Source organism: Plantibacter sp. Leaf314, assembly GCF_001423185.1.
Lineage (GTDB): Bacteria > Actinomycetota > Actinomycetes > Actinomycetales > Microbacteriaceae > Plantibacter.
Window position 1 is genome coordinate 1812097 of the sequence record NZ_LMOB01000001.1, and the last position, 56962, is coordinate 1869058.

Annotated in this window: 50 protein-coding genes and 1 tRNA gene (2 of these 51 running past the window's edge); 30 read left to right on the plus strand and 21 right to left on the minus strand. The window is 70.4% G+C overall.

The window, feature by feature from the left end; genetic code table 11:
• From ASF68_RS19340 to ASF68_RS08550, 3 genes are all read left to right on the plus strand, one after another.
• Window positions 1-38 carry the final stretch of a TetR/AcrR family transcriptional regulator gene (locus tag ASF68_RS19340; protein WP_056009292.1) on the plus strand. 520 nt of this gene lie to the left of the window's left edge, so 38 of the gene's 558 nt are visible here — the last part of the coding sequence; the start codon falls outside the window, past its left edge; the stop codon is at window positions 36-38.
• Window positions 39-145: 107 nt separating this feature from the next.
• Window positions 146-772: an MSMEG_1061 family FMN-dependent PPOX-type flavoprotein gene (locus ASF68_RS08545; RefSeq protein ID WP_056009294.1), complete on the plus strand. Its 627-nt coding sequence runs from the start codon at window positions 146-148 to the stop codon at window positions 770-772.
• A gap of 25 nt (window positions 773-797) precedes the next feature.
• Entirely contained in the window at window positions 798-1742 is a 945-nt protein-coding gene (locus tag ASF68_RS08550) for a PDR/VanB family oxidoreductase (protein ID WP_056009296.1), read from the plus strand.
• A 36-nt stretch (window positions 1743-1778) separates the two neighbouring features.
• Here the strand turns inward: ASF68_RS08550 and ASF68_RS08555 are convergent, their stop codons facing one another.
• Entirely contained in the window at window positions 1779-2612 is an 834-nt protein-coding gene (locus ASF68_RS08555; RefSeq protein WP_056009298.1) for a MaoC family dehydratase N-terminal domain-containing protein, read from the minus strand.
• Window positions 2613-3890 (minus strand): CaiB/BaiF CoA-transferase family protein, encoded by a 1278-nt coding sequence (locus ASF68_RS08560; RefSeq protein WP_082498543.1) that lies wholly within the window; start codon window positions 3888-3890, stop codon window positions 2613-2615.
• 228 nt (window positions 3891-4118) lie between these two features.
• On the opposite strand from ASF68_RS08560, the gene ASF68_RS08565 reads away from it, so the two are divergent.
• The 5 genes from ASF68_RS08565 to ASF68_RS08585 all read left to right on the plus strand — a co-directional run bounded on the left by ASF68_RS08565 (window position 4119) and on the right by ASF68_RS08585 (window position 9582).
• The gene (locus ASF68_RS08565) at window positions 4119-5129 is read left to right on the plus strand and encodes an iron ABC transporter permease (RefSeq protein WP_056009300.1); all 1011 of its coding nucleotides are present in this window, start codon (window positions 4119-4121) and stop codon (window positions 5127-5129) included.
• 23 nt (window positions 5130-5152) lie between these two features.
• Window positions 5153-6181, plus strand: a complete 1029-nt coding sequence (locus tag ASF68_RS08570; protein ID WP_056011636.1) for an iron chelate uptake ABC transporter family permease subunit — start codon at window positions 5153-5155, stop codon at window positions 6179-6181.
• Complete coding sequence (locus tag ASF68_RS08575; protein WP_235526772.1) at window positions 6178-7020, plus strand: ABC transporter ATP-binding protein; 843 nt, start codon at window positions 6178-6180, stop codon at window positions 7018-7020. Before ASF68_RS08570 ends, ASF68_RS08575 begins: the two co-directional genes overlap by 4 nt.
• 61 nt (window positions 7021-7081) lie before the next feature.
• Window positions 7082-8080, plus strand: coding sequence for an ABC transporter substrate-binding protein (locus tag ASF68_RS08580; protein ID WP_056009302.1), 999 nt, complete (start codon window positions 7082-7084; stop codon window positions 8078-8080).
• Between the two features lie 140 nt (window positions 8081-8220).
• Window positions 8221-9582 (plus strand): MFS transporter, encoded by a 1362-nt coding sequence (locus ASF68_RS08585; protein WP_082498544.1) that lies wholly within the window; start codon window positions 8221-8223, stop codon window positions 9580-9582.
• 30 nt (window positions 9583-9612) lie between these two features.
• Here the strand turns inward: ASF68_RS08585 and ASF68_RS08590 are convergent, their stop codons facing one another.
• From ASF68_RS08590 to ASF68_RS08615, 6 genes are all read right to left on the minus strand, one after another.
• On the minus strand, window positions 9613-10416 hold the full coding sequence (locus tag ASF68_RS08590; protein ID WP_056009304.1) for an ABC transporter ATP-binding protein: 804 nt from the start codon (window positions 10414-10416) through the stop codon (window positions 9613-9615).
• Window positions 10413-12260, minus strand: a complete 1848-nt coding sequence (locus tag ASF68_RS08595; protein ID WP_056009306.1) for a dipeptide/oligopeptide/nickel ABC transporter permease/ATP-binding protein — start codon at window positions 12258-12260, stop codon at window positions 10413-10415. The genes ASF68_RS08590 and ASF68_RS08595 overlap by 4 nt, the downstream gene beginning before the upstream one ends.
• A gap of 4 nt (window positions 12261-12264) precedes the next feature.
• Complete coding sequence (locus ASF68_RS08600; RefSeq protein WP_082498545.1) at window positions 12265-13305, minus strand: ABC transporter permease; 1041 nt, start codon at window positions 13303-13305, stop codon at window positions 12265-12267.
• Window positions 13306-13307: 2 nt separating this feature from the next.
• Window positions 13308-14894 carry an ABC transporter substrate-binding protein gene (locus tag ASF68_RS08605; protein ID WP_056009308.1) on the minus strand — a complete coding sequence of 529 codons (1587 nt, stop codon included), beginning with the start codon at window positions 14892-14894 and terminating at the stop codon, window positions 13308-13310.
• A gap of 131 nt (window positions 14895-15025) precedes the next feature.
• Window positions 15026-16630: a hydantoinase/oxoprolinase N-terminal domain-containing protein gene (locus ASF68_RS08610; protein WP_056009310.1), complete on the minus strand. Its 1605-nt coding sequence runs from the start codon at window positions 16628-16630 to the stop codon at window positions 15026-15028.
• Window positions 16627-17766, minus strand: coding sequence for a DUF917 domain-containing protein (locus tag ASF68_RS08615; protein WP_056009312.1), 1140 nt, complete (start codon window positions 17764-17766; stop codon window positions 16627-16629). The genes ASF68_RS08610 and ASF68_RS08615 overlap by 4 nt, the downstream gene beginning before the upstream one ends.
• A gap of 73 nt (window positions 17767-17839) precedes the next feature.
• Here ASF68_RS08615 and ASF68_RS08620 point away from each other — a divergent pair, with 73 nt between their 5' ends.
• On the plus strand, window positions 17840-19339 hold the full coding sequence (locus tag ASF68_RS08620; RefSeq protein ID WP_056009314.1) for a CdaR family transcriptional regulator: 1500 nt from the start codon (window positions 17840-17842) through the stop codon (window positions 19337-19339).
• Window positions 19340-19378: 39 nt separating this feature from the next.
• Here ASF68_RS08620 and ASF68_RS08625 read toward each other — a convergent pair whose 3' ends face one another.
• Complete coding sequence (locus ASF68_RS08625; RefSeq protein ID WP_056009316.1) at window positions 19379-20227, minus strand: alpha/beta fold hydrolase; 849 nt, start codon at window positions 20225-20227, stop codon at window positions 19379-19381.
• A 144-nt stretch (window positions 20228-20371) separates the two neighbouring features.
• Between ASF68_RS08625 and ASF68_RS08630 the strand changes: the two genes are divergently transcribed.
• From ASF68_RS08630 to ASF68_RS08640, 3 genes are all read left to right on the plus strand, one after another.
• Window positions 20372-21019, plus strand: coding sequence for a pyridoxal 5'-phosphate synthase (locus tag ASF68_RS08630; RefSeq protein ID WP_056009317.1), 648 nt, complete (start codon window positions 20372-20374; stop codon window positions 21017-21019).
• A gap of 99 nt (window positions 21020-21118) precedes the next feature.
• Complete coding sequence (locus tag ASF68_RS08635; protein ID WP_056009319.1) at window positions 21119-21439, plus strand: helix-turn-helix domain-containing protein; 321 nt, start codon at window positions 21119-21121, stop codon at window positions 21437-21439.
• Window positions 21436-22686 (plus strand): type II toxin-antitoxin system HipA family toxin, encoded by a 1251-nt coding sequence (locus tag ASF68_RS08640; protein WP_056009321.1) that lies wholly within the window; start codon window positions 21436-21438, stop codon window positions 22684-22686. Before ASF68_RS08635 ends, ASF68_RS08640 begins: the two co-directional genes overlap by 4 nt.
• Before the next feature lie 33 nt (window positions 22687-22719).
• Here ASF68_RS08640 and ASF68_RS08645 read toward each other — a convergent pair whose 3' ends face one another.
• A complete protein-coding gene (locus ASF68_RS08645) occupies window positions 22720-25596 on the minus strand; it encodes an MMPL family transporter (RefSeq protein ID WP_082498546.1) in 2877 nt (958 codons plus the stop codon).
• A 61-nt stretch (window positions 25597-25657) separates the two neighbouring features.
• Complete coding sequence (locus ASF68_RS08650) at window positions 25658-26305, minus strand: TetR/AcrR family transcriptional regulator (protein WP_056009323.1); 648 nt, start codon at window positions 26303-26305, stop codon at window positions 25658-25660.
• A gap of 158 nt (window positions 26306-26463) precedes the next feature.
• Between ASF68_RS08650 and ASF68_RS08655 the strand changes: the two genes are divergently transcribed.
• Window positions 26464-27675 (plus strand): MFS transporter, encoded by a 1212-nt coding sequence (locus tag ASF68_RS08655; RefSeq protein WP_056009325.1) that lies wholly within the window; start codon window positions 26464-26466, stop codon window positions 27673-27675.
• Between the two features lie 33 nt (window positions 27676-27708).
• Here ASF68_RS08655 and ASF68_RS19050 read toward each other — a convergent pair whose 3' ends face one another.
• From ASF68_RS19050 to ASF68_RS08670, 3 genes are all read right to left on the minus strand, one after another.
• Entirely contained in the window at window positions 27709-28575 is an 867-nt protein-coding gene (locus ASF68_RS19050; RefSeq protein WP_200936401.1) for an AraC family transcriptional regulator, read from the minus strand.
• A 54-nt stretch (window positions 28576-28629) separates the two neighbouring features.
• Window positions 28630-29808, minus strand: a complete 1179-nt coding sequence (locus ASF68_RS08665; protein WP_157580267.1) for a hypothetical protein — start codon at window positions 29806-29808, stop codon at window positions 28630-28632.
• A gap of 70 nt (window positions 29809-29878) precedes the next feature.
• Window positions 29879-30445, minus strand: coding sequence for an ABATE domain-containing protein (locus ASF68_RS08670; protein WP_056009329.1), 567 nt, complete (start codon window positions 30443-30445; stop codon window positions 29879-29881).
• A 53-nt stretch (window positions 30446-30498) separates the two neighbouring features.
• Between ASF68_RS08670 and ASF68_RS08675 the strand changes: the two genes are divergently transcribed.
• Both ASF68_RS08675 and ASF68_RS08680 read left to right on the plus strand, forming a co-directional pair.
• Window positions 30499-30891: a carboxymuconolactone decarboxylase family protein gene (locus ASF68_RS08675; protein ID WP_056009331.1), complete on the plus strand. Its 393-nt coding sequence runs from the start codon at window positions 30499-30501 to the stop codon at window positions 30889-30891.
• On the plus strand, window positions 30888-31796 hold the full coding sequence (locus ASF68_RS08680) for a hypothetical protein (protein WP_056009332.1): 909 nt from the start codon (window positions 30888-30890) through the stop codon (window positions 31794-31796). The genes ASF68_RS08675 and ASF68_RS08680 overlap by 4 nt, the downstream gene beginning before the upstream one ends.
• Window positions 31797-31879: 83 nt before the next feature.
• On the opposite strand, the gene ASF68_RS08685 is transcribed toward ASF68_RS08680, so the two are convergent.
• Window positions 31880-32377 carry a hypothetical protein gene (locus tag ASF68_RS08685; RefSeq protein WP_056009334.1) on the minus strand — a complete coding sequence of 166 codons (498 nt, stop codon included), beginning with the start codon at window positions 32375-32377 and terminating at the stop codon, window positions 31880-31882.
• Window positions 32378-32724: 347 nt separating this feature from the next.
• Here ASF68_RS08685 and kdpF point away from each other — a divergent pair, with 347 nt between their 5' ends.
• The 9 genes from kdpF (at window position 32725) to ASF68_RS08725 (ending at window position 42677) form a co-directional block, all read left to right on the plus strand.
• Complete coding sequence (gene kdpF, locus ASF68_RS08690; protein ID WP_056009336.1) at window positions 32725-32814, plus strand: K(+)-transporting ATPase subunit F; 90 nt, start codon at window positions 32725-32727, stop codon at window positions 32812-32814.
• On the plus strand, window positions 32814-34487 hold the full coding sequence (kdpA, locus tag ASF68_RS08695; protein WP_056009338.1) for a potassium-transporting ATPase subunit KdpA: 1674 nt from the start codon (window positions 32814-32816) through the stop codon (window positions 34485-34487). Before kdpF ends, kdpA begins: the two co-directional genes overlap by 1 nt.
• Before the next feature lie 95 nt (window positions 34488-34582).
• Entirely contained in the window at window positions 34583-36748 is a 2166-nt protein-coding gene (kdpB, locus tag ASF68_RS08700) for a potassium-transporting ATPase subunit KdpB (RefSeq protein WP_082498547.1), read from the plus strand.
• Between the two features lie 55 nt (window positions 36749-36803).
• Entirely contained in the window at window positions 36804-37412 is a 609-nt protein-coding gene (kdpC, locus tag ASF68_RS08705) for a potassium-transporting ATPase subunit KdpC (protein WP_056009340.1), read from the plus strand.
• 78 nt (window positions 37413-37490) lie between these two features.
• Window positions 37491-39986, plus strand: a complete 2496-nt coding sequence (locus ASF68_RS08710; protein ID WP_056009342.1) for a DUF4118 domain-containing protein — start codon at window positions 37491-37493, stop codon at window positions 39984-39986.
• Window positions 39983-40669, plus strand: a complete 687-nt coding sequence (locus ASF68_RS08715; RefSeq protein WP_056009344.1) for a response regulator — start codon at window positions 39983-39985, stop codon at window positions 40667-40669. The genes ASF68_RS08710 and ASF68_RS08715 overlap by 4 nt, the downstream gene beginning before the upstream one ends.
• 143 nt (window positions 40670-40812) lie before the next feature.
• Complete coding sequence (locus tag ASF68_RS08720) at window positions 40813-41265, plus strand: SRPBCC family protein (protein WP_056009346.1); 453 nt, start codon at window positions 40813-40815, stop codon at window positions 41263-41265.
• A complete protein-coding gene (locus ASF68_RS18715; RefSeq protein ID WP_157579871.1) occupies window positions 41255-41404 on the plus strand; it encodes a hypothetical protein in 150 nt (49 codons plus the stop codon). Before ASF68_RS08720 ends, ASF68_RS18715 begins: the two co-directional genes overlap by 11 nt.
• Window positions 41405-41447: 43 nt before the next feature.
• Entirely contained in the window at window positions 41448-42677 is a 1230-nt protein-coding gene (locus tag ASF68_RS08725; RefSeq protein ID WP_056009348.1) for an MFS transporter, read from the plus strand.
• A gap of 130 nt (window positions 42678-42807) precedes the next feature.
• Here ASF68_RS08725 and ASF68_RS08730 read toward each other — a convergent pair whose 3' ends face one another.
• A complete protein-coding gene (locus tag ASF68_RS08730) occupies window positions 42808-44364 on the minus strand; it encodes a threonine/serine exporter ThrE family protein (RefSeq protein ID WP_056009350.1) in 1557 nt (518 codons plus the stop codon).
• A 34-nt stretch (window positions 44365-44398) separates the two neighbouring features.
• Between ASF68_RS08730 and ASF68_RS08735 the strand changes: the two genes are divergently transcribed.
• The 3 genes from ASF68_RS08735 (at window position 44399) to ASF68_RS08745 (ending at window position 48808) form a co-directional block, all read left to right on the plus strand.
• Window positions 44399-45820, plus strand: a complete 1422-nt coding sequence (locus tag ASF68_RS08735) for an HNH endonuclease signature motif containing protein (protein ID WP_056009352.1) — start codon at window positions 44399-44401, stop codon at window positions 45818-45820.
• 109 nt (window positions 45821-45929) lie between these two features.
• Window positions 45930-47354, plus strand: a complete 1425-nt coding sequence (locus ASF68_RS08740; RefSeq protein ID WP_235526818.1) for an APC family permease — start codon at window positions 45930-45932, stop codon at window positions 47352-47354.
• Between the two features lie 83 nt (window positions 47355-47437).
• Window positions 47438-48808, plus strand: coding sequence for an LLM class flavin-dependent oxidoreductase (locus tag ASF68_RS08745; protein ID WP_056009355.1), 1371 nt, complete (start codon window positions 47438-47440; stop codon window positions 48806-48808).
• A gap of 178 nt (window positions 48809-48986) precedes the next feature.
• Here ASF68_RS08745 and ASF68_RS08750 read toward each other — a convergent pair whose 3' ends face one another.
• Complete coding sequence (locus tag ASF68_RS08750) at window positions 48987-50150, minus strand: S9 family peptidase (RefSeq protein WP_056009357.1); 1164 nt, start codon at window positions 50148-50150, stop codon at window positions 48987-48989.
• A gap of 224 nt (window positions 50151-50374) precedes the next feature.
• Here ASF68_RS08750 and ASF68_RS08755 point away from each other — a divergent pair.
• A tRNA-Gly gene (locus ASF68_RS08755) sits at window positions 50375-50448 on the plus strand.
• A gap of 75 nt (window positions 50449-50523) precedes the next feature.
• On the opposite strand, the gene ASF68_RS08760 is transcribed toward ASF68_RS08755, so the two are convergent.
• Window positions 50524-51552, minus strand: coding sequence for a hypothetical protein (locus tag ASF68_RS08760; RefSeq protein WP_157580269.1), 1029 nt, complete (start codon window positions 51550-51552; stop codon window positions 50524-50526).
• A 248-nt stretch (window positions 51553-51800) separates the two neighbouring features.
• Here ASF68_RS08760 and ASF68_RS08765 point away from each other — a divergent pair, with 248 nt between their 5' ends.
• A complete protein-coding gene (locus ASF68_RS08765; protein ID WP_056009361.1) occupies window positions 51801-52184 on the plus strand; it encodes a thiol-disulfide oxidoreductase DCC family protein in 384 nt (127 codons plus the stop codon).
• 93 nt (window positions 52185-52277) lie between these two features.
• On the opposite strand, the gene ASF68_RS08770 is transcribed toward ASF68_RS08765, so the two are convergent.
• Genes ASF68_RS08770 through ASF68_RS08780 form a run of 3 tightly spaced genes read right to left on the minus strand, consistent with a single transcriptional unit; the run spans window position 52278 to window position 55763 of the window.
• The gene (locus ASF68_RS08770) at window positions 52278-53903 is read right to left on the minus strand and encodes an L-lactate permease (RefSeq protein ID WP_056011648.1); all 1626 of its coding nucleotides are present in this window, start codon (window positions 53901-53903) and stop codon (window positions 52278-52280) included.
• Between the two features lie 5 nt (window positions 53904-53908).
• Window positions 53909-54862 (minus strand): L-lactate dehydrogenase, encoded by a 954-nt coding sequence (locus ASF68_RS08775; RefSeq protein ID WP_056011651.1) that lies wholly within the window; start codon window positions 54860-54862, stop codon window positions 53909-53911.
• 37 nt (window positions 54863-54899) lie between these two features.
• Window positions 54900-55763, minus strand: a complete 864-nt coding sequence (locus ASF68_RS08780) for a universal stress protein (protein WP_056009363.1) — start codon at window positions 55761-55763, stop codon at window positions 54900-54902.
• A gap of 111 nt (window positions 55764-55874) precedes the next feature.
• Here ASF68_RS08780 and ASF68_RS08785 point away from each other — a divergent pair, with 111 nt between their 5' ends.
• On the plus strand, window positions 55875-56962 hold the 5' portion of the coding sequence (locus ASF68_RS08785; RefSeq protein WP_056009365.1) for a GAF domain-containing protein. It continues 652 nt past the right edge of the window; 1088 of the gene's 1740 nt are visible here — the first part of the coding sequence; the start codon lies at window positions 55875-55877; the stop codon falls past the right edge of the window.

A 56962-nucleotide genomic window follows, 5' to 3' on the forward strand; every position in this document is an offset into this window, starting at 1 on the left:
GCGCGAAGGCGATGTTCCGTCGCTCCTTCGGCCGATGACGCGGCTTGGGACGATGGCACAAGAACGACCCGAACCGTGTGTCGACGGACCATTGATGCGTGCGGGGACCGACCGTAGGGTCGGAGGGACAGAGAAGGGGTCCGCCATGCCGGCCAACGCATTCGCCTCGATCGACGTCGAGGCCATCCCTCGCTCGCTCGGCGAACCGGACCCGGCGGCGACGGCCAAGATCATGGACGAGCTGGACGAGAACTGCCTCGCCTTCCTCGCCCACTCGCCCTTCTGCACCATCGCGACCTCCGACGCGGCGGGCACCTGCGACAACTCGCCCCGCGGCGACTACCCGGGGTTCGTCCGCGCACTCGACCCGAGCACCCTCGTGATCCCGGAACGCCTCGGCAACCGGCTCGCCGACTCCCTGCAGAACATCGTGCAGAACGGCCACATCGGCATGCTGTGCTTCGTGCCAGGCATGAGCGAGACCCTGCGGATCAACGGCACCGCCATCGTCACCGACGACCCGGCGCTCACGGCGATGCTCGAGCAGGACCACGTGACCCCGCAGCTCGCGATCGTGGTGCGCACCGAGGAGGTCTACCTGCACTGCGGTCGGGCGCTCCTCCGCGGCGGGATCTGGGACGCCGAGATGCAGGAGCTCGCCGACGAGGTGCCGAGCGCCGGCCGGATCTGGGCGAGCATGTCCGGGCTGAGCACCGAGGTCGGTGACGCGATCGACGAGGCCGTCGTCGTCGGCAACCGGAGCCTGTACTGATGGCTGGAAGCAAGAGGAACTCCTGATGCGCAACCGCGCGGGCATGACCCCGCTCATCGTCCAGGAGATCGTGCGCGAGACGCCCACGATCGTCAGCGTGGTGCTCGCCGACCCTGAGGGCCGCCGCCTCCCCGCGTGGGACCCCGGCGCCCACATTGACCTGCAGCTCATCACCCGCCACGAACGGCAGTACTCGCTCTGCGGCGATCCCGCCGACGAGTTCCACTACCGGATCGCGGTCCTGCGCGAAGAGCATTCGCGGGGCGCGTCCCACTACATCCACACCTTCCTCCGCGTCGGCCGGAAGGTCTTCATCCGGCCCCCACGGAACCTGTTCCCGCTCTCGGACGCGAAACGCCACCTGCTCCTCGCCGCGGGCATCGGGATCACGCCGCTGCTCTCGATGGCGCGACGACTCGCCGCCGGCGATGCCGACTGGACGCTCGTGTACGCGGTGCGCACCCGCGAGGACGTCGCGTTCGGGCCGGAACTCGACGCCCTCGGCGACCACGTGCGGATCCACGTCAGCGGGGAGAGCGGACGGCTCGACCTCGCCGGGCTCCTCGCCGGGCTCGAGCCGGGCACCGACGTGTCCGCGTGCGGGCCGCGCGGCTTCACCGACACCCTCACCGATCTGGCGGAGACCTTGCCGGACGACTGCCGGCTGCACCTCGAGCGGTTCGAGCCGAAGCCCCGCGCCTACCTGCCGAACACGGCCTTCACCGTGGAGTGCGCGCGCTCCGAGCGCACTGTCGAGGTCACGGCAGGGCAGACGATGCTGCAGGCGATGCAGGCCGCGCGGGTCGGCATCCCCGGCTCGTGCCTGCGGGGCGTCTGCGGCTCGTGCGCGGTGCAGGTGGTCGACGGCACGCCCGAGCATCGTGACTCGCTGACGACCGACGACGCGTCGATGATCATGTACCCGTGCGTCTCACGGTCGCAGACGCCGACGCTCGTGATCGACGCCTAGGCGCGCGGGAGGCAGGCCGACCCGACAGATCTCCCGTCAGGGGCGCCAGGCGGCGTCGGCGGAGGCCAGGACCGTACCGTCGGCGGCACGCACGACGACCGAGGTGCCGGCAGCGTCGTCCGTGCCGACGATGCGGAACGTCGTGTCCACGAGCACCGGCGCCTTCGCGCGGAACCGCACCGATACGAGACGGCGACCGTCGGCATGCGCGGCGAGCGCATCGAGGACGAGGATGCGGGTCAGTGGACCGTGCACGAGCAGATCGTCGAGCCCCTCGACGTCGCGCGCCCAGCGGCGGTCGTAGTGGATCCGATGCGTGTTGCCGGTCACGGCCGAGAACCGGAACAGCTGACGGGAGTCGAGCGAGCGGCGCTCCGACCAGTCGGCGCCCTCGTCGGGATCGGCCGCGTCCTCCGGAGCCGGTGCCGGTGCCGGCACCCGCGGCGTCGGGACTGCCGGCTGGGCCTCCAGGAACACGTCGTGCCAGGTGCTCCGCACGGCGACCTCGCCGTCGACGACGAACTCGCGGACGAGGTCCGCGAAGACGAGGCGACCCGCCCGACCCTGCTTCTCGACGAGCGAACCGAGACTCGTGCGCTGCGTCACCGGCTCGCCGTAGCGGAGCGGCCGGAGGAACTCCGTGTCCTCCCCCGCGTACATGCGGCGTGGCAGGTCGATGGTCGGCAGCACGCCGTCCTCGGCCGGTGAGCCGTCCTCACGGAGCTGGGCGAACGGCGTCGTGAACGGGAAGTAGACGCCCTCCCACCCGGCCGGGAGCTCCTCGCCGACGACCGGCTCCGGCATCCCGGTCGCGAAGGTGCTCCGGTACCAGGACGCGGGCCCGGCCTCCAACCGTTCCTCGCGTTCCATTCAGATCACTCCGTCGGCGCGGAGTCCGGCGATGCGCTCCGCGTCGTACCCGGCGAGCGCCGCGAGGACGTCGTCGGCGTGCTCCCCGATGCGGTTCGCGGGGCGGTCGGTCGTGGCCGGGGTGGCGCTCAGCTTGATGGGCTGGCCGAAGGAACGGAGCGTGCCGAAGGAACCGTAGTCGGTCTCGACGACCATGTCGCGTTCGGCGGTGCCGGGATCCTCGACGACCTCGCCGATGGTCTTCACCGCGGTGAGCGGCACGACGTCGCCGGCCAGTTCCTCCAGCTCGGCGCGGGTGCGGTCGGCGAACCAGGAGACGACGAGCGGCTTCACCCGTCGGGCGTAGACCTCCTCGTCGAAGCGCTTCCGCATGGTGTCGATCTCGGGGTCGGCGATCGCCTCCGGAGTGCCGAAGAGCTCGCAGCTCGCCTTCCAGAGTTTGTCGGTGTAGGCGCCGAAGAACACCTGGCCGTCGGCGCAGGGGAACAGTTCGTAGGGGCGCACCCAGGCGTGCTCGTTGCCGGACGGGGAGGCCACGGTGCCGTCGACGGTGTAGTCGACGACGGCGGTCTCGGTCATGGCGATGATGCTGTCGACCTGGGCGACGTCGACGAGCTGACCGACGCCGGTGCGCTCGGCGTGCCGGAGGGCCGCGAGCGTGCCGATGACGCCGAACATGGTCGCCGAGAGGTCGCCGATGGTCACACCGACGCGGACGGGTGGCTGGTCGGCGTAGCCGTTCATCGACCACAGGCCACCGGCGGCCTGCGCCGTGTTGTCGAACGCCGGGCGACGGCTGCGCGAGCCGGTCTGCCCGTAGCCGGAGATCGCGGTGTAGACGAGCTTCGGGTTGATCTCGGCGAGCGCCTCGTAGGGCAGTCCGAGCTTCGCCATCGTGCCTGGGCGGAAGTTCTCGACGAGGATGTCGGCGCTCGCGACGAGGTCGCGCAGCACCTCCTTGCCCGCCTCGCTCGCGAGGTCGAGGGCGAGGCCGAACTTGCCGCGGTTGTACTGGCCGTAGTACCCGCTGAACTCCTCGTCGCCGTCGCGGAGGTAGGGCGGGAAGCCCCGCGAGACGTCGGGGTCGTTCGGGTTCTCGATCTTGATGACGGTGGCGCCGAGGTCGGCGAGCATCGAGGCGGCGTAGGGACCGGCGAGGACGCGGGAGAGGTCGAGGACGACGACGCCTTCGAGGGAGCCGGGTGGGACGGCGAGTCGCTCGGTGGCCGCGAGGATGGCCGCGGTGTCGGCGCCGTTCGGCTGCTGCTGCTCGGTCATGCGTGTCCTCCTGGGCATCGGGCGTGCCGCGTTCTGGCGTCGCGGGAGCACCTTCGCCGTGCTGCATCCGTCTCGGTCAACGGTATCGGGCGCTGGAGGATCGACCCATGTGCGAACCGCACACGTCCGCCCGACTTCCATGGGCCGCGACTCCGGCCGACTCCCACCTCCCGCGGGCGCCAGGCACGCGTGCACCGAGGCGATGATAGGTGAGGCTAGGCTTACTTCATGCGCAGCGCGACCCTCCTCCGATCGAGACGCGCGCTCGCCGTCGGTTGCCTGGGTGCCGCCCTGCTCGTCATCGCCCTCGCGAGCCTCATGCTCGGCAGCAACCTCATCAGTCCGGTGGCCGTCGTCACGGCCCTGTTCGACCCCGCCCAGGACACCGGTGCCGTCGTGTGGGGCTCGCGGGTGCCGCGCACCGTGCTCGGGATCCTCGTCGGCACGTGCCTCGGGATCGCCGGTGCGGTGATGCAAGGGCAGACCCGCAACCCGCTCGCCGATCCCGGCCTCTTCGGCGTCTCGGCCGGGGCGAGCCTCGCCGTCGTCGTCGGCGTCTACGTGCTCGGCACGAGCTCGGTGGTCACCACCCTGTGGCTGGCGCTGCTCGGCGCCACCGTCGCCAGCGTCATCGTGTTCTCCGTCGCCGCACTCGGTCGCGGCCTCTCGAGCCCCGTGCCGCTCGCGATCGCCGGCACCGCCGTCTCGGCCCTGCTCGTCGCCCTCACCTCCTACCTGGTGCTGTCGGACGAGACGACGCTCGCGGCCTACCGCATCTGGGTGGTCGGCTCGCTCTCCGGGCGGTCGCTCACCGGGGTCGACGCCGCCCTCGTCTTCGCCGGACTCGGTCTCGTCTTCGCCCTCGCGAACGTGCGGTCCTTGAACGCCCTGGCGCTCGGGACCGAACTCGCGAACGGGCTCGGCGAGAACCTCCTCCGGGCACGCCTCGTCGGGCTCGCGGCGATCACCCTGCTCACCGCGGCGGCCGTCGCGCTGACCGGCCCGATCGCCTTCGTCGGGCTCACGGCACCCCACATCGCCAGGACCTTCGTCGGCGGACATCACGGCTGGCTCCTCCCGGCGTCGGGACTCGTCGGGGCCGGCGTGCTGCTGGCCTGCGACGTGATCGGGCGCTTGATCGGCGGCACCGCCGAGGTGCCCGTGGGCGTCGTCCTCACCGTCATCGGTGGCGCGGCCTTCATCATGATCGTGCGGCGCGGACGGATGGCCGAGCTGTGAGCGCCGTTCCGGAAGGCAGCCGCGTGTTCGGTCGCCTGTGGCGCGGTCGGGTCGCCGTCGTCACGATCGTCTGCCTCGTCGTCGCGCTGGCGTTCGCGCTGCTCGGCATCGTCGCAGGGTCGTCCTCGCTGACGATCCCCGACGTGATCACCACCCTCCTCGGCGGCGGGACCGGCGGGCAGGAGCTCATCGTGTTCGAACTCCGCCTCCCCCGCGTCGTCGGCGGTCTGCTCGTCGGCGCGGCCCTCGGCCTGGCCGGGGCGCTCACCCAGACCTTCGCCCGCAACCCGCTCGCCACCCCGGACATCCTCGGCGTCACCTCGGGCGCAGCGCTCGGGGCCGTCGCAGCGATCGTCCTCGTCGGCGGCAGCTACTCCGTCGGTGCCGGCGCACTCAGTCTCGGACTGCCCGCCATGGCGGCGATCGGGGCGCTCGTGACCTCCGCGGCCGTCTACGCCCTGTCCTGGCGCGGCGGGGTCGACAGCTTCCGACTCATCCTCATCGGCATCGGCGCCACCGCGACGCTCGGCGGTATCACGAGCTACCTCATCGCCCGCGCGCAGATCACCGAGGCGGCAGCGGCGGCGCAGTGGCTCGTCGGCAGTCTCTCCGGCATCTCCTGGTCGAGCGTGTGGCCGGTGCTCGTCGCGCTGGTGATCCTGACGCCGATCGCGGTCCTGCAGACGAGCAGCCTCGACATCAGTCAGCTCGGCGACGAACTCTCCACCGGCCTCGGCGTCGCCGTCCAACGGCACCGGATCATCGTCATCGCGTGCGCGGTCCTGCTCGTCGCCGCGGCCGTGTCCGCCGCAGGGCCGATCGAGTTCGTCGCCTTCGTCGCACCCCAGCTCGCCCGTCGGATCGCGCGCACCGGTCGTCCACCCCTGCTCGCCTCGGCGCTGCTCGGCGCCGTCATCGTGACGGGCGGCGACGCGCTCGTCCGCGGCGTCCTCCCGGGTGAGATCCCGGTGGGCATCATCACCGCGATCGTCGGTGCCCCCTATCTCATCTGGCTGCTGACGCGCCGCAAGGAACGGGAGACCTCCGCATGACCAAGCCCGCCATGACCACGGAAGCGCACCCGGCTCCCGCCCTCGAGGCCCGCGGGGTCTCGCTCGCCTACGAGCAGACGGTGGTGTTCGAACAGCTCGACCTCCGCATCGAGACCGGGCAGGTGACGACCCTCATCGGTGCCAACGGCTGCGGCAAGTCGACCCTGCTGAAGGCGTTCGGTCGCCTGCTCACCCCGACCGCCGGCACCGTCGAGCTCGACGGCCGCGCCGTGCGCTCGATCCCGACCCGCGAGGTCGCACGCCGGCTGGCCATCCTGCCGCAGAAGCCGCTCACCCCGTCGGCGACGACCGTCCGCGACCTCGTCTCGCGCGGACGGCACCCGCACCAGAGCCTGCTCAAGCCGTGGACGTCCGCCGACACGATCGCCGTCGACGAGGCCCTCGCCGCCACCGGCCTCGAGACACTCGCCGACCGCGACACCGCCTCGCTGTCGGGCGGGCAGCTCCAGCGTGCCTGGATCGCCCTGGTCCTCGCGCAGCGGGCGCCGACGATCCTGCTCGACGAGCCGACGACCTTCCTCGACCTCAGCCACCAGCTGGACGTGCTCCGGCTCGTGCGGTCGATCAACCGTGAACGTGGCGCCACCGTCGTCATGGTCCTGCACGACCTCACGCTCGCCGGCCGGTACTCGGATCGACTCGTCGTCGTGGGCGGCGGTCGGATCATCGCCGACGGCACGCCGTGGGAGGTGCTCACGCCGGCCGTCCTCCGCGAGGCCTTCGACCTCGACGCCATCGTCATCCCCGACCCGAGCAGCGGTTCGCCCCTCATCGTGCCCGTGGACCCCGACGACGCGATCGCGCTCGACGCCGAGTGATCCGGGCGATTCGGGGATTCCGATATCGATTCGTAACTTAGGTTCGGCTATCCTAAGTATCATGACGATCTCTTCACGCCTTCGCCGCGCCGCACTCGTGCTCGTGCCGGCGCTCGCCCTGGTCGGCCTCGCCGGCTGCTCCCCCACCGCCGCATCCGACGCCGACAGCAGTGGCGCTTGGAGCTACACCGACGACACCGGCACCACGGTCAAGCTCGACCAGCAGCCGAAGCGTGTCGCGAGCTTCGCCGACTACGCCCTCGGCCTGCACGGCAACGGCATCGACCCCGTCGCGGTCTTCGGTCGCGTCGACGTGGCGACCGACCCGCGTTTCGCCGACTACGACCTCGGCGACACCGCGATCGTCGGCAACAGCTACGGCGAGATCGACCTCGAGGCGCTCGCCGAGGCCGCTCCCGACCTCATCGTGACCGGCCTCTACCCGACCGACCGCGAAGGCACCCTCGACCTCACCGGCCCGTACTACGGGGTCGCCGACGTCGAGCAGCAGGAGCAGCTCGAGAAGATCGCTCCGGTCGTCGCCATCAAGGTCGGCGGCAAGGGCGCCGACGTCATCGCCTCGCTCAACAAGCTGTCCGAGGCGCTCGGAGCCGAGGAGGACACGATCGCCGCCGCCAAGGAGCGCTACGACGCCGCGGCCGCCGACCTGACCGCCGCCGCGAAGGAGACCGACCTCGAGGTCACGCAGATGTACGCGGACGCCGACGGCGTCTACGTCGTGAAGCCGCAGGACGAGCCGGAGACCGAGCTCTACAGCGAACTCGGCGTGACGTACACGAACGCGAACCCGGACGGCTACTACTACTGGGACATCTACAGCTGGGAGAACGCGGCCCAGATGATGACGGGAGACGTCCTCCTCGTCAACGTCGAAGGCTTCCAGCAGAGCGACCTCGAGGCCCAGGCTACCTTCGCCTCGCACCCGGCCCTCGTCGCCGGTCAGATCCATTCCTGGAACACCGCCGCCCTCGACTACACCTCGCAGGCGAAGCAGATGGAGAAGCTCGCCGGCGTCCTCCGCGAGTCGAAGGCGCTGTAACCCTCCCGATCCGCCCATGTGACCTCGACGCACCGAATCCCCATCGGAGTGTGTCGAGGGCACATGGGCGGTCCTCGTGGCAGCCGGTAGCCTCTTCAGGCGTCCGGGCCGTCCCGGTGCGCCCAACACGAAGGAGTGCCATGGCCATCGACAGCGCGCGCGGAAGCGCACCCCGCGGAACGGACACCGTCCGAGGACAGAGCGACATCGATCGCGACGGGCTCGACTCCCGGGTGCAACGCCGGCGGGCCATCCTCGCCAGCTCCGTCGGCACGGTCATCGAGTGGTACGACTTCACCCTCTACGGCCTCGCGTCGGCACTCGTCTTCGCCCCACTGTTCTTCCCGGGCGCCGGCGACCTCGCCGGGCTCCTCGGCGCGTTCGCCGGCTTCGCGGTCGGCTTCGGTGCACGCCCCATCGGCGGCCTCATCTTCGCCCACTACGGCGACAAGCTCGGTCGCAAACCCACGCTCCTCATCACGCTGCTCTTCATGGGCGTCGCGACCACGTTCATCGGGTTGCTGCCCACCGCCGAGACCATCGGTGTCTGGGCGCCGATCCTCCTCATCGTCCTGCGGATCTTCCAGGGCATGGGATCGGGTGCCGAGTTCGCCGGCGCGATCACGATGGCGAGCGAGTCCGCCGACGTGAAGCACCGCGCGTTCGCCGCCTCCTTCCCCGGCGCCTCCGTCTACGTCGGCATGGCCCTCGCGACGACCGTGTTCGCCGTGGTGAGCGCGCTGCCGACCGAGCAGTTCCAGAGCTGGGGCTGGCGCATCCCGTTCCTCGCGAGCGTCGTCATCGTCGCCTTCGCGCTCTACTTCCGCCTGCGGGTGAAGGAGACGAAGGCCTTCGAGAGCGCCGAGGAGCGCGGTTCGACCAGCTCCGCGCCGCTCGTCGGCGCGATCCGCTCGCACTGGCGCGTGATCATCTGCGGGATGGCGCTGTTCGCGTTCGCGCTGCCGTGGGTCTACGTGGTGCAGGTGTTCTCGCTGTCGTACGTCACGGGCACCCTGACGGTGAACCCGACGGAGGCGCTCATCGGCCTGATCGTCGCCGAGGTCCTCACCATCCCGACGGCGCTGCTCTTCGGCCGTCTCGCCGACCGCATCGGTCGGAAGCCGGTCCTCATGGGCGCCGCGATCTTCGGGGTCCTGTACGCGTTCCCGATGTTCCTGCTCTACAACACGGAGCAGTCGGTCGTCGTCGCGCTCGGCCTGATCCTCGGCCTGGCGGTCATCCAGGGCTCCACGATCGGCACCTCCGGAGCCCTGCTCGCGGAGATCTTCCCGACGTCGATGCGGTGGAGCGGCATCGCGCTCTCCCGCGAGATCCCGGCTGCGCTCGTCGGCGGGACGGTCCCCCTCGTCGCCACGGCCCTCGTCGCCGCGAGCGGCGGAGCCCCGTGGCTCGTGGCCGCGTACCTGCTCGTGCTCAGTGCGATCGGCATCGTCGGCATCGCGTTCCTCCCGGAGACCCTGCCGCGCAAGCAGCGGGACTGACGCGAGAGCCGGTTCCAGGAGCGGCCCGGCCTACCGGCCGGGCCGCTCCTCCTCGTCCCAGGTCATGCGGCGGCCCATCACGGGCACGGAGGCCAGGAGCTCGCGGGTGTACGCGTCCTCGGGAGCGGCGAGGACCGTCGAGGTGGGGCCCGCCTCCACCACCCGGCCGGCCTGCATGACGCTCACCGAGTCGCACATGTAGTTGACGACGGCGAGGTTGTGCGAGATGAACAGCACCGTGAGGTCGAGTTCGCGCTGCAGCTCGCGCAGCAGGTTGAGGACGACGCCCTGCACCGAGACGTCGAGCGCCGAGGTGATCTCGTCCGCGATGAGCACCTCCGGTTCGGCGGCGAGCGCCCGGGCGATCGTGATGCGCTGCCGCTGACCGCCGGAGAAGGCGGACGGCAGCTCCGAGGCGCGGTCCGGGTCGATCTGCACGCGTTCGAGGAGCTCGCCGACGCGTGACCGCTGCTCCGCGCGACTCCACGAGCGCCCGGTGGCGCGGGAGCCCTCGGCGATCGACAGGCCGATCGGCATGCGCGGGTCGAGTGCGGAGTACGGGTCCTGGAAGACGAGCTGCACGCGGCGTCTGGCCCGGCGGGCGGCGGCGGAGCGTCCGACGATGTCGGCACCGTTCAGGCGGATGCTGCCCGCCGTCGGGAGGACGAGTCCGACGGCCGCGGCCGCGACGGTCGACTTCCCGGAGCCCGACTCCCCGACGAGTCCGTGGGAGGTGCCGGGGCGGACGGTGAGGTCGAAGCCGTCGACGGCCGTGTGGGCTGCCGCGCCGTGGCCGTAGCGGACGGTGAGGCCGGAGAACTCGAGACCGGTCATGCGCGCTGTCCTTCGGTGGTGATGACGGGCTGGTCGTCCGGCCCGTCGACGAGCGGTTCCTGAGCCTGTCGAAGGGCAGGGACCAGGAGGTCGTCCTCGTCCATCGCGCCGATGACCGGAAGCGGCATGGTGCGGTCCGAGGTCATGTCCGGCACGCAGGCGATGAGCCCCTGGGTGTACGGGTGACGGGCTTCGTGGAGGCGGTCGGCGTCGAGGGATTCGACGATGCGGCCGTCCTTCATGACGAGGATGCGGTCGCAGAAGCCGCTCACGAGAGCGATGTCGTGCGAGATGAGCAGGATCGCGGCGCCGGTCTGCACCTGCGCCTCGTGGAGCACCCGGAGGACCTGCCGCTGCACGGTCACGTCGAGCGCGGTCGTGGGCTCGTCGGCGATGAGCAGCTTGGGGCGGCCCATCAGGCCCATCCCGATCATGGCTCGCTGGCGCATCCCGCCGGACAGTTCGTGCGGGAACTGCTTGAGCCGTTTCGCGGGGAGCGGGATGCGCACCGACTCGAGCGCGGCCTCGGCCCGCTTCGTCGCTTCGGCCGTCGACAGGCCCTCGTGGACCTCGACGGTCTCGCGGAGCTGCTTGCCGATGGTGAGCGAGGGGTTCAGCGAGGTGAGCGGGTCCTGGAAGACCATCGCGAGTTCGAGGCCCAGGCGGCTCCGTTCGCCCGCGGTGAGCGGTGCGGTCATGTCGATCCCGCGGAACGTCAGCTCGGAGGCCTGCACCGACGAGTCCGGTCCGAGCAGGGCGGCGATCGCCATCGCACTCACCGACTTGCCGGATCCGGACTCCCCGACGACGCCGACGACCTCGCCGGGCATGATCGTGAGGCTGATCCCATGGACGCGCTCGACGAGTCGACCGTCGCGGTCGGGGAACGCCACGCGGAGGTCGCGCACCTCGACGACGGGCGCCTCCTCGGTGGGGACGGCGGCCGTGGCGGCCTCGGTCGCCGCGCGCGAGCCGCGTCGTCTGGCTGGGGCCGGCAGGCCGAGCAACCGCTTCGACGACTCGTTCCAGAGCTCGCCGAGCTGGGTGAAGATGACGCCGCACACGACGAGCGCGATGCCGGGGCCGATCGCGGCCATCGGGTTGCCGTAGATGCGGGCGATGCCGAGACCGAGCAGGCGACCCCAGTCGTACTCGGGGGCCTGGACACCGAGGCCGAGGAAGGACAGCCCGGCGAAGGCGAGGAGGGTGCCGGACGCCGAGACGGCCGCGTTCACGAGCATCGGTGGCAGCATGTTCGGCATCACGTGGCGGACGAGCACCTCGGCCTGGCCGACGCCGGCGATGCGGGCGGCCTTCACGTAGTCGCGTCCGATGAGCGAGGAGGCGAGCGTGTAGGTGAGGCGCGCGAAGGTCGGTACGCCCGCGAAGCCGACGGCGAGCATCGCCCCGGTCGCGCTGGCGCCCCAGATGACGGAGAAGAACAGCGCCATGAGCAGCCACGGGAACGACAGGAGGATGTCGATGAGCGCCGTGACGAGGCGACGCAGCGGTCGCGGTAGCACCGTCGCGACGGCGCCGAGCAGCACGCCGCCGATGACGGAGATCGCCGTCGCGCCGAGCGTCAGGAGCACGGACACCCGCGTCGCGACCATGACCCGCGCGAACACGTCGCGGCCGAGTTCGTCGGTGCCGAAGGGGTGGGCGAGGCTCGCGCTGGCGAGGCGGTCGGCGACGGAGGTCGTGTCGGCCGCCGTCCCCCACACGCTCGGGGCGACGACCGCGACGACGATGATGAGGAGCGCGCCGAGGGCGCCGGTCAGCCCGCGCGGGGTGCGGAGGCGGTCGAGCAGCGGCGAGCGACGGGTGCGGGTGGGTGTGCTCATGGGCTCAGCCCTCCGTGATCGACGAGCGCGGATCGATCGTCGCGAGTGCGACGTCGATGAGGAGGTTGAGGCCGAGGACGAGCATCGCGTACACGAGCACGATGCCCTGGATCATCGGGTAGTCCTTCGAGGTGATCGACGACACGATGCTCGTGCCGAGACCGGGGATGGCGAACACCGTCTCGATGAGCACGGTGCCGGCGACCATGCCCGTGAGGATGATGCCGCCGATCGTGAGCGTCGACGTCACCATGTTCGGCAGCGCGTGCCGCAGGTAGACCAGGTGGGTCGGCAGTCGCTTGCTGCGGGCCGTCGTCATGTACGGCATCTCGAGGACGGCGAGCATCTCGACGTGCACGATGCGTGCCAGGTAGGCCATGGGGCCGACGGCGAGCGCGACCACCGGCAGGATCGCCTGGTCGAACGAGCCCCAACCGGCCGCCGGGAGGACCTTCAGGCCGATGCTGAACACGGCGATGAGGCCGACGGCGAGCAGCAGGCTCGGGATCGCGATGAGGACGCCGAGGAGCCCGGAGACCCCGAGGTCGGCGAGGCGGCGACGGCCGGTGCGCGAGGACACCGCGGTGGCGACACCGATGGGGAAGGCGCCGATCGCCGCGAGGAGGAAGGACGCGACCGCGAGGGTGAGGGTGACCGGGAAGCGTTGCGCGATCGTGTCGGCGACCGGCCGCTGCGAACCGATCGCCGTGCCGAAGTCGCCGCGGAACAGACCGCTGACGTAGTTGACGAACTGCTCCGGGACGGGCACGTTCAGGCCGAGATCGGCCCTGGTGCGCTCCACGAGCTCCGGCGTCGCGCTGTTCCCGAGGGCCGCCCGCACCGGGTCGCCCGGGACGAGCTGCACGATGAGGAACGTCGCGACGATGACGATGGCGAGGGAGACGAGCACCCGACCCAGTCGTCGGAGGATGAAGGACGTCCGCGGCGAGAGTCCGCCGAGGACACCACGACCCCCTCGACGCGCGACCGCCGGGCCGCCGGGGCCCGTGGCCTGTCCGGTGGTCACGGTCGAGGGGATCGCCATGATCAGCCGACCATCCGGATGCTCGTCGGGCGGATGAAGTTCGGACGCTCGACCTCGGCGCCGTTCAGGTACAGGAAGTCCTGCGCGTCGGCGATGGGGAACACGTCCGTCCGCTCGATGAGCTTCGCCTCGGCCTGCTGCCACAGGTCGCAGGTCTCCTCAGGGCTGGCCGTCTTCGCCTGCTCGGCGAGGGCGTCGTACTCGGGGTTGTCGACGAACATGAAGTTGTTGCCACCCTTGTCCGGGGTCTCGCCACCGAAGAAGGTGTTCACGATGACCGGTCCGCCCGGGGCGATCTGGACGAAGCCGGTGTCCCAGTCGAAGGTCGAGAACAGCTGCTCGGACCAGGCGTTCGCGTCGTTGCCCGAGAGCTCCGTCGTGACGCCCAGCTCGTCCCAGGTCTGCTGCACGAGCTCGGCCGCTGCCGCGTGGCTCGGGGTCGCCGCGTCGTAGATGAACTTGATCGTCAGCGGCTCGCCGTCCTTCGAACGCTTGCCGTCGGAGCCGAGCGTCCAGCCGGCCTCGTCGAGCAGCTCGCCGGACTTCTCGACGTCGGTCTCGGGGAGCGTCCACTGCGGGCCGTCGGCGACGCAGAGGTACGGGCTCTTCACGACGAGCGACTTCGACTCCTCGGCGGTGCCGTCGGTGACGACCTCGCCGACCTGCTCGCGGTCGATCGCGGTGACGAGGGCCTCACGGACGAGCGGGTCGGAGGTGGGGCGCTCGGGACGCTCGTTGAAGAGCATCTCGCCGATCGGGTTGCGCACACCCTCGCTGGCGAGACCGGCGGCCTCGACGCGGTCCTGGTCGGCTCCGCCGATGCTCGCGGCGTTCACGTCGCCGGAGAGCAGCAGGTTCGCGGCGGTCCCGGGGTCGGTGACGACGCGGACCTCGAAGGTGTCGGGCAGGCCCTTGGTGTCGCTCGTGACGTCCCCTGGACCCCAGGTGTAGTCGTCACGCTTCGTGAAGGTGTAGCTGGAGCCGGGCGTCGCCTTGTCCAGCGCGAAGAGGCCGGTGCCGTTCATCGTCTCGACGAGGGAGTCCGGGTCGTCGAGGCCGGCCTGGCAGACCATCTCGACGGTGCCGGTGTTGGCGAGGATGAATGGGTCGGGCGTGGTGCTCGTGACGGTGAGCTGGTTGCCGTCGGCGGTCGCGGTCATCCGCTCGGAGACCTGCGCACCGTAGTAGAAGGTCGCGTTGGCCGGGTCGGCGTTGTACGTGATGTTCGCCGCGGCCGTCTCAGCGGTGAACGGGGTGCCGTCGGCGCAGGTGATGCCGTCCTTCAGCGTGTACGTGATGGAGGTGGCGTCCTCCTCCCAGCTCTCGGCCAGCCACGGGACGAGCTCGCCGTCGGCGTCGACGTACACGAGCGACTCGTAGTGGAAGCTGATGATCTCGCGGGCCTCGAGACTGATCCCCGTCATGGGGACGAGGCTGCCGGGGTCGCCGCTCATCGCGGTGACGAAGGTGCCGCCGGAGACGTACTCGCCGGAGGAATCCGAGGATTGCGAGGAGGTACACGCGGTGAGGGCCACCGCGGTGAGCGCCGCGGTGGCGAGGGCCGCCGCGGCTTTCTGCTTGCTGTTCATGCTGGATCCTTCGTACTCGGGTGGCCGTGGTGCGCGGGTGGCCGGATCAGATGGGGTGAGGTGCCGTGCTGGAATGGCTGTGATGCGTGGTGCCCGGTGCGGTGGTGCGGGGAATCGGCTGGTGCTGCCCGTCAGACGGGCTGTCTCGTGGCGGTCCCGATCCTGGCGAGCGGACCCGCCGCCTTCACGGAGACCTTGAGGGTGGGACGGGTCGCGTACGAGACGGGGGTCTCGAGCACGTCGACGACCTCGACCGTGCGCGGGTCTGCGCCGGCCTGGATCGCCTTCTCGATCGCGGAGCGTCCTGCCTCCTCGATGGCGGCTGCGCGGTCGGCGAAGTCGCAGAGCTGATCGGAACGCCCGCCGGCGAGCGCGATGGCCGCGCCGACCGCGTTGGCGACGTTGCCTCGCGCGGGGCGGAGCACCTCGCTCGCTCCGAGGACCGAGTCCGGCACGAGGAACCCGCCGCCGCCGACCACGACGAGCGGGAGGCCCGTGCGGCCGAGCGACATGCGTTCCACGGCGGACTCGATGCGTTCGTGGGCGACCCCGAGGGCGTGTTCGAGTGCCTGGCGGGTCGCGCGGTCGAGCGGCGGCAGCTCCCGGTCGGCGATGCCGAACTGGAGCGATGCGGCGTCGGTGAGGGTCGGGGTGGAGCCGCCGAACAGCAGCGCCTCCTCGGTGAGCCGGTAGCCGACCGAGTCGTGCCGCGGGACGCCCGTCGCGGTGTCGACGATCGTGCCACCGCCGAGGCCGACGCTCAGGATGTCGGGCATGCGGAAGTTCGTGCGCACACCGCCGACCTCGCGCGGCAGGGTCGACTCGCGCGGGAAGCGGTCGACGAGCACGCCGAGGTCGCTCGTGGTGCCACCGACGTCGATGATGATCGCGTTGTCGGCACCGGAGAGGAACGCGGCGCCGCGGATGGAGTTCGCGGGTCCCGAGCCGATCGTCAGGACCGGGTAGCGTGCCGCGTACTCGACGGCCATGAGCGTGCCGTCGTTCTGGGCGAAGTAGGTGGTCGCGTCGAGCTGCTCCTCGGCGACGACCGTGGTGAGGGCGGCCGTGACGTCGCGGGCGACCGCGTAGAGGGCGGCGTTCAGGACGGTCGCGTTCTCCCGTTCCAGGAGTCCGAGCGCGCCGATCTCGTGGCTGAGCGACACCGGGACGTCGACCCCGACGTGGTCCTGGACGAGCGCCTCGACCTCGAGCTCCTGCTCGGGGAACGACGGGCTGAAGATGCCGCAGACGGCGACCGCATCGAAGGTGCCGGCGAGGGCGTCGAGCTCGCGCCGGATGAGGTCGCGGTCGAGCGGTGCGATCGGGTAGCCGTCGACGAGGTGGCCGCCGCCCGCGAGCACGCTGCCGGCGAGGACCACATCGCGCAGCTCCCGCGGCCACCCGGCGAGGGGCGGGAGCGAGGTGGCGGCGGGCGAACCGAGCCGGATGACGACGACCCGACCGAGGTCACGGCGGTTGACGATCGCGTTCGTCGCGTGGGTGGTGCCGAGCATGACGCGGGTCACGAGGCCACGGGCGTCACCCAGTTGTTCGAGGACGTCGGCGAGCGCCGCGCGGATGCCGCCGGTGACGTCGCGCGTGGTCGGCTGCTTCGTCCACGAGACGACCTCGCCGTTGCCCGCGAGCGCGACGGCGTCGGTGTTGGTCCCACCGACGTCGATGCCGATGGCGAGTTCGCCCGAGGTGTCCGTGACGGTGCTGGTGCCGGCGTTCATCGGGTCGCTCCCAGGGTCTCGGCCGCACTCGTCGTGCCGAACGGTTCGTAGTCGAGGTCGTAGCCGAACGCCCGCGGGCCGGCGAGTTCGAGTCCGCGCGGCGTCCGCCACAGCGGGTCGCACGCCCAGGCGAGCACGCTCACCCGCTGGCCGAAGCGCAGCATCTCGGTGGAGATCGCGTCGCCCGTCTCCGAGTCGACGATGGTCACGAGGTCGGGCACGCTCACGATGACCGCGCCGTCCTCCATGACCACGAGGTTCTCGTTCTGGATCTCCACCCGCGTGAGGCGACCGCGGTGCTCGCCGATGCCCTCGACGGTCACGGAACCGCGGGTGAAGCCACCCTCGGTCCGGCGTTCGATGTCGACGACCTTGCCGCCCGTGATGAGCGCGGCCCCGAGTTCGTCGGTGAGCGCCTCGACCGGGTCGGTGGCGGTGAGCAGCCGTCGCCCGACCTGCACGGCCCGGCTCACGCTGCCCTCGATGACGGCGCCGCGGACGGTGTCGCGGTCCATGACGTAGTTCGCACCGATCGAGATGGCGCCGCTCGCGACGGTGAGGGCGCGGGCGTGACGCTCGAGCCACGACAGGCTGACGGGCCGCAGGATCGAGACGTTGCCGATCACGTCGCTCAACACGGCGTACCCGGGCGGGAGGTTCGCGACGTTCATCGCGGTCATCGGCGCCTCGGGGAAGGCGCGGCCCATGCCGTCGGCGTCGAGGATGCTCAGGCCGAGGCTCGCCGCCCACCCGACCGGACCGACGCCGTTGCTGCCGCCGATCTCCGTCGCCATGATCGTCGTGATGCGCTTGCCGGTGAGCCGCTGGATCTCCTCGACGATGATCTCGGCCTGGCCGGTCGCCGCGAGCATCTCGAAGCCCACCGAAGGGGCGCCGATGCCCGACATCGCGACGACGACGTCGTGCTCGTCGAGGTCGGCGACCTGTTTGACCGGCACCGGGCCGTACTGCTCGAGTGCGATCTCGACGCCGAGCTGCGGGGTCTGCACCGCGCCGCCGCCGCCGGTGCCGAAGACGGCGCAACCGGCCGCGAGGGCGGGCACGTCGGCCAGGGTGATGCTCGTGACCGGGGTGGCCGACGCCGCGGACCGCGCGGCGGGGTGGTTCGTTGACATGTACCGAGCGTAGGCAGGGGTCGGAATCACGACAATGTTCCCGCAGCCCACACAATCGGGGCAGAATGTGCTTATGGCCCAAGTCACCGTCGCGGACGTCATCCTCCAAGCCGAACATCTCGGCGCTCGCTGCGTCGCCGGTTCCCCGGCCGACGTCCTCGTCACCGGCGTCGAGATCCTCGCCCTCGACGAACTCAACGACGCCACCGAGCACGCCATCGCCGTCGTCACCACCCCCGACGGCGCCGTCCCCCGGCCGTATCAGGTGGACATCGCCATCCGCCGGGCGATCGCGGCGGGATGTGCGGCGCTCCTGTTCGTCGGTGAGTTCCCCATCGCCGAGACCTCGCGCGCGCTCGCGGGCCGTGGCGGCCTCCCCGTGATCATGAGCCAGGGCATCGCCTCCGATCTCGCCGTGCTCATGGACCGCACCATCCGCGGCGGCGCGGAGGAAGCGATGTCGCGGGCGGAGTTCGCGATCCAGCGCGTCATCGCGGCCTCGGCGGCCGAGACGGAGCAGGCCTCCGGCGTCGGCGTCCGGGAGGCGATCCTCGAGGTCGCGAGCACCACGCTCGGCGTCCCCGTCACCCTCGTCGAGGACGCCGGCGCGAGCTGGCTCGAACCCGACGCCGTGTGCATCGGCGAGATCCCCATCGGCCGGGTGCACGCCGAACGCGACGACCCCGCCGCCGCCATCGCGCTCCCCGTCATCGCCTCGGTGCTGTCGCGGGCACTGCAGCGCGAACTCCACGGACGCTTCGGCTCCGTGCGGTCCCGGGCGGAGCTCATCATCGAGTTGATCTTCGCGGAGTCCTCCCGCATCGACGGTTTCGCGATGGACGCCGTGCGGGCCGGCCTCCCCCTGCAGCTGTCGCACGCGGTCGCGTGGTTGACCCCGAAGCACGTGAGCCACCCGGACCGACGGGCGCCGACGGTGCTCGCCCCCTCCGTCGAACTGTTCGCGCTGCAGCTCGTCGACCAACGCGACGAGCAGTGGCACCTGGCGATGCGCCGCGACGAGATCGTCGTCATCGCCTCGGAGGAGCTCGGTGCAGCGGACCACCAGCGGCGCCTCCGCGACGTCATGGAGCGCATCGTCGCGCACGCGTCGTCGGTCGCCGGGCCCGAGTGGACGTTCACCGTCGGCCTCGGCACGCCGCAGAGCGGGGCCGCCGGGCTGCGGCAGTCGGCGACGGAGGCCAGAGTCGCGGCTGAGGCGGCGATCGCGGGTGGTCGGTTCGGCACGATGGAGGCGACCGACGTCACCGGGCTGCGCCGGGTGCTCCTCGACTTCTACGCCTCACCGCTCAGTCGCACGCTGCTCGACGACATCCTGTCGCCGCTCGACGACCTCGGGCCGGAGCGCGCGGCGATCGCGGTCCGCACGCTCCTCGCCTACCTCAGCCACCGGAACTCGCTCGTGCGCGCCGGGGCGGAACTGAACCTCCACCCGAACGCGGTGAACTATCGGATCCGCCGCATCGAGCAGTCGCTCGAGCTCGACCTCGCAGATCCCGACGTGCGCTTCGCGGCCGAACTCGCCTGTCGGGTGCGCCTCATCGGCATGCCGTAGGAAGCTTCCCAGCAGCGCAGCTCAGGGACCACGTCACCCTCAGCGCAGCTGCTCCGCGTGCCGCGCCACCCGGACGATGCCGGCGACGAGCGTCGGCCACAGCTCCGCGGGGATGAGGTGCCCCATGTCGGGCAGGACGTGGAGTTCGGCCGCCGGCATGGCCTCGGCGATGTCCACGGCCGAGCTCCAGTGCAGCACGTCGTCCTCGCGTCCGTGGAGTACGAGGGTGGGCACGGTGACCTCGCGCAACCGGTCGAGTCTCTCGGGCGCGCGGCGGAGGGCCGCCCACTGCCGGCTGTAGCCCTCGGGCGCGTAGCCGCGGTCGTACGCCTCACCCGTCGCCCACACTTCCCATGCGGTGTCCGGCTGGTACCGGGCGCCGGGGACGGGCGCGGCCAGCTCGGCCATGACGGCGACGGACTCCTCGCGGCTGGTCCGCACGGGCTCGACGAGCAGCTCCGGCCGCTCGCCGTGCAGGATGTAGCGCGGGTCCTGGCCGGGGATCGTCGACAGCAGGCCGAGGCTCAGCACGCGCTCGGGGTGCTCGAGGGCGACCATCTGCGCCATCATCCCGCCCATCGAGTGGCCGACGAGGTGGGCCGCTGCGACCCCCAGGTGGTCGAGCACGCGGAGGACGTCGTCACCCATGTCGCCGAGCGAGTAGCCGCCGTCGACGTCGTGCTCGCCGCCGAAGCGCTGGGAGAAGCCGACGTCGCGGTTGTCGAACCACACCACCCGGAACCCCTCGTCCACGAGCATCGCGCGGAGTTCGGGGCGCCACGCGATCATCTGCGCGCCGCCACCGGCGATGAGCACGATCACCGGGTCGGCGTGGTCGCCCTCGACCTCGTAGTGGATCGAGACGTCGTCGGTGTCGGTGTACGGCATGTGGTGCCCACTCTCCTCGTGATCGGTTCCGAGGCTAACCCGCAGCCGGAGCACACACCATGTGTCGGTGCACCACGCTTCGGGCGGGGACTGTGCCGGGCACCCAAGGCTCCGGGCCACGGCCTCCGCGGGTAGGCTCGCGCCATGAGCGCTGAACCCCTCTCCGGAGACGACTCCCTGCACCTGCCCGAGTTCGAGACCCCGCCGACCGAGCCGATGCCGCTCGCCCAGGCGTGGTTGGCCGCAGCCGTGGAGCGCGAGGTGAGCGAGCCCCGCTCGATGACCCTCGCCACCGCCACCGCCGTCGGCGTCGTCAGCGCCCGGACCGTGGACGTGAAGACGATCGACGGTCGCGGCCTGGTGTTCGGCACCTCGACCGAGAGCCGCAAGGGCGGTCAGTTGACGGAGAACCCGAGCGCAGCCCTGCAGGTGTACTGGCGCGAGACGATGCAGCAGCTCCGCTTCGAGGGCCGGGTCGAGCGGTTGAGCGACGAGGAGTCGGACGCACTGTTCGCCGACCGCTCGCCGAAGTCCCGGGCCGCCACAGCGGTCGCGCACCAGTCGACGCCGTTCGCCGAGGGCCCGGAGGAGACGCTCGACGCGCTCATCGCCCGCGCGAACGAGCTGCTCGAGCGTTCGGGTGACGACGTGCCGCGGCCGGCCACCTGGGTCGGCTACCGGCTCGTCCCCGACATGGTCGAGTTCTGGCACGCCAGTCGCGACCGCATGCACCGGCGACTCCGCTACCTCGCGGCCGACGGCGGCTGGATCGTCGACCGCCTGCAGCCGTAACGGGGAGGCGACCACCGGCCGCCTCCCCGTATGGAGAGAATTTCCGCCATTAACGCGTATAATGACGAAGATGATCGCCATTATCGAGAAGGTGCCATCATGGCCGCCGGTCCGGGTCTGAGCCGCGAGATGGTCCGTCTCGGATCGAACGTCCGAGCCTGGCGCAAGATCGTCGGCCTGACGGCGGACATCGTCGCTGAGCGCGCCGGCATCTCGCGGGACACGCTGCGCGCCATCGAGAACGGACGGTCGACCTCCTCCGAGAACCTGTTCGCAGCACTCCGAGCCGTCGGGATCCTGTCCCAGGTCATCGACGCATCAGATCCTCTGGCGAGCGATTTCGGCTCGCGGAACTTCGCTCGAGCTGGCGTCGAGCGCGTCCGGATACCTGCACCGACGCCCGCAGACGATCAACGATGACCGTCGACCTGGCGCCCGACCACCTGGTCGAGGCGAACGTGAGCATCGTCCTGCCAGACGGAGTCGAAGTCCCGGTCGGCCGGGTGGCGACCGACGGGCTCCCGGGGTCGGCCGCGCCGGGCATCGTCTTCCGATACGCGGACTCGTTCCTCCTCGATCCACGCGGCTACGACCTGTCGCCCGACATGCCCCGAAGTGCTGGTCCGCTCCGCGCATGGTCCGGCCGCGAAGCGCTCGGCGCACTCGGCGACGCCATGCCGGACAGCTGGGGGCGTCGGATCATCCGCGCCGGAACGCAGGCGCGAAGCGGTCTGGACTACCTGCTGCATGTGAACGACGAGACCCGTCAGGGCGCCTTACGTTTCGCGGTGGAAGGCTCGTTCCTCGGGCGACGCACCCATCCCGTGGCCCAGGTCCACGACCTGCCCCGGATCCTCGCAGCAGCACGGGCATTCGAGACGGGCACCGAGTCCGACGATGAGCTCGCGGTGCTGATCGAGGCAGGGACCAGTGCCGGAGGAGCGCGACCGAAGGCGGTCGTCCGTCATCACGACGCACTCTGGATGGCGAAGTTCGCTCGCGACACCGAATACTCCGACCCGATGGCCTGGGAGGCGACCGCTCTCGCACTCGCGCGTCAGGCGGGTGTCGAGACACCGGACTTCGAGCTGGAACGGATCGCCGAGGGCCGGTCGATCCTGCTCACCAAACGGTTCGACCGCATCGGCGAGCAGCGCATCGGGTATCTCAGTGCTCACTCGCTCACGACGAAACCGGAGAACCAGCCCCTGTCGTACGTCCACCTGGCCGAGGCAGTCGCGTTCGCCAGTCCGACCCCGCGAGTGGATCTCGCCGAACTGTTCCGACGAGTCGCGCTCAGCCTGCTCATCGGCAACGTGGACGACCATTTCCGGAACCACGGATTCCTCCGGCAACACACCGGCTGGAAGCTGTCACCCGTCTTCGACCTGGAACCGAACAAGCGCCCCGACCGGGTGGAAGCCACTCCCATCACCGAAGGAGGCGAACGATACGGTCGTGACATCCGCGAACTCTGCGCGGTGCACGACGCGTTCCGCCTCTCGGCGACGGCCGCCGCTTCGATCATCCGCGACACAGCGGAGCGCACGATGGACTGGCGGACGGTCGCGATCGGTTACGGCATCTCGCCTGAGGCCGCGGTCGTCGCCGAGCGTGCGTTCGACGGCGACAACCGGCGTCGCGCGTTGGAGATACAGGCTCGGTGACCGGAGACACCGGTCACCGAGCCTGGCGAGACGCTACCTCGGTGCCCGGACGATGACGACACCACCGGCGGGCGGCTCGACGACGGCCGTCCCGTTGTCGGCGTCGACCGCGATCACGTAGGCACCGACGGCGACCCGCTGCACGCCCGCCGAAGCCGGGTGCACGATGACGTCGAGGCCGGGCTCCACCCGGGAGACCTGCTGCTCGCCCGGGTCGGGGTCCGTCGTGAGCACGTGCGCCGGGTGCGTCCGGTCGGCGGCCGCAGCCGCCTCACGGCGGGTCAGCTCGCTCGAGGGCGAGGCCACGTGGGCGGCGGTCGCCGCGGTCACGCCGGCACCGAGGGCCGCCGTCTCCGCGCCGTCGACCGCGCTCCGCGGGGTGTCCTGCTGCGGTGCCGTCGCGATCGAACCGGTGTTGTGGGGGTGGCTGCGTTCGAGCGCGGCGCCCTCCACGTCGACGTTCGGCAGGATGCGGTCGAGCCACTTCGGGATCCACCAGGCGCTCGTCCCGAGAAGGTGCATGATCGCGGGGATGAGCAGCATGCGGACGACGAACGCGTCGACGAGCACACCGAACGCGAGGCCGAAGCCGATCGACCGGATCATCGCCGAGTGGGAGAAGATGAACCCGCCGAAGACGGAGATCATGATGATCGCGGCGGCCACGACCACCGTGCGACCGGCGTGGAGACCGCGACGCACCGCGAGTCGGGCCGGAGCACCGTGGGCGTACGCCTCACGCATGCCCGACACGAGGAACAGCTGGTAGTCCATCGCGAGGCCGAACAGGATGCCGATCAGGATCGTCGGCAGGAAGCTCAGGATGGGCCCCGGGTCGTGGACGCCGAACACCGGGCCGAGCCAACCCCACTGGAAGATCGCCGTGATGCCGCCGAAGGTCGCGGCGAGCGACAGCATGAAGCCGAGCGTCGCGGTGACGGGCACGAGGATCGAGCGGAACACCAGGATCATGATGATGAGCGACAGCCCGACCACGAGCGCGAGGTAGAGCGGCAGGGCGTCGGACAGCTGCTTCGAGACGTCGATGTTGCCGCTCGCGCTGCCGGCCACACCGAGGTCGACGTCGCCGGACAGGGGCGACAGATCGCGGAGGTCGCGGACGAGCTGCTCCGTGGAGACCGCGTTCGGGCCCTCCGCGGGGATCACCTGGAACGCGAGGACGGAGTTGTCGTCCGAGGCGCCGACCGGCGCGACGGCCTTGACGTCCTGCACGTCGGCGATCTTCTGGCCGATGCGCACCTGCTCCTCGAGCACCTCGTCGTCGGTCGCGGCGTCCGGGAGGGTCGCGACGACGAGCAGCGGGCCGTTGACGCCGGCACCGAACTTGTCCTCGATGAGCGTGTAGGACTTGTACTGCGTCGAGTCGACGGCCTCGGAGCTACCGTCGGGCAGGCCGAGCCGCATGTCGAGGGCCGGCAGGGCGACGACGCCGAGGACGACGAGCCCGGCCACGAGGGTACCGATCGCACGGATCGTGCCCATCGGCTTGGTGGGGACGGCGTCGGGGCGCGGGGTGCCGATGGAGGCGCGGGCCTTGCGGCTGAGGATCCGCAGGCCGAGCAGCGACAGCAGCGCCGGCGTGAGGGTGACGGCGAGGAGGATGGCGACGGCCACGCAGATCGCGCCGACGGTGCCCATCATGCCGAGGAAGGGGATCCCGGTGACGTTCAGTGCGAGGAGCGCGACGAGCACCGTGGAGCCGGCGAACACGACCGCGTTGCCCGAGGTGCCGTTCGCGAGGCCGATGGACTCGTGGAGGTCGACGCCGTCGAGCAGCTGCTTCCGGTGGCGGTTGAGGATGAACAGCGAGTAGTCGATCCCGACGGCGAGGCCGAGCATGACCCCGAGCACCGGGGTGATCGAGAGCATGTCGACGACGCCCGACATCGCGAGCGAGGCGGTGACACCCACGCCGACACCGACGATCGCCGAGACGAGCGGGAGCGATGCGGCGATGACGGTGCCGAGCATGACGAGGAGGGTGATCGCGGCGATGATGAGCCCGATGGCCTCACCGACACCGAACAGCTGCGGGAGGCTCTGGGCGAGCTCGTTGGAGAACTCGACCTCGACGCCCGAGGGGACGTCGTCGGAGACCTGGTCGATGACCGACTGCTTCGTCTCGGGCGTGACCTCCTGCTGACGCTGCTCGAAGACGACGTTCGCGACCGCGGTGGTGTCGTCGGTCGACACGGTGCGGATGCCGGAGGAGAGGTCGAGCAGCTGCGAGGAGAGTTCGAGCTTCGTGCTCTGCTCGTCGATGGTCGCGAGGTTGTCGGTGATCGTGGTCTGCTGAGCGTCGAGCGCGGCCTGCTGCTGGGTGATCGCCGCCTGCTGGGTGTCGAACTGGGCCTGTGCCGCGGCGGGGAGCGTGCCGCCGGCCGCCTGCTGTGCCTGGGCGAGCGCGGCGCTCAGCTGGGTCTGCGCGGCGGTCAGCTGCTGCTGGCCGGCGTCGAGCTGCGCCTGTCCGTCGGTCAGTTGCGTGCGACCGGCGTCGACCTGCGCCTTGCCGTCGGAGATCTGCTTCGCCTGGTCGGCGATCGTCTCCTGGGTCTCGAAGGGGTTGACTGTGGAGTCGACGCCCGTGAGGTCGGCGGTCTCGTCGAGCAACTCGCCGATGGCGGTCTTCTGCGAGTCCGTGAAGGCGTCGCCGTCCTTGGTGTGGAAGACCATCGCGCCGGTGCCGCCGGAGGCGCTCGGGAACGACTCCTCGAGCTGGTCGGTGACCTTCGCCGTCGGCGTGCCGGGGATGGTCACGGCACTCGACAGCGTCCCGCCGAACGCGAGGAACGCGCCGACCGAGATGCCGAGGATCACGATCCAGGAGATGAGGACGGCCCACGCGCGGCGCGCGGAGAAGCGTCCGAGGCGATACAGCAGTTCAGCCAAGGGAGTCTCGATTCTTCGGGAGGTGGTGCTGGTGACGTGTGCGGGGACGGAGGGGATGGGATCAGTGCGTGGAGCCGTAGCCCGTGCGGACGCTCGCGATGAGCCGTTCCAGCAGGGTGGTCCAGAGTGCACGGGCATCATCGTCCGTGGTGGCGCCGGTGCTCGCGATCCAGTGGTGCGCGAGCACTTCGACACCGTGCATGAGGGAGGACACGAGGAAGCCGGCCTCGAGTTCGTCGACGTCGGTGTTGCGCTCGGCCAGTTCGTGGGCGAGCTCCTGGGTGGTGCGGGAGAAGGTGGCCTGGAAGAGCTGCTGCGGCCGCGAGTCCTCCGGCGCGAAGCCGCCGAGCGCGTTCCAGAGGAAGGCGATGACGCGGGGGATGTCCGTCGTGCGGAGGGCCGCGGCGACATCTTCGAACATCGAGGCCCGCGACCCCGGGCCGGCCGGGCGCGCGTTGACGGCGGCGCGGAAGCTCTCGATCACGACCGCCAGCTCCTCGGTGCAGGAGGTCGTGACGAGGTCGTCGACGGAGGAGAAGTGGTTGAACACCGTCCGCCGCGAGACGTCGGCGCGCTCGGCGATGACGTCGACGTTGAAGCCCGCGATCCCCTGCTCCGCGATCATGACGCGGGCGGCGTCGAGGATCGCGCGATGGTGGCGCGCACGCAGGGCGGCGCGTCGATCCTCGGCGGGGGCGGTGGTGGACACGTGGGTACACTACGTGCACCGATGCACGGAGTGCAACTTCTTGACGTGGGGTTCACCGAGTTGCCAGCAACGCGACACCGGAGCGTCTGCGGACGAACGGTCGGACCCTGCGGACGCAGCGTCGGGCGGGCGTCGTCAGCCCCCGCCAGACTGGGAGCATGAGCACCCCCGACACCCTCGATTCACCGCGCACCGGCTCCATCCCCGTCGCCGGCACCCCGCGCGACCGCACCGCCTGGGCGTCCGTCGCCGTGATGATGGCGACGAGCTTCGTGCTCGTGCTCGCCGAGTTCCTCCCGCCGAGCCTCCTGCCGTCCATGGCCGCGTCGCTCGGCATCTCCGAGGGGCAGGCCGGCCAGGCCGTCACCGCGACGGCCTTCGTCGGGTTCCTGACGGCACCGACCATCGGCATCCTCGTCCCCAGCCTCGACCGCCGCCTGCTGCTCGTCCTGCTCGCCGTCGGCGCCGCGGTCTCCAGCGCACTCGTCGCGATCTCCGCCGACTTCGTCATGCTGCTCATCGCCCGCCTGCTCCTCGGTGCGGCACTCGGGGCGTTCTGGGCCATGTCGATCGCGATCGCCGCCCGCCTCTCGGCCCCGAAGCACCTCGGTCGCGCGATCATGCTCGTGAACACGGGCACCACCGTCGCGACCGTCGCCGGCGTCCCCGTGGGCACCTACCTCGGGTCGATCATGGACTGGCGGCTCATCTTCGCGGCCGTCGCGGTGATCACCGCCGTCGTCGCCGTCGCGCTGCGGCTCGTCCTCCCGCCCGTCGCGCCGGCACCGTCGAGCGGCGGGCTGCGGTCGCTCGTCGACACCCTCCGGGTCCCGGGCATCCGCATGGGCTTGACGGGTCACATCCTCACCGTGCTCGGACACTTCATCGCGTTCACCTACATCCGGCTCGCGATCGAGCGGGTGCCCGATCTCGACGCCGCCGGTGTCGCCGTGCTGCTCGCCGCGTTCGGCCTCGGCGGCGTGGTCGGCAACTTCGTCATCGGCCTGCTCGTCGACCGCCACCTGGCGGCGCTCCGCTATGTGGTCCCCGCGTTCATCGGTGTCTCGATCGCGCTCGTGACCCTGTTCCCGGGGCAGCCGTTGGTCGTGACCATCGCCATCACCACCTGGGGCATGGGCTTCGGCGCGTGGCTCACGACGTTGAGCACCTGGATGGGACGGCTCGTCCCCGACCGCATGGAGTCAGGCGGCGGGCTCGTGGTCGCCGGGTTCCAGCTCGCGATCACGGTCGGCGCCGGTGTCGGCGGCATCCTCGTCGACGCGGTCGGCATCGTGCCGGCGCTCATCGTCGCCGCGGTCTCCGCGATCGTCGGTGGGGTCATCTTCGGCTCGGCGCGCACCGCGCGCTGAGGCAGCACCGACGCCGAGGCCGAGACCGCACGCCTACGCGGCGGCGGCCTCGGCTCGCCAGCGGGCGGGCGTCAGGCCCGTGTAGCGCTGGAAGGCCCGTGCGAAGCCGTCCTCCGAGGCGTAGCCGAGCTCGCCGGCCAGCTCGGCGACCGTCGCCCCGCCCGTGATGATGAGCCCCTTCGCGGTCTCCATCCGGACCGTCGTGAGGTAGGCGCGCGGGGTGTGGCCGACGACCTGTCGGAACCGCTCGGCGAACGCGGAGCGCGACATCATCGCGATGCGGGCGAGGCTCTCGAACGTCCACGGCCGCCCGGGTTCGGCGTGCAGGGCATCGAGCACCGCGGCGATGTGCGGGTCGCCGATGCGCTGCAGCCAGCGCTCCGGCGCGCAGCCGGCCTCGTTCCAGGACCGGAGGGCGGCGGAGACGATCGTGGTCGCGATCCGGCTGCAGATGACGGCGTCGCCGGGGCGTGCGCGGCCGCTCGGGCCGGGGCATCCCATGCCCTCGATGAGCGCGACCATGGACCGCTCCTGACCGGCGAAATCCCGAACGGTCAGCGTCTCGGGCAGGGTGTCGGCGACCGCCTGCCGCTGCCGCGACGGTTCGAGACCGACCTCCAGGACCTCCGCCTCGCCGAGCGCGCGGAGGACGGTCGTGTGCGCCCGGGGGAAGAACACGAGGTCGCCGGCGTCGAGGTCGAGGGCGCCCTCCGGGGTGGTGAGCCGGATACGTCCGCTCGACACGTACAGGAAGCCGGAGGCCGGGTGCCCCCGGTCGAGCCGGGAACCGGTCGCGAGGCGGTCGCGGTAGGTGCCGTCGATCGTCCACTCGAGGCTCGCGAGCGCGCGATCGAGGGTGTCTGGTGCGGACTCGGCGACAGCCGGCAGCGTGAGGGTCACACCTGGGCGAACGCGATCACGCCCGGCGATGTTCCGAGGGCGGCCGATTCCGCCTCAGCGGCCGTCGACGACGGACATGAACCCGGCGAAGGCGAACGCCGCGGGGATGAAGTACAGCAGGGTGCGGGTGATGAGCCACGTCGCCGCACCGACGACACCCCACAGCGCGTGGAAGCGCGCGCGGACCCGGAGTCGTCGGCCGTCCTCGGAGACGACCGTCCGCCCCTTCGTCCACTGCTGCTCGGCCTCCATGGCCTTCCGTGCGGCATCGAGGACGCTCTCGGCGTCCTGCCCCACCACGCGTTCGTCGCGGTACCGTTCGGCCTTCCGGACGAGCCGCGGGACGAGGTCGGTGAGGATGGCGTCGACGGCGATCCACGGTGCCGGGTAGGCGAAGTCGGCGGCGGGCTTGCTGAAGAACACGACCCGGTCGTCGAGGATCTCGACGTTGTAGTACGCGGCGGTGCTGATGAGCGACGACATCACGTCCGGCGTCAGGACGTACCGGGCGTCGACCCCGTAGCCGGATGGCGCGTACACCCGGAACCAGCGGTCGAAGTCGCCCTCGAGCGAGATCAGACCACCGCGGTCGAGGCCGGGTGGCAGGTCGCTGCGGACGGTGTCGTTCCTCGTCGCGTCGAGGAGGAGGTGCGGCAGCGGTGCCGGCAGCCGGACCACGAGGTAGTGCCAGTCCCCCGAACGCTTCACCTCGTCGAGGAGGTTGCCGAACTCGACCTCGTCGCGGACGAACCGGGGGTCCGACAGGAACTGCGGCCCGGGAGTGGAGACGAACGCGTTGTGGTATTTGCCGGTCGTGGTGATGAGCGAGGAGAACATCGCCCGAGACTTCGGCTCCTCGGTGAAGCCGTTCTCCGCCGCGGTCAGGTGTCGCCGCCACTCGGCCAGGCGTGCTTTCGGCGACGGTGGCCGTTGCGACCAGCGCAGGAGGAACCAGGCGCCGACGAGCAGCCCCACGAGGATGAGCGCGGCGACGACCAGGCCGATGACGTCGTCGGCTTCGACGCGACTGTCGTGGTACTCGTCGACGCTGACACCGACCGAGACGAGGGCGATCGCGAGATACCAGAGGACGAGGCTGAAGTAGAGGTGGAAGACCACTCGGCGCCCGGTGGGTACTCCCTTGGACCTGGCCGAGCGGCGCTCCTCCGCGATCGCGGAGGCGACCTCGTGCTCGGGTGCCGTCAGCCACCGCAGGTCCATCGACTCCGTCACCGACACCGACACTGTTCCCCCGTCACCCTCGACCTCCAAGCGTATTGCAGCCGGACCCGGTCGATGCTCGTCAGTGAGGCGCGGGATCGGCCTCGGGCCGAGCCATGGACCCCTGTCGTGCGCGGTGGGCGCGGACCCGGCCCCGACTGGCGCAGGCCGGCGACGGACACCAGTGGCGCCGACCGGAGGTGTCGAGGAACACCCACCGGCAGTCGACCTCGGCACACTGGTGCAGGAGCTGTCGGTCCGGTCCTTGCAGGGTGACGAGCGCTTGGACGGCGATCGCGGCGAGCGCCGTGTCGAACGGCATGCCGGCGACCTGGTCGCGCCAGGCCGGCTTAGCCGGGATCGTGGCGATCGCACGGACCTCCTGCGCCGCCTCGGCCGCCGGCTCCCGTCCGGCGACCGCCGCCATCGCCAGTTCGCGGAGCGCTTCCCGCAACCGCACCAGTCCGGCGAGGTCCGCATCGCTCAGCTCGTCCTGCGGCGGGAACCCGACGAGCCCGAGCCAGCGTCGTCCGGCTTCCGGCGTTCCGATGCGCTCGATCGGTCGCGTTCCGAAGCTCTGCCCCCGGGTGGCGAGCAGGTTCAGCCAGGTGGCTCCGCCGTCGAAGCGGAAGTCGGTCTCGGTCGTCATGGTTCGAGTGTAACGTGTCAACCGTTACAGTCGGGACGATCGAAGGAGAGACGATGCACGAGGTGTTCGATGTGGCGGCAGGCCGCGAACGATTGGCGGAGCTGCAGGACGAGACGACGACCGCGGCCTGGCGCGCGACGGTGGATGCGGCGGCGCCGGGCTTCGACGAGTGGATCGTCGGTGCCGTGTTCGGCGGGACGTACCAACGCGAGGGTCTGACGCCGCGCGACCGACAGCTGCTCATCATCGGTGCGCTGACCGCGCTCGGCGGCGTGGACCCACAACTCAGCGGTCATCTCACGACCTCGCTCCGGATCGGGATGACCCGCACGGAGCTCGCGGAGTCGCTCGTCCACCTCGTGCCGTACGTGGGGCTGCCCCGGGTGATGGCGGCCCTGCGGCTGCTGCCCGATGCGGCGACCGCCGGGGATGCCGACGCCCGATGACCCGGGTGATCCGCACGGTGCTCGGTGACATCGATCCGGCGACGGCGGGCGCGGTCGACTCGCACGACCACCTCTTCCTGCGGACACCGGTCCTGGCCGGTCAGGACCTGGTCGACGAGCCGGACGCCCTGGCGACGGTCGAGCGGTTCGCCGCGGCGGGCGGCGGGAGCCTCGTGCAGTGGACGCCTCGAGGTCTCGGCCGCGGGCTCCCGGCACTGCGACGGATCAGTGCGTCGACGGGCGTCCACCTCGTGGCGGCGACCGGCCGGCATCTGCGGCGCGTCTACCCCGAGGGCGCTGCAGCACCTACACCCTCGGCCGACGAGCTCGCAGCGGCGTTCATCGACGACATCGCCCGGCACGGGTGCGGACTGGTCAAGATCGGTGTCGGCCCCGACCGCCTCGCCGAGGACGAGCGGGACGCGTTGCGGGCCGCCGCAGTGGCGCATCACGCCACCGGAGCGCCGATCGCGGTGCACCTCGAGCAGGGCGCGGCGGCCGGCCTCGTCCTGGCGGCGCTGGACGCCGACGAGGTGGACCCGCGATCCATCGTCCTCGGGCATCTCGGCCGGAACCCCCACGTCGAGCAGATCCTCGACGCCGCGCGCTCCGGCGCGTGGGTGTGCATCGACACACCGTCGCCCGGCCACCCGATGGAGCCGAACCGGTTGGCGCGGATCCTCGAGGCCCTCATCGACGACGGACACCTGCGCACCCTGCTCCTCGGCGCCGACACGACCAGTGCGGCCTCCCGAGCACGACCGCGGGACGTCGGTCCGGCCGCCCTCCTGACGACGGTCGCACCCCTGCTGGCGCGCACCGTAGGCGAGGAAGCGGTGTCGACGATCACCCGCGACAACCCCGCCCGCGCCTGGGCGTTCGAGCTGGGGGATTCGACGCCCTAGGAACTGTCAGGACTGAGGCAGCAGGCGACTGGACACGGTGCGGGCCGCCGAGCAAGCCACGCTGCCTGAGATCTCCGAGGAGCTCATGCCCGCCAGAGATCGAGGGTGTCCCAGTGTGTCGGCGCGCCCAGGGACTCGATCGTAAGAGCTTCGGACGTTGGGAAGCCGCGGAACAGTGCTGCTACCCTCACCGGCCAATCGGTATCCGGATCGATCGATGCCAGCAGGTAGGCGATCACGGCCAGCGCATTGTAGGTGCCGTACACCTGTTTCGGATGCTCGGAGTCGCGCAGATGATCGAGCATCTCGATCAGTCGACGGTCGAAGTCGATGATCGCTTCGGCGTGCGAGAGACGTGTGCCCGGCCGGTATCCGCTGAGGATGCGGACCCGGGTGCGGCCATGCTCGTCGACATACGCTTCGGACAACCGGAACGGGTACAGGAAGCCGGTCAGACGGTAGTACCCGATCGATTCCACGACTCGGGCGGCATGATCGGGATCCGAAACCTCGAGGCCGTGGTACTCGAGTCGGGCGACCTGCTGCTCAACGGACAACCAGTCTTTGGCGTACTCGACCATGGACCTCCCCCGAACAGAAAATCAGCCCGCGCCTTTCGGCAACGGGCTGATCATGATGACTCCAGTCTAGCGCGCAGAGACGCGACGTTGAGCTTGGCGTCGTTGCGGCTGTGGACACCACGCACCGTACGGAGGTCGTGAGGATCGACGCGGAAGGCGTATGGAAACCGTGAGGACCGCCGATCCGGGCTGCTGACGGGTGTTGGCTCTGAGCTGTCCCGAACGGGACGCATCAGCACCACGCACCATTCACACACTGGAGTCCTCTTGCTCGACCTCGTCTACGTGCTCGGCATCATCGCCGTGTTCGCTGTGGTCGGCCTCGTCGCCCGGGGAGTGGAGAGACTGTGATCGTCTTCGAACTCCTCGCCGCCGTCTTGGCCGTCGCCGCCGTCGTGTACCTCGTGTACGCGCTCGTGAAACCCGAGAGGTTCTGATGCAGACCCTCTTCGCGATCCTCCAGGTCTCGACCCTCGTCCTGGTCCTCTTCCTGCTCTACCGTCCGCTCGGTGAGTACCTCGCGCGGGTGTACACCTCCGGCAAGGACTTCGCCGTCGAGCGGGGCTTCTACCGTGTGATCGGTGTCGACGCCCGCTCCGAGCAGACCTGGCAGGCCTACCTGCGCGGGGTGCTCGCCTTCTCGCTCGTCGGTGTCCTCCTCGTCTACGCCCTCCAGCGTGCGCAGGCCGTCCTGCCGTTCGCGCTCGGCCTCCCCGCCGTCCCCGAGGGCCTGTCGTTCAACACGGCCGTATCCTTCGTCACGAACACGAACTGGCAGTCGTACTCCCCCGAGGTCACGATGGGCTACACCGTGCAGCTCACGGGCCTCGCGGTGCAGAACTTCGTCTCCGCCGCCGTCGGCATCGCGGTCGCCATCGCCCTCGTCCGCGGCTTCGCGAGTCGGCGCAGCGGCACCATCGGCAACTTCTGGGTCGACCTCACCCGCGGCACCCTCCGTGTCCTGCTGCCGCTCTCCGTCGTCATGGCGGTCGTGCTCATCGCGGGCGGCACCATCCAGAACCTCAACGGCTTCACCGACGTCAGCACCATCACGGGTGCGACGCAGACCATCCCCGGCGGACCGGTCGCCTCGCAGGAGGCCATCAAGCTCCTCGGCACGAACGGCGGCGGGTTCTTCAACGCGAACTCCGCGCACCCCTTCGAGAACCCGACCGCATGGACGAGCCTCGTGCAGAACATCCTCATGCTCGCGATCCCGTTCTCCCTGCCGCGCACCTTCGGCCGCATGGTCGGCGACCACAAGCAGGGCTACACGATCCTCGCGGTCATGGGCGTCATCTTCCTCGCGTCGTTCTCGATCCTCACGGCGCTCGAAGCCCGTGGCCTCGGAGCGGCACCGATGGCGGCCGGCGGCGCGATGGAGGGCAAGGAGCAGCGCTTCGGGGTCTTCGCCTCGACGCTGTTCGGTTCGACCTCGACGCTCACCTCCACCGGTGCCGTCAACTCGATGCACGACTCCTACACGGCACTCGGCGGCATGATGCCGATGATCAACATGATGCTCGGCGAGATCGCCCCCGGCGGCGTCGGCTCAGGCCTGTACGGCATGCTCGTGCTCGCCGTCATCGCCGTGTTCATCGGTGGGCTGCTCGTCGGCCGCACCCCGGAGTACCTCGGCAAGAAGATCGGCCCGCGGGAGATCAAGCTCGCGAGCCTGTACATCCTCGTGACGCCGACGCTCGTCCTCGCCGGTACGGCACTGAGCTTCGCCATCCCCGGCGTCCGCTCGGACGTGGAGACGACGTCGATCTGGAACCCGGGCCTCCACGGCCTCTCCGAGGTGCTCTACGCCTTCACCTCCGCCGCGAACAACAACGGTTCCGCGTTCGCCGGCCTCACGGCGAACACCCCGTGGTTCAACACGGCCCTCGGTGTCGCCATGCTCCTCGGCCGCTTCGTCCCGATCGTGCTCGTCCTCGCGCTCGCCGGTTCGCTGGCCGCGCAGGACCGGGTGCCGTCGACCGCCGGAACGCTCCCGACCAACCGGCCGCAGTTCGTCGGCCTCCTCACCGGTGTCGCCGTGGTCATCACCGCACTCACCTACTTCCCCGTCCTCGCGCTGGGTCCCCTGGCGGAAGGGCTGTCATGAGCCACGTCCACCACGCACACCCCGTGGTCATCACCGCATCCACCTACTTCCCCGTACTCGCGCTGGGTCCCCTGGCGGAAGGGCTGTCATAAACCATGTCCACCACGCACACGCTTCCCGCCCCGGCGGAACCCGAGCAGGAACAGGACCACCACCACGAGCCCGCGAAGGCCGCGTTCGGTCCGGCACAGCTGCTCGCCGCGACCCCCGGCGCCTTCCGCAAACTCGACCCGCGACTCATGGTCAAGAACCCGGTCATGTTCATCGTCGAGGTCGGGGCCGCACTGACGACCGTCCTCGCGATCGCCGAACCGTTCCTCGGTGGGGCGCAGGAGTCCGGCGGCTCGGCCGTGCCGGCGTCGTTCACCTGGGGCATCGCGATCTGGCTGTGGCTCACCGTCGTCTTCGCGAACCTCGCCGAATCCGTGGCCGAGGGCCGCGGCAAGGCCCAGGCCGACAGCCTCCGCAAGACGCGCACCTCGACCATGGCGAACCAGGTCACCGCCTACGACGCCTCGGCGGATCCGTCCGCCGAGCACACGGCCACCGGCCAGGTCTCCTCGGCGGACCTCACCCTCGGCGACGTCGTCGTCGTGACCGCCGGCGAACTCGTCCCGGGTGACGGCGACATCGTCTGGGGCATCGCCTCGGTCGACGAGTCGGCCATCACGGGCGAGTCGGCCCCGGTCGTCCGCGAGTCCGGCGGCGACCGCAGCGCCGTCACCGGCGGCACCCGGGTGCTGTCCGACCGCATCGTCGTCCGCATCACCTCGAAGCCCGGCGAGACCTTCGTCGACCGCATGATCGGCCTCGTCGAGGGCGCGGCGCGGCAGAAGACGCCGAACGAGATCGCGCTCAACATCCTGCTCGCCAGCCTGTCGATCGTCTTCGTGATCGTCGCGCTCACGCTCAACCCGATCGCCTCCTACGCGGCGGCCCCCGTCAGCGTCCCGGTCCTCATCGCCCTCCTCGTCTGCCTCATCCCGACGACCATCGGTGCCCTCCTCTCCGCGATCGGCATCGCCGGCATGGACCGGCTCGTGCAGCGGAACGTACTCGCGATGTCGGGCCGTGCCGTCGAAGCGGCCGGCGACGTCACGACCCTGCTGCTCGACAAGACGGGCACCATCACCTACGGCAACCGCCAGGCGGTCGAGTTCATCGCCCTCCGCGGTGTCACGCCGGACGAGCTCGCGCAGGCCGCCGCCCGGTCCTCGCTCAGCGACCCGACGCCCGAGGGCAAGTCGATCGTCGACCTCGCCGCCGAGCGGGGTGTCCACCTCGGCGGATCCGTCGCCGGCGAGATCGTCCCCTTCACCGCGCAGACCCGCATGAGCGGCCTCGACCAGCCGGACGGCGCGCAGATCCGCAAGGGCGCCGGCTCGGCCGTGCTCGCCTGGGTGCAGGAGTCGACCCCGCTCGACGAGGCGATCCGCGCCGAGCTCCAGGAGCACGTCGAAGCGGTGTCCGCCGGCGGTGGCACCCCGCTCGTGGTGGCGCAGACCGACACCACCGGCACCGCCCGGGTCCTCGGTGTCGTCCGGTTGAAGGACGTCGTCAAGGCCGGCATCGCGGAACGCTTCGCCGAGCTGCGTGCGATGGGCATCCGCACCGTCATGATCACGGGCGACAACCCGCTCACGGCGAAGGCGATCGCCGCGGAGGCCGGCGTCGACGACTTCCTCGCCGAGGCGACGCCCGAGCAGAAGCTCGAACTCATCCGCAAGGAGCAGGAGGGCGGCAACCTCGTCGCGATGACCGGTGACGGCACGAACGACGCTCCGGCGCTCGCCCAGGCCGACGTGGGCGTGGCGATGAACACGGGCACCTCCGCCGCGAAGGAGGCCGGCAACATGGTCGACCTCGACTCCGACCCCACGAAGCTCATCGACATCGTGCGGATCGGCAAGCAACTGCTCATCACGCGAGGTGCCCTCACGACGTTCTCCATCGCGAACGACGTCGCCAAGTACTTCGCGATCATCCCGGCCATGTTCGCCGGGGTGTTCCCGGGGCTCGCCCTGCTGAACATCATGCAGCTGCACTCCCCGGCGTCGGCGATCCTCTCGGCGATCATCTTCAACGCGATCATCATCGTGATCCTGATCCCGCTCGCCCTCCGCGGCGTGAAGTACCGACCGCTCAGCGCCTCGAAGGTCCTCAGCCGGAACCTGTTGATCTACGGGCTCGGCGGTGTGATCGCGCCGTTCATCGGCATCAAGCTCATCGACCTCGTCGTGACGCTCATCCCCGGCTTCTAGCCGGACCCCGTCCCCTCGCCCCAGTACCCCAGCACACGAAAGCAGACAGAACATCATGAGTGCATCCCGCAGCGGCATCGCCCAGTACTGGGTCGCCATCAGGGCCATGCTCGCCCTCACCGTCGTCCTCGGCGTCGGCTACCCCCTCATCGTCACCGGGATCGGACAGGCGACGATGTCGTGGCAGGCGAACGGCTCGCCCGTCTCGGAGGGTGGGAAGACGGTCGGCTCGGCGCTCATCGGGCAGTCGTTCACCGACGCCGACGGCAAGCCGCTGCCGCAGTGGTTCCAGTCGCGTCCGTCCGCAGCGGGCGACGGCTACGACGGCGGCGCGTCGAGCGGCAGCAACCTCGGGCCGGAGAACACCGACCTCGTCGCCTCGATCGAGGAGCGCCGGGCGGCCATCGCCTCCTTCGAAGACGTCGATCCGGCGAGCGTCCCCGCCGACGCGCTGACGGCCTCCGCGTCCGGCCTCGACCCGCACATCAGCCCGGCGTACGCGCTGCTGCAGGTGCCCCGTGTCGCCGCCGAGCGCGGCCTCGACGAGGGCGAGGTCCGGGCCCTCGTCGAGCGTCTGACGCAGGGTCCCGACCTCGGCTACCTTGGGGAGTCCACGGTCAACGTCCTGCAGCTCAACCTCGCCGTGGCAGGACTGGACGGATAACACCATGCAGCGCGGACGACACAGCGCGGCCCCCGGGGTCGGCAAGACCTACGCCATGCTCCAGGAGAACTGAACACCATGCAGCGCGGACGACTCCGGGTGCTCCTCGGCGCGGCCCCCGGGGTCGGCAAGACCTACGCCATGCTCGAGGAGGGCCACCGCCTCGCCGCGGAGGGCGTCGACGTGGTGGTCGCGGTCGTCGAGACCCATGGTCGGGCCGCGACGGCCGCACTGACGGAGGGCCTCGAGACGCTGCCGCGCCGGGGCGTCGAGCATCGGGGTGTGACGCTCGACGAGATGGACCTCGAGGCCGTCCTCGAGCGCCGCCCCGGGCTCGCCCTCGTCGACGAACTCGCCCACACGAACGCCCCCGGCTCCACGAACGACAAGCGCTGGCAGGACGTCGAGGCCCTGCTCGCCGCCGGCATCCCGGTGCTGTCGACGGTGAACATCCAGCACATCGAGTCGCTCAACGACGTCGTGCGGCAGATCACCGGGGCACCGCAGCGGGAGACCATCCCCGACGCCGTGCTCCGGGCCGCAGACCAGATCGAGCTCATCGACCTCGCTCCACAGGCGCTCCGCGACCGGCTCGCCGGCGGCCGCGTCTACCCGGCCGAGCGGATCGACGCCGCCCTGTCCAACTACTTCCGCCTCGGCAACCTCACCGCCCTCCGTGAGCTGGCCCTGCTGTGGCTGGCCGACGAGGTCGACTCCGCCCTCCGCGACTACCGCGCCGAGCACGGTATCGACAGCACCTGGGAGGCGCGCGAGCGGGTCGTCGTGGCCCTCACCGGCGGACCCGAGGGCGAGACCCTGCTCCGTCGGGGCGCCCGGATCGCCGCCCGCTCCTCCGGCGGGGAGCTCATCGCGGTGCACGTGACGACGCAGGACGGCCTCCGCACCGCGAACCCCGGCGCGCTCGCGCAGCAGCGGGCGCTCGTCGACACCCTCGGCGGCACCTTCCACCAGGTCGTCGGCGACGACGTGCCGCGCGCGCTCGTGGACTTCGCGAAGGCGGCGAACGCGACGCAGCTCGTCATCGGTGTCAGCCGGCGCAGTCGCCTGTCGGCCGCCGTGACCGGCCCCGGCATCGGGAACACGGTCATCCGCGAATCCGGCAACATCGACGTCCACATCGTCAACCACGAGGCGGCCGGTGGGCGGTTCCGGCTGCCGAAGCTCGGCGGTGCGCTGAGTGCGCGGCGCCACATCGCCGGCTTCGCCCTCGCGCTGATCGGCGGGCCGCTCGTCACCTGGCTCCTCCACCTCGCCCGGACCGAGGAGTCGATCACGAGCGAGGTGCTCTCGTACCAGCTGCTCGTCGTGCTCGTCGCCCTCGTCGGCGGCTTCTGGCCGGCGGTGTTCGCGGCCGTCCTCTCGGGCGTCACACTCGACTTCGTCTTCGTCCAACCGCTGTACACCGTCACCATCGACGACCCGGCGCACCTCGTCGCGCTCGTGCTCTACGTGGTCATCGCGGTGATCGTGAGCGGTGTGGTCGACCTCTCCGCGCGACGCGCCCGGGTGTCGAGACGCGCGGCGGCGGAGTCCGAACTGCTCGCGACCGTCGCGGGCAGCGTGCTCCGCGGCGAGGGCGCCCTACAGGCGCTCGTCAGTCGGACCCGCGAGTCGTTCTCGCTGGCGGGGGTCCGGCTCGTGGCGGGCGAGCAGGTCCTCGCGGTCGACGGCGAACCGACCCGCGGCGGTGAGTTCACGAGCATCCCGATCGGCACCCGTGCGGTGCTCGAGCTGCACGGCGGCGTGCTCGCGGCCTCCGATCGCCGCCTGCTCGCCGTCATCGCTGCGCAGCTCGACGCCTCGCTCGAGCACACCGACCTGCGCGCCACCGCCCAGGAGGTCGGTCCACTCGCCGCGACCGACCGGGTGCGGAGCGCGCTGCTCTCCGCGGTCAGTCACGACCTCCGCCGCCCGCTCGCCGCCGCCACGGCCGCGGTGACCGGCCTGCGCGCGACCGACGTCGAGCTGACCACGACGGACCGCCAGGACCTCCTCGAGACCGCCGACGACAGCCTGCGCACGTTGGCGGCCCTCGTCACGAACCTGCTCGACGTCAGTCGTCTCCAGGCCGGCGTCCTCGCGGTGACGGTCGCCCCGATCGACGTCGAGGATGCGATCCTGCCGGCCTTCGACGAGCTCGGCATCGGGCCGCAGGACGCCGAGCTCGACCTCGCGCCCGACCTCCCGCCCGTCCTCGCCGACGCCGGCCTCCTGCAGCGCGTCATCGTGAACCTCCTGACGAACGCGCAGCGCTTCAGCCCTGACGACACCCCCGTCCGGATCGCGACGAGCGCGTTCCGCGGCGCCGTGGAGATCCGCATCGTCGATCACGGCCCGGGGATCGCGCCCGACCGACGTGAGGACGTGTTCGTCCCCTTCCAGCGGCTCGGCGACACCGACAACCTCACCGGCCTCGGCTTGGGCCTCGCCCTCTCGAAGGGCTTCGTGGAGGGGATGGGTGGCACACTCGAACCCGAGGACACCCCGGGCGGAGGTCTCACCATGGTGGTGTCGCTGCCGGCCGTGCCGACCGAGGAGCCAGCAGCCCGATGAAGATCCTGATCGCCGACGACGACCCGCAGATCCTCCGCGCCCTCCGCATCACGCTCACCGCGCGCGGCTACGAGATCATCACCGCTGAGGACGGCACCGCCGCACTCAACGCCGCGACGGAGCACCGCCCCGACCTCTACCTGCTCGACCTCGGCATGCCGGGACTCGACGGAAAGCAGGTGATCGAGGGGTTGCGCGGGTGGACCGACGCGCCCATCCTCGTCGTGTCCGGGCGGGCCGGTTCGACGGACAAGGTCGAGGCGCTCGACGCCGGGGCCGACGACTACGTGACGAAGCCGTTCGCCATCGACGAACTGCTGGCGCGGATCCGTGCGCTCACCCGCCGGGTGCCGGGGGCCGAGGCGGAACCGACCGTGCAGTTCGACGACATCGTGGTCGACCTCGCCGCGAAGCAGGTCACGAGACAGGTCCCCGGCGCCGCACCGGTCACCGTCCGCCTGACGCCGACGGAGTGGCAGGTGCTCGAACTCCTCCTCCGGAACGCCGGCAAACTCGTCACCCGGCAGATGCTGCTCACGGAGATCTGGGGGCCGACGCACGTGACCGACACCGGCTACCTCCGCCTGTACATCGCCCAGCTGCGGAAGAAGCTCGAGCCGGAGCCCGGTGCACCACGTCACCTGCTCACGGAGGCCGGCATGGGGTACCGCTTCCAGTTGTGAGCCGAGGCCGGGCAGGGTAACAGGTTGCCGCGTCTCCGGCTACGCCCCCGGAATCGCAGCTTGCACGCGTACCGTCGCAATCGCGTTCGGGCTTTCCGGACGAGACACACGCAGGTACCGCAGAAGCAGAGAGGATGGCTCCCATGACGCAGGTCATCGAAACCATCGACGTCGACGTTCCCGTCTCCGTCGCCTACAACCAGTGGACCCGCTTCGAGGACTTCCCCAAGTTCCTCGACGAGGTCGAGTCCATCACCCAGGTCACCGACGTCCTCACCGAGTGGACCGTCAAGGTCGCCGGTCAGACCCGCGTCTTCGAGGCGGAGATCACCGAGCAGCACCCGGACGAGCGCGTCGCTTGGACGAGCACCGGTGGCGAGGTCGATCACGCCGGCGTCGTCACGTTCCACCGTCTCGAGGACGCGAAGACCCGAGTCACCGTGCAGCTCGACTGGGAGCCCAAGGGCCTCCTCGAGCACCTCGGTTCGGCGCTCGGTGTGGACAACCACGCGATCAAGAAGGACCTCGGCAACTTCAAGCAGCTCGTCGAGACCGAGGGTCAGACCGGACAGGGATGGCGTGGCGATGTCGAGTGACGGCCCCCGCCCCGGTCCCCCGCACACGCACGACGACGTGAAGGACGCCGCGAAGCACGACGTGCCGAAGCCCGAGGAGGTCGACCCCGAGACGGGGACCGACGCCGAGGGCGACCCGGTCGAGAACCCTTCGGGCTAGTCAGGCACCACCCGCACCACCTCGCCACCCCTAGGCTCGGAGCATGAGTGCCCGCGCCGGTCAGGCGAACCCCCGCCCCGCGCTGTCCGCCGATCTCCGGCGGCGGCGCGGGGCGATCTTCGTCTTCATGCTGACCGTCGGGGTCGGCCTGTCGTCCTTCATCGTCCGAACGCCCGCCGTCCGCGACCTCGTCCACGCGAGCACCGCCGAGATGGGCCTCATCCTCTTCGGGATCTCCGTCGGGTCGATGACCGGCATCCTCTCGTCCGCGGCCCTCGTCCGGCGGTTCGGTGCGCGGCGGCCGATCGTCATCGGCGGGGCGGCGTTCGTCACCGGGCTGGCCCTGCTCGCCCTCACGGCGGGCGTCGGGCAGGGCATCGGTGTCTTCCTCGGTCTCGTCGGGATCGGCCTGGGCTTCGGCCTCGCGGAGATCGCGATCAACATCGAGGGTGCGCTCATCGAGCAGCTGTCCGGCCGATCGATCCTGCCCGTCCTCCACGGCTGCTACAGCCTCGGTTCCGTCCTCGGCTCAGTGGCCGGCATCGCGCTCACCGCGATCGCCTTCCCCGTGACGATCCACCTGCTGATCGTCGCGGCCGTCGCGCTGGCGGCGCTGGTGTGGGCGATGCCGAAGATCCCGGCCGAGACCGGAAGGCAGTCCGACACGGGCGCCGACTCCCCCGGGATCCGTGCGCAGCTCGCGGTCTGGCGGCAGCAGCGGGTCGTCTTCCTCGGGCTCATCGTGCTCGCCCTCGCGCTCGCGGAGGGTGCGGCCGGCGACTGGTTGCCGCTCATCATGGTCGACGGGCACGGCACCACGGCTGCCGTCGGGTCCATCGTCTTCGCCGGGTTCGCGCTCGCCATGACGATCGGACGGTTCTCCGGTGAGCCGTTGATCGCCCGGTTCGGCAAGGCGAACGTGCTGCGGGTGAGCGCGATCGTGTCGGCCGTCGGCATCGCCCTCGTCGTCTTCTCCGACAATGTGCTCGTCGCGGGGCTCGCGGTGCTGCTGTGGGGGCTCGGTGCGGCGCTCGGATTCCCGGTGACGCTCTCCGCGGCGGGCGAGAGCGACGACCCGACGACGACGGTCGGCGCGGTCGCCTCGGCGGGCTATGTCGCGTTCCTCGTCGGGCCTCCGTTGCTCGGCTTCCTCGGGGAGCACTTCGGGCTGCGGGGCGCGATGATCGTCGTCCTCGCGGTCGTCATCCTGGCGTCGTTCCTGACGTCCGCGGCGAAGCCGCAGCAGCGGACGGCCACGCCAGCCGGGCACTGAGCCTGTCCCCCGGTCCCTGAGCCGCCGGTCCCTGAGCCGCAACCACCGGGTCCCTGAGCCGCCACCGCCGGGTCCCTGAGCCTGTCGAAGGGCGCACCTCGACAAGTACGGCGCCCCCCCCCGGCTCCGCTCAGCGCGGATGCCGCTTGGAACGCCGGATGTACCCGGGCAGCAGCACGCGGCCGGAGACGCCCGTGCGGCGGGCGAGGATCTCACCCAGCGTGACACCGGCGGCGAGCGCGAGGCCGGTGAGCCCCGCCTGCAGCAGCTGCTCGACCCCTTCGGAACCCTGCTCACCGTTCACGAGCGCGAGCATGCCGCGGTAGATCGCGAGGCCGGGCAGCAACGGGACGATCCCGCAGATGGTGAGGATGATCGCCGGGATCCGCAGCCGCGGGCCGAGCGCCTCCGCGGCGAAGCCGATGATGAGCGCGGCGAGCGCACTGGCCGCTGCTGGCGCGACGCCGCTGCCGGAGACGAACACGAAGACGGAGAATGCGACGGCGCCGGTGATCCCGGCGAAGAACGCCGCGCGGACGGCCGCCTGCGAGGCCATCGCCCACGCGGCCGAGGCCACCGCCGCGCCGACGATCTGTACAGCGACGGGCCAGGGGCTGACGGGGAGGTCGAACAGTACGAGGGAGATGCCGAGGCGCCGGGCGAGGTCGAGGACGCCACCGATGCCGACCACGATCCCGATGGTCAGGAGCATCACCTCGACGAGCCGCCCGCTCGCGGTGACCGGGAACCCGTTGATCGCGTCGTCTGCCGCCCCGACGAGCGACGCGCCGGCGAGGAGGACGACGATGCCCGACGCGACGATGAGGGCGGGTGGCAGGGCCGAGAGGTCGTCAGGTACGTAGGGACTGAGGATCGAGATGAGGACGGCGACGGTCGTGGCGATGGCCGCCCCGGTGAGTTGGAGGAAGAAGACCGGCAGCTTCCAGACGTTCAAGGCGCGGAACGCACTGTCGATGAGCGCGGTGGTGGCGGCGGCGAGCAGCATCGAGACCACGCCGCCCCCGAGGAGGACGGCGACGGCCGCTGCCATCGTGGACAGCAGCACGGTGACGAAGCCTCGCCGGTACGTGCGGCGTGCCGTGAGGATGCGGTCGAGGTCGCGGTGGGCGGCGCCCAGGCGGGCGTGCAGTTCGTCGCGGACGTCGGCCTCCTCGTCGGGGGCGACGTCGGTGACCGTCATGATCGGTTCGGATCGGTTGGTGATGCCCTCGGCGACCACGACGACCTTGGCGAGCCGGTCGAAGTCGGCGGAGGGTGAGCGCACCACGCGGAGCACGGTGACGCCCGGCGACAGCTCGGACCCGTCGTGCGCGATGAGGATCGAGGTGAAGGTGAGGTCCACCTGGCACTCGAGGTCGAACGCCCGGCAGACCCGGCGGATGGCGTCGGTGACCTCGGCCGCTGCAGCTCCGAGGGCCAGCATCGACTCGCCGATCCGGCCGGCCAACTCGAGCACTTCGCGCACGGGCCGTTCCGCATTGAGGCGGACGACCGTCTGCTCGTCGACGCCGTCCGGCGCCGCTCCTCGGACTCCCCCGGCCAGCTGACTCAGCAGCGAACGCATACCCACTCGCTCATCGTACGAGTCACGGGTGACGGCGCTGTCGCTCTGGCGTTCAGCGGTCGTCTGTGCGAGGGCGTCGGACACCTCGGTCGATCTGACCATCTCGAATGTCAGTGGTCCGCGATGGACTGGATCCATGACCGAGAACGACGCGATCCAGGGGCCTGAGGCACCCGGGGCGGCGGGGGTGCCAGCGCACCACGAGCACCCGAGCGACGTCTTCGCCGACCGGATCGCCTCGTTCACCGACCGCTTCGTCGACCTCGCCCGCCGCCGCTCGGCACTCGACGCGGAGGAGGCCCGGCTGCTCGCCGAGGCCTTCTCCTACGCCGATGCGACCGCGTCCGCCCTGGTCTCCCCGAGCACCACCTCGACCGACGCCCGCGACCTCGCGAGGCGGTCGATGTGCGCGTCGCTCGCGATCGCCACGAGGATGTCGGAGCCGACGCTCCAAGCGCGGGTCGGCGACGCCGAAGCGCTCGTCCACGACGCACCCACCGTGCTCGAAGCGCTGACGCAGGGTTCCATCAGTGGCGGTCACGCCCGAGCCATCACCGACCAGCTGCGCGACGTCCCGGCGGAGGGCCGCGCGGTGTTCCTGGAGCAGGTGCTGCCCGTCGCCACCCGATCCACGGCCGCTCGCCTCCGGCAGCGCGCGAGGGTCGTGCGCGAGCGGCTGCATCCCGAATCGTTCACCGCCCGGCGCGCACGCTCGATCGCCGACCGCCGGGTCGAGCTCGAGGCTGCGGCCGACGGCATGGCGTGGGTGCACCTGTTCACCACGGCGCCGCTCGCCCACGCGATCAGGAACCGCCTCGACGCCGTCGCGGTCCCGGCGCGGATCGCCGGCGACACCCGCACGCTCGCGCAGCTGCGTGCCGACGCCCTCGCCTCGCTCGCCGTCGCTGGCACGGTGCACGACGACGTCGGCCCCATCCCCGTCGACCCGGAGACGACCGGGACGTTCACGTGGCTCCCCGGTTCCGCGCCGCTCGACGCCGCCGCCAGGATCGCGGAGGAGGCGGTCGCCGCCGGGGCCACCCCCTTGCTCGCCGAGCCGGTCGGCATCGAGGCCCGCATCCGGGCCACCGTGCAGATGACTGTCCCGGCGCTGTCCGCACTCGGCGTCACCGACGAACCGGGCGAGCTCGACGGCTACGGCCCGATCGACCCCGACACCGCCGCCCGACTCGCCGTCACGGCTCCGTCGATGACGCGCATCCTCACCAACCCCGAGACGGGAGCCGTGCTCTCCGTCGGGCGCGGCCAGTACCGGGTCCCGGCAGACCTCGCCCGCGCCGTCCGCCTGCGAGACACCACGTGTCGTGCACCGGGCTGCGGGCGCGCCGCCCGGAGCTGCGACCTCGACCACTCGGTCGCCTGGCAGGACGGCGGCACGACAGCTGTCGACAACCTCGCCTGTCTGTGCCGACATCATCACCGGCTCAAACACCTGCCGGGGTGGAACCTCGAGCACCATCCAGGTGGCGTCCTCACTTGGACGACACCCGATGGCCGTCGGCACGAGACCAGACCGGAGTTCGCCGAGACGGGATAGGCACGGGCCTCCGTCGTCCACCCGCGGCGAGCGACCGCGCCACCCGCGTCTACCATGGGTACCCGTGACTGATCGCCGACTCCCGCTCCTCGCGCAGCTGCGCCGGCGCATGCCGCTCGTCCGCCTCGGTACGGATCAGGCGGCGTCGGGTGGGTCACTCCGCCGCTCGCTCGGGGTGTGGCAGCTCACGATGATCAGCGTCGGTGCCACCCTCGGCACGGGCATCTTCGTCGTGCTCGGCACCGCCGTCCCGCTCGCCGGCCCGGCCGTGTGGATCGCGTTCGCGGTCGCCGGGCTCGCGGCCCTGCTGTCGGCACTGTCCTACGCCGAGATGGCCGGCTCGGTGCCCGTCTCCGGGTCCAGCTACTCCTATGCCTACGCGACGATGGGCGAGGGTGTCGCCTGGGTCTGCGGGTGGTGTCTCGTACTCGAGTACGGGGTCTCCGTCGCGGCCGTCGCCGTCGGTGCCGGCCAGTACGTGAACGAGGCGCTCGCGGTGTTCGGCCTCGGCCTCCCGCCCGCACTCGCGAACCCGATCGGCGTCGCCGACGGCCTGATCAACCTGCCGGCCGCGGCCCTCGTGCTGCTGGCCATGCTGCTGCTCGTCCGTGGCGCGAAGGACAGCGCGTGGGCGAACACGGTCATGGTGTTCGTGAAGCTCGCCGTCCTGCTCGTGTTCGTCGTCATCGCGTTCTCGGCGTTCTCGCTCGGCAACTTCGAACCGCTCGCACCCATGGGGGTCGCCGGGATCGCCGCAGCGTCCAGCCGCCTGTTCTTCTCCTACATCGGCTTCGACGCGGCATCGACCGCGGGCGACGAGGCGACGAACCCACGCCGCGACCTGCCGCGCGCGATCATCCTGTCGATGGTCATCGTCACCGCCGTCTACATCCTCGTCGCCATCGCCGCGATCGGCGCCCGCCCGTGGACCGAGTTCGCCGACGACGAGTCCGCGTTCGTCGGGATCCTCACCGAGATCACCGGGCAACCGATCGTCGCGCTCTTCTTCTCGATCGGCGCCGTCATCGCGATCGCGAGCGTCGTCCTCACCGTCTACTACGGCCAGACGCGCATCCTGTACCGCATGGCGCAGGACGGCATGGTGCCTCGGGTGTTCTCGCGGGTCGGTCGCCGCAGCGGTACGCCCGTCGCCGGAACGGTCATCGTCGGAGCGGTCGTCGCCGTGGTCGCCGCGCTCATCCCCCTCGGTGAACTCGCGGACGCCACCAGCATCGGCACCCTGTTCGCGTTCGCGCTCGTGAACCTGTCGGTCATCCTGCTCCGCCGTCTGCGGCCGGACCTCGACCGCAGCTACTCGGTCCCCCTGTTCCCGTTCGTGCCGGCACTCGGCATCGTCATGTGCCTGGGGCTCATGGTGTCGCTCGGCGGCACGACCTGGCTCGTCTTCCTCGTGTGGATGCTCGCCGGGGCGGCCCTGTACCTCGCGTACGGCCGCCGGCACTCCACGGTCGGTGCCCTGAGCGACGCGGAGTACGCCGAGGCGCTCGCGGCGGAGGACACCGCCCGGAAGTAGCGCACGCAGCCCAGATGACGCCCTGTTACGGGGAACCCGGATTGCCAGGCTGCGTCCGGGACGGGTGATGCAGGATCGTCCTCATGACTCGTCAGATCCGCTTCAACGCCTTCGACATGAACTGCGTCGCCCACCAGGCCTCGGGCATGTGGCGTCACCCCGACGACCGGTCGAGCACCTACAAGGACCTCTCCTACTGGACCGATCTCGCCCAGTTGTTGGAGCGCGGGAACTTCGACGGCATCTTCATCGCCGACGTCCTCGGCACCTACGACGTGTACGGCGACAGCAACGAGGCCGCGATCCGCAACGGCGCGCAGGTGCCGGTGAACGACCCGATCCTGCTCGTCTCGGCGATGGCCGCGGTGACGAAGCACCTCGGCTTCGGGGTCACGGCGGGCACCGCCTACGAGCACCCGTACCCGTTCGCGCGACGCATGTCGACGCTCGACCACCTGACCAAGGGTCGTGTGGGCTGGAACGTCGTCACCGGGTACCTGCCGAGCGCGGCACGCAACATGGGGCACGACGATCAGCTCGAGCACGACGAGCGGTACGACGTCGCCGACGAGTACCTCGAGGTCCTCTACAAACTGTGGGAGGGCTCGTGGGAGGACGACGCCGTCGTGCGCGACCGCGAGACTGGCGTGTTCACCGACCCGACGAAGGTGCACGAGATCGGCCACTTCGGCAAGCACTACACGGTGCCGGGCATCCACCTGTCGGAGCCGTCCACGCAGCGCACGCCCGTGATCTACCAGGCGGGGGCGTCTCCGCGAGGTATCCAGTTCGCGGCGGGCAACGCGGAGGCGATCTTCGTCGGTGCGTCGACGAAGGCGGGTCTGAAGGCGACGGTCGGTCGGATCCGCGACGCCCTGGAGGCTGCCGGTCGCGACCGGTACTCCGCGAAGATCTACACCCTCCTCACGATCATCACCGACGAGACGAGCGAGAAGGCCCAGGCGAAGCACGAGGACTACCTCCAGTACGCGTCGCAGGAGGGTGCGCTCGTGTTCATGTCGGGGTGGATGGGCATCGACCTGTCGCAGTACGACCCGGAGGAGCCGATCGGCAACGTCGAGAGCAACGCCATCCAGTCGGCGGTCGCCAACTACCAGGCGGCCAACGAGGAGGGTGGCGAGTTCAAGGTGAAGGACATCGCGCGCATGGGGGCGATCGGTGGTCTCGGGCCGCGGATCGTCGGGAGTGCGTCGGAGATCGCCGACACCTTGCAGGAGTGGGTGGAGGAGACCGACGTCGACGGCTTCAACCTCGCGTACGCGATCACGCCGGGCACCTTCGAGGACATCGTCGAGTTCGTGATCCCCGAGCTGCGACGTCGTGGCGCCTACCCGGAGGAGTACGTCGAGGGCAGCCTGCGGCACAAGCTCCACGGTCGTGGGGACCGCCTCCCCGAGGAGCACACCGGGGCCCGCTACCGCTACGCGAAGTAGGTTCTGCTCCCTCGGTCCCTGAGCCTGTGGAAGGGCTCCGGGCCCTGAGCCTGTCGAAGGGCACACGCAACCAACCCCACAGATCCCGCAAGCCAACCACCCTGGTCCCTGAGCCTGTCGAAGGGCAGCACGGACACACCCCGCCCTTCGACAAGCTCAGGGATCGAGGATCTCCCGATCAGCGCGCGTCGAGCCAGTCCCGCACCGCGGCGTCGAACGCGTCGGGGTCGACGTTCCATTCCAACCCGTGTGGTGCAGCGGCGACTTCGACGAGCTCGAGCGACGGCGAACCGGGAACGACCGCCCGCGTGAGTTCCACGGGGATTGTCGTGTCGCCGGGCGAGTGGATCGCGAGCGTCGGCAGTCCCGGGATGAGCCCGGCGGACAGCTCGCGGACCGGAACCGCGCCGCGCACGCCGGCAGCCCTGGCGAGGAGCGGCGACCCGAGCAGCCCGAGCGCCGACCACACGAGGATCCGCGGCACCCCGGCGACCGTGGCGGCGTGCCGCACCGTCTCCCGGAGGCTGAGCATCGGTGAGATGAGGATCGCGCCCTGCACCACCTCGGGGCGGAGTCGGGCTGCGGCCAGGCTCAGGGCGGCGCCGTAGGACCATCCGCAGACGATGACCCGCCGAGCGCCGAGTGCCACGGCGTCGTCGATGGCGGCGACGACACGGTCGACGTCCGCGGCATTGGCCCCGGAGCGGCGCTCGGTGAACGCGGACCCGAGGTTGGTGACGAGCGACGGGACGCCCGTGCGTTGCACGGCTTGCACGGAGCGGAGGGTGGCGAGCGGTGACGCCCCGAGTCCGTGGGTGTGCACGACCCAAGTGCCGTCGTGCGGTGCGCTGTCGCTGTCGCTGTCGCTATCGAGATCGTTGCCGGTGTCAGCGTCGCCCTGGCTGTCTGAGTCGCCATGGCTATCGGTCTCACCGTCGAACCGCCAGGCGCCGGACGGGGTGGTCGCCAGGTGTGCCTCGTCGACTCCGAGGTCGGCGGGCGTCACGGCCGCGCCGGTGAACCGTGTCCGCGTGGCTCCGGCGGGAACCCGGCCGGCGATCACGCTGCGCATCACGGAACCGTCCGTGGTTTCGCGGCCGATCACCGGGCCGACGATGACCCGGGAGCCGTCGTCGAATTCGAGCCCGTAGCGACCTGGCAGGCCGGTGGCCGCGTTCCGGTCGAGGCGAACGGTGATCGGAGACGAGCTCGGCAGCACCTCGCTGTGATGCACCCGTCCTGCGGCGATGACGCGGCGGGCGACCATGGCGCTCGCCACCCCGAATCCCGTGACGACCGCGGTCGTGAGGCCGGTCAGGACGATACCCGCAGTGCGTTGCACGTCGCCTCCTCAGTCCCGTCCCACTCGGGGAACGGTGAACCAGCCTAGCTTCGTGCGTCGTCGCGGTCTGTGACCCGGCCGAGCATCGCCAGGGCCACCGGCACCCAGCGCCGGTCCCTGAGCTTGTCGAAGGGCACACGAACAGGCCCCACCCTCCGACAAGCTCAGGGCTGAACGGGGGCCCGCCGGTTCATGTACGATTACTCAGGACGCTCCGGCGCCACGCGGATGTAGTTCAATGGTAGAACTTCAGCTTCCCAAGCTGATAGCGCGGGTTCGATTCCCGTCATCCGCTCCATCTCCTGGTGAAAATGAACTTGCGGTTCATTGCCTGACGCCACACTGCTAGACCCACTTGAGGCGGCACACCGCTCTACACGTCGTGATGAAGCGTGGCCAGCGCATTCGAGAGCGCCCGAAGCGCGCTCCCTCCAGCGACCTCGGCTCCAGAGCTCGACTCGACGGCCGGCACGATGTTGACGAACACGAAACCGGCCGCGTTTCTCACTGCGACGCGGACCGCTTCCGTACCGGCGGCACCGACGGACTCGATCTCCGCGGACCGGAACGAGGCGATGACTCCAGGACCATTCGACGTCACACCCCAGAACGACAACGTGTCGGCCGAAATGACGAATGCAACCGTGATCATGGACCGCCGCAGCCGACGCGCTCCGTCTGCGTCGAGGACACGCAACGCGGTCGCGAGTTCGTCGCCACCAATCACGAGTTGCGCGTGGTCGCCGGATTGTCGACGGGTTCTCAAGAACTCGCGCAAGAGCGCCGCCCGTCTCCGATAGCCGCGCATGACGAAGAAGCGGAGAAGAACGAATACGGCCCCAATCCCGAGCAGGAGCGCGACCCAAGCGACGATCGAGTCGACGGAGGCGCCCGCGAACGTCACCGCGAGGGACACCACGATCGCCAGGCCGCTCGCGACCACGACAGCCACGGTCACGATGCGGAAGAAGCGCGCGGTGAACAGCACCGGCTTCGCCTCATGCTTCCGGTCGCCGGCTACTCGACCATCGAGGACGCGACCCGCTCGCGCGGCTGCGACGCGTTCGCGCCACAGCTTCCGCGTCAACGCGGCTTCGCCTGGCAGACGGATGATCGCCCCGGTCCGGGGATCGCGTTGCGGTACATCTGGATGCACGACGGACAGCGTCGTGTAACCCGCGCTCAGCTCCTCGGCTTCGCGACGCTTGAACGGAATCGGGGCAAAGTACCCGATGAACATGAGAACGAGGACTGCCATGGCTCCACCCATGAAGCCGTTGAAGCACAGCCAGAGTCCGGCTGTGACCTCGACGAACGTGGAGAACGCTATTCCAAGCGCGACGTTCCGCAGAGTTCTGGCGGACCAGCCCGCTACGCGGACGCCGCCCCATTCATCAGTCATCCGCGATCGCCAGTCCCCACTTTTTGCCCGGTCGAATGCAGTGTACGAGGCGCCGGATTAAGCCATGAACCGATATCTCGCAAACCGCCGTGTTCGAGTTGCTGGGTTGTGTGGGTCGTGAGTCTGGAAGACGACTTTCGCAATTCCGAACGACCAGAAGGCTGTGGCGCAGCCGAGGTCGCTGGAGGCCCGCGGTTCTCTGCAGCATCCGTCCTGAATCACCCGCCCGCAATCTAGGATCGACAGTCATGGACCTGAACCGCTCACTGCTCGTGTACGACGGCGACTGCGCCTTCTGCACCACCTGGGTGGAGCGACTGAAGAACGTGTTGGCCGTCTTCCCGGAGGCACAGCCGTGGCAGTGGCTCGACCTGGACGAGGTCGGCCTCACGAACAGCGATGTCACGACCGCGGCCTGGTTCCTGTCGGGCGAACGACGGCACCGCGGACACGCCGCCTTCGCCGCCCTGTTGCGCATGCAGCCCGCGTTCGGCTGGCGGTTCCTCGGCAACCTGCTGGTGACACCGCCGTTCTCGTGGGCCGCGCGAGTCGGATACTTCCTCGTCGCCCGCTACCGGCATCGCCTCCCCGGCGGCACGCCCGCCTGCGCACTGCCCCGGCCGACGAGCTAATTGCTCCAGAGCTAGACGCCCGCGCAGCGCTCGCACGGTGTCGGTCAGCCCGCTCGCCGCCACTGGTGCCCGCCCCCCCTGGACGCCGACGACTCAGCCGACCACCACGAACGACAGCACCAACGTCCAGACGCTCAACACGGCGAGGATGCCGACGCTGTAGGCGATGGAAGCACGCAGGATCTCACTCTCCCGACCTGACAAGCCGACCGCACCTGCGGCGATGGCGATCGACTGCGGGGAGATGACCTTGGCTGCGGCACCTCCCGCGGTGTTCGCCGCCACCAGGAGCGTCGCGTCGACGCCGATGCGTCCGGCTGTCGTCGCCTGGAGCTGGGCGAACAAGGTGTTGTTGTTGACGACGGAACCGGTGAGGAACACGCCGACCCACCCGATGACGGGTGCCAGCAGGGGGAAGAGCGCCCCCGCCCCGGCGAGGGCGGTGCCGATGCTGGCCGAACCGCCCGACAGGTTCGCGATCTGTGCAAGGACGAGGATCGCGGCGATGAGGATCAACGCCCGCCAGAGATCCGCAAGGGTGGAGCGGAGTTCCGCCCAGACGACCGCCGCGGTCAGCGACCGTGTGGTCAGGGCGGTGACGATCACCGCGAGGAGGATCGCCGTACCGGTGGCTCCGAGCGGGGACCAGCTCCACACGGTCTGGACCACCGTCCCTCCAGCGGTCGTGATCCGTCCCGTCACGCCTGCGACAGGGACGTCGACCACCGACCACGCCAACCCGCCGCCGGGTGCGAACAGGGCCTTGAACGCCGGTGTGCTCCACACGAACACGAGCACCGTCAGGACGTAGAACGGGCTCCACGCCGCAAGGACCTCCCGAGGCGTGTGACGATCCATCTCGACGACCGCGGCGCCGTCCTCACGGAACACCCGCCGCGGCGACCAGACGAACCGCAGTGCGGCGAGGGTGAGCATGCCGAGGAGCCCCGGCAGGATCGCAGCGAGTTCCGGGCCCAAGAAGAGCAGGACGGCGGCCTGGCTGCCACTGAAGACCACGCTGACGGCGAGGGTCGCAGGCCAGGTCTCGCGGAGACCGCGGAACCCGTCCAGGATCACGACCAGGAGGAACGGGATCAAGAACGTCACCGGCTGCAGGATGAAGGCGAGATCGCGGGAGAGGTCCATGACGTCGACGCCGCCGACCTGAGCACCCACGATGACGGGGATTCCCACAGCCCCGTACGCGCCGGCCGCGAAGTTCGCGACGAGGCTGACCATCGCCGCTCGGACCGGCCGGAATCCCAGCTGGACGAGCATGGCCGCGCAGATCGCGATGGGGACCCCGAAGCCGGCGACGCCCTCGAGGAACGCTCCGAAACAGAGACTGATGAGGAGCACCTGGATGCGCTGGTCCGGCGAAATCAACGCGATCGACGAGCGGATGACCGAGAACTTCCCGCTTGCGACCGCCATCCGGTACAACCAGACCGACATGACGATGATGTACGCGATCGGCCAGACGGCGTTCAGCACGCCGAGGAGTCCGGCACCCGCGGCCGAGGGGGCGGGCATGCCGAACACACCGATGGCGACGACGAGCTCGGCGGCGAGCGCGACGGCTGCCGCCTGGAGCCCCGTCAGTTTGAAGACGACGAGGCAGAGCAGGAAGATCACGATGGGGACGGCGGCGACGAGGGCGGACAGCCAGGGCGCGCCGAGCGGGTCGAGGCCTTGGAGCCAGGTGTCCTGAGGTGACATGGTCGTCACCGTGCCAGTCCGGCGATGACGGACGACAACGCATCCGCGGACCGTCCGAGCAGCGTGAGCTCCGAGTCGGAGAAGGGGGTGTTCCTCACGGGTTCGGCGCCGGTGGCACCCACGATCGACGGCACCGACAGCGCGACACCGTTGATCCCGTGGAAGTCGGTCAAGACGGTGCTCACCGGCAGGACCGCTCGTTCGTCCTGCAGGACGGCCTCGACGATCCGCGCACTGGACAGACCGATCGCGTAGTTGGTGGCACCCTTGCCCTTGATCACCCGGTACGCGGCGTCGCGCACGTCGATGGCGATGCGGTCCAGTTCCTCCACCGTCATCCTCGGGCACGTGTCGGTCTGCCATTCGAGGATCGGCACCGGCCCGATCATCGCTTCCGACCAGAGCGGGAACTCGGTGTCGCCGTGTTCTCCGACGATGTTGGCGTGCACGCTGCTCGTGGACACGCCTGCGCGCTGCGCGAGCTTCCACCTCAGTCGGGACGTGTCGAGCACGGTGCCCGAGGAGAAGATCCGATGGTGCGGGAGGCCGGACGCCTCGGCGGCGATGACGGTGAGCACATCGCACGGATTGGTGACGAGCATGAACACCGCGTCGGGCGCGACCTCGAGCAGGCCGGGCATCATGCCCTCGATGATCCCCGCGTTCACGTCGGCGAGTTCGGTGCGCGACTGCCCGGGATGTTGCTTGGCTCCGGCGGTGATGACCACGACGTGCGAACCCTCCGCCACGGCGAGGTCCGAGCCGCCGGTGATCTCGCTCGCGCCGACGAACTGGGTGCCGTGGGCCAGGTCCAGCACCTCGGCTTCGACCTTGTCCGTCGCGATGTCGTAGAGGGCGACGTGCCGTGCGGATCCTCGGATCAAGGCAGCGTAGGCGACACTTGCGCCGACGCTTCCGGCGCCGACGACGGTCAGTTTGCTGTTCTCTCTGGTGGCCATGTTCATTCCTGTCGTTGCGCTGGTGGAGGGACGGACGTCAGGGCAGGACCATGACGGGGACGTTCGCGTTGATGAGCACCTCGTGGAGGGTGCCGCCGACTCCGGCGGTGGCGACGCGACGAGAGCGACCCATGACGAGGAGTGCGCGATCCCGTGCGAGGTTGAGCATCGCCTCCGCGGGTCGCCGGTTGGCCAGGTGGCGGCTGATCTCGAGTCCGGGCGCCACTGCCCGGGCAGCCTCGAAGGCCTCGCGCAGGACCGCCTCGCCCAGCTGTCGTCGCTCGGACGTGGCGTCGACGGCGATGGCATGGACGAGGCCGAGGGCACACTGCCGAGCCACGGCCTCCTCCGCACCGACGCGGGCCAGCCGCGAGGACTCCGGCGTCCCGTCGATCGCCACGAGGACGCCGGCTCGGAATCGGAGATCCGCCGCGGGGACGACCGTGAGCGGGCCGGACACGAGGGCGGCGAGCTGGACACTGCGAGCGCCGAAGAGTCGACCGTGAGCGTATCCCGTCTTGTCCGACCCGATCACGACGAGGTCGTCGGGTCGGGCGGCGGCCGCCAACGATGCGGCGACCGGCCCGGCGATGAGCCGGGTCGTGACGGCGATCCCGGGGTGCTGCTCCGTCAGGAGCGCGACCGTCTCCGACAACAGCTGTGCACGGGCGTGGTCGCTGTCGCTCGCGCTCGTGCCGCTCATGGCTCCGGCGTCGTCGTCGACGACCCCCACCAGGTGCACGTCACGGTGGTTCCGGGCTGCCCAGGTGACGGCCCAGTCGAGTGCTGTGACCCCTGCCGAGGATCCGTCGAACCCGACGACGCATCGACCGCGTCCTTCGCTCGGCGGTCCGCTCACCGTCATCCGTGCCCGCTGCGGCAGCGTCGTCGTCTTGTCCACAGTCGTTCTCCCCTCGTTCTGACGGTCCTGGTAGATTCAACTCTTCAGCGACGCGAGCGCCTGCCATAGGGCCGGAAGTCCCATCGGATCGAACCCTTCCCAAGGAGCCCTGTGCGCACGGACCCACCCATCGGCTTTCCGGAGCTGCCGAGGTCGGAACTCGAGAAGGCCATCGACGAGCTGGTCCAGAAGGCGCAGAGCGTGCTCCACACGCAGGGGCGGCTCCGTGACCTCCTCTCGGCCACGCGAGCGATCACCGAGGACCTCGACGTGGAGGTCGTGCTGCGGCGCATCACGCAAGCAGCCGTCGATCTCGCCGGCGCGCGGTTCGGTGCGCTCGGGGTCATCGGGCCGGATGGAACGCTCGAACAGTTCATCCACGTCGGCATCGACACCGAAGCGGCACGGTCGATCGGTCATCTCCCCCGCGGGCTCGGTGTCCTGGGTGCGCTCATCGACGACCCGAGCCCGGTGCGTCTCGACCACCTCGCCGACCACGACCGGTTCGTTGGCTTCCCCGACGGGCACCCACCGATGGAGAGTTTTCTGGGCGTGCCCATCCAGGTCCGAGGACAGGTGTTCGGCAATCTCTACCTCACCGAGCGGACGGACGGTCCGTTCAGCGCCGAGGACGAGGAGCTCCTGCAGGCTTTGGCCGGTGCTGCGGGCGTCGCGATCGACAACGCGCGGCTGTTCGGCGAATCGCAACGCCGGCAACGCTGGGCGCTCGCTTCGGCCGAAGTGTCCTCCGCACTCCTCGATCAGGACGGCGCGGACCCGCTCGGCTTGATCGCAGCCTCCGTGATCCGTCTGACCGGGGCCGCCGTGGTGGCGCTGGTCGCCCGCACCGACTCCGACGCGTTCGCCACCGACATGGCCTGGGGTGACGACGCGGAGGCGTACCTCGGTCGCGTCTTCAGCGCCGCGTCGACACCGGCAGCCCAGGTCATCGCTTCGGGGAACCCCGCCCTGTCCCTCGGCCTTCCCCGTCCCGGGTCCCCAGACCAGAGCGACTTCACCGGCAGCGCCATGATCGTCCCCCTGGCCCGGCCAGGTGGTGCCGACTCCGTCCTCCTCGTGGCCCGTCCCACCGGTTCTGCTCAGTTCGTCGAGCTGGACCTCGACATGATCACGGACTTCGCCGCACAGGCGAGTGTCGCCTTGGAGCTCCGAAGCGCCCGTGAGGCGCGGGAACGCGT

Bases quoted from the DNA above. Each gene is read 5' to 3' on its own strand.
- ASF68_RS08545 (WP_056009294.1), top strand. From the start codon at position 146: ATGCCGGCCAACGCATTCGCCTCGATCGACGTCGAGGCCATCCCTCGC.
- ASF68_RS08550 (WP_056009296.1), top strand. From the start codon at position 798: ATGCGCAACCGCGCGGGCATGACCCCGCTCATCGTCCAGGAGATCGTG.
- ASF68_RS08555 (WP_056009298.1), bottom strand. From the start codon at position 2,612: ATGGAACGCGAGGAACGGTTGGAGGCCGGGCCCGCGTCCTGGTACCGG.
- ASF68_RS08560 (WP_082498543.1), bottom strand. From the start codon at position 3,890: ATGACCGAGCAGCAGCAGCCGAACGGCGCCGACACCGCGGCCATCCTC.
- ASF68_RS08565 (WP_056009300.1), top strand. From the start codon at position 4,119: ATGCGCAGCGCGACCCTCCTCCGATCGAGACGCGCGCTCGCCGTCGGT.
- ASF68_RS08575 (WP_235526772.1), top strand. From the start codon at position 6,178: ATGACCAAGCCCGCCATGACCACGGAAGCGCACCCGGCTCCCGCCCTC.
- ASF68_RS08580 (WP_056009302.1), top strand. From the start codon at position 7,082: ATGACGATCTCTTCACGCCTTCGCCGCGCCGCACTCGTGCTCGTGCCG.
- ASF68_RS08585 (WP_082498544.1), top strand. From the start codon at position 8,221: ATGGCCATCGACAGCGCGCGCGGAAGCGCACCCCGCGGAACGGACACC.
- ASF68_RS08590 (WP_056009304.1), bottom strand. From the start codon at position 10,416: ATGACCGGTCTCGAGTTCTCCGGCCTCACCGTCCGCTACGGCCACGGC.
- ASF68_RS08595 (WP_056009306.1), bottom strand. From the start codon at position 12,260: ATGAGCACACCCACCCGCACCCGTCGCTCGCCGCTGCTCGACCGCCTC.
- ASF68_RS08600 (WP_082498545.1), bottom strand. From the start codon at position 13,305: ATGGCGATCCCCTCGACCGTGACCACCGGACAGGCCACGGGCCCCGGC.
- ASF68_RS08605 (WP_056009308.1), bottom strand. From the start codon at position 14,894: ATGAACAGCAAGCAGAAAGCCGCGGCGGCCCTCGCCACCGCGGCGCTC.
- ASF68_RS08610 (WP_056009310.1), bottom strand. From the start codon at position 16,630: ATGAACGCCGGCACCAGCACCGTCACGGACACCTCGGGCGAACTCGCC.
- ASF68_RS08615 (WP_056009312.1), bottom strand. From the start codon at position 17,766: ATGTCAACGAACCACCCCGCCGCGCGGTCCGCGGCGTCGGCCACCCCG.
- ASF68_RS08620 (WP_056009314.1), top strand. From the start codon at position 17,840: ATGGCCCAAGTCACCGTCGCGGACGTCATCCTCCAAGCCGAACATCTC.
- ASF68_RS08625 (WP_056009316.1), bottom strand. From the start codon at position 20,227: ATGCCGTACACCGACACCGACGACGTCTCGATCCACTACGAGGTCGAG.
- ASF68_RS08630 (WP_056009317.1), top strand. From the start codon at position 20,372: ATGAGCGCTGAACCCCTCTCCGGAGACGACTCCCTGCACCTGCCCGAG.
- ASF68_RS08635 (WP_056009319.1), top strand. From the start codon at position 21,119: ATGGCCGCCGGTCCGGGTCTGAGCCGCGAGATGGTCCGTCTCGGATCG.
- ASF68_RS08640 (WP_056009321.1), top strand. From the start codon at position 21,436: ATGACCGTCGACCTGGCGCCCGACCACCTGGTCGAGGCGAACGTGAGC.
- ASF68_RS08655 (WP_056009325.1), top strand. From the start codon at position 26,464: ATGAGCACCCCCGACACCCTCGATTCACCGCGCACCGGCTCCATCCCC.
- ASF68_RS08670 (WP_056009329.1), bottom strand. From the start codon at position 30,445: ATGACGACCGAGACCGACTTCCGCTTCGACGGCGGAGCCACCTGGCTG.
- ASF68_RS08675 (WP_056009331.1), top strand. From the start codon at position 30,499: ATGCACGAGGTGTTCGATGTGGCGGCAGGCCGCGAACGATTGGCGGAG.
- ASF68_RS08680 (WP_056009332.1), top strand. From the start codon at position 30,888: ATGACCCGGGTGATCCGCACGGTGCTCGGTGACATCGATCCGGCGACG.
- ASF68_RS08685 (WP_056009334.1), bottom strand. From the start codon at position 32,377: ATGGTCGAGTACGCCAAAGACTGGTTGTCCGTTGAGCAGCAGGTCGCC.
- kdpA (WP_056009338.1), top strand. From the start codon at position 32,814: ATGCAGACCCTCTTCGCGATCCTCCAGGTCTCGACCCTCGTCCTGGTC.
- kdpB (WP_082498547.1), top strand. From the start codon at position 34,583: ATGTCCACCACGCACACGCTTCCCGCCCCGGCGGAACCCGAGCAGGAA.
- kdpC (WP_056009340.1), top strand. From the start codon at position 36,804: ATGAGTGCATCCCGCAGCGGCATCGCCCAGTACTGGGTCGCCATCAGG.
- ASF68_RS08710 (WP_056009342.1), top strand. From the start codon at position 37,491: ATGCAGCGCGGACGACTCCGGGTGCTCCTCGGCGCGGCCCCCGGGGTC.
- ASF68_RS08715 (WP_056009344.1), top strand. From the start codon at position 39,983: ATGAAGATCCTGATCGCCGACGACGACCCGCAGATCCTCCGCGCCCTC.
- ASF68_RS08720 (WP_056009346.1), top strand. From the start codon at position 40,813: ATGACGCAGGTCATCGAAACCATCGACGTCGACGTTCCCGTCTCCGTC.
- ASF68_RS18715 (WP_157579871.1), top strand. From the start codon at position 41,255: ATGTCGAGTGACGGCCCCCGCCCCGGTCCCCCGCACACGCACGACGAC.
- ASF68_RS08725 (WP_056009348.1), top strand. From the start codon at position 41,448: ATGAGTGCCCGCGCCGGTCAGGCGAACCCCCGCCCCGCGCTGTCCGCC.
- ASF68_RS08730 (WP_056009350.1), bottom strand. From the start codon at position 44,364: ATGGTCAGATCGACCGAGGTGTCCGACGCCCTCGCACAGACGACCGCT.
- ASF68_RS08735 (WP_056009352.1), top strand. From the start codon at position 44,399: ATGACCGAGAACGACGCGATCCAGGGGCCTGAGGCACCCGGGGCGGCG.
- ASF68_RS08740 (WP_235526818.1), top strand. From the start codon at position 45,930: ATGCCGCTCGTCCGCCTCGGTACGGATCAGGCGGCGTCGGGTGGGTCA.
- ASF68_RS08745 (WP_056009355.1), top strand. From the start codon at position 47,438: ATGACTCGTCAGATCCGCTTCAACGCCTTCGACATGAACTGCGTCGCC.
- ASF68_RS08760 (WP_157580269.1), bottom strand. From the start codon at position 51,552: ATGACTGATGAATGGGGCGGCGTCCGCGTAGCGGGCTGGTCCGCCAGA.
- ASF68_RS08765 (WP_056009361.1), top strand. From the start codon at position 51,801: ATGGACCTGAACCGCTCACTGCTCGTGTACGACGGCGACTGCGCCTTC.
- ASF68_RS08770 (WP_056011648.1), bottom strand. From the start codon at position 53,903: ATGTCACCTCAGGACACCTGGCTCCAAGGCCTCGACCCGCTCGGCGCG.
- ASF68_RS08775 (WP_056011651.1), bottom strand. From the start codon at position 54,862: ATGGCCACCAGAGAGAACAGCAAACTGACCGTCGTCGGCGCCGGAAGC.